Origin of the sequence: Paraburkholderia sp. RL18-101-BIB-B (assembly GCF_046026985.1) — a bacterium.
Taxonomy (GTDB): Bacteria; Pseudomonadota; Gammaproteobacteria; order Burkholderiales; family Burkholderiaceae; genus Paraburkholderia.
Map to the genome: position 1 here is coordinate 283,887 of NZ_JARESV010000004.1, position 57,671 is coordinate 341,557.

General features: G+C 62.9%; 50 protein-coding genes (2 of these 50 cut by a window edge). 15 read left to right on the forward strand and 35 right to left on the reverse strand.

Features of this window, described 5'->3' with window-relative positions:
- The 4 genes from P0D73_RS09670 to P0D73_RS09685 all read right to left on the reverse strand — a co-directional run.
- Window positions 1–2,222 carry the start of a response regulator gene (locus P0D73_RS09670; protein WP_408431126.1) on the reverse strand. The gene continues 2,722 nt to the left of window position 1, outside the view, so 2,222 of the gene's 4,944 nt are visible here — the first part of the coding sequence; the start codon lies at window positions 2,220–2,222; its stop codon lies off the left edge, out of view.
- A 329-nt stretch (window positions 2,223–2,551) separates the two neighbouring features.
- Window positions 2,552–3,274 (reverse strand): PepSY-associated TM helix domain-containing protein, encoded by a 723-nt coding sequence (locus tag P0D73_RS09675; protein WP_132379180.1) that lies wholly within the window; start codon window positions 3,272–3,274, stop codon window positions 2,552–2,554.
- The gene (locus P0D73_RS09680) at window positions 3,271–3,954 is read right to left on the reverse strand and encodes a Fe2+-dependent dioxygenase (protein ID WP_408177438.1); all 684 of its coding nucleotides are present in this window, start codon (window positions 3,952–3,954) and stop codon (window positions 3,271–3,273) included. The genes P0D73_RS09675 and P0D73_RS09680 overlap by 4 nt, the downstream gene beginning before the upstream one ends.
- Before the next feature lie 67 nt (window positions 3,955–4,021).
- Complete coding sequence (locus P0D73_RS09685; RefSeq protein ID WP_408177439.1) at window positions 4,022–6,223, reverse strand: TonB-dependent receptor; 2,202 nt, start codon at window positions 6,221–6,223, stop codon at window positions 4,022–4,024.
- Window positions 6,224–6,677: 454 nt separating this feature from the next.
- Between P0D73_RS09685 and P0D73_RS09690 the strand changes: the two genes are divergently transcribed.
- Complete coding sequence (locus tag P0D73_RS09690; protein ID WP_132379186.1) at window positions 6,678–7,673, forward strand: aldo/keto reductase; 996 nt, start codon at window positions 6,678–6,680, stop codon at window positions 7,671–7,673.
- A 31-nt stretch (window positions 7,674–7,704) separates the two neighbouring features.
- On the opposite strand, the gene P0D73_RS09695 is transcribed toward P0D73_RS09690, so the two are convergent.
- From P0D73_RS09695 to P0D73_RS09715, 5 genes are all read right to left on the reverse strand, one after another.
- On the reverse strand, window positions 7,705–8,274 hold the full coding sequence (locus P0D73_RS09695) for a YbhB/YbcL family Raf kinase inhibitor-like protein (protein ID WP_408431129.1): 570 nt from the start codon (window positions 8,272–8,274) through the stop codon (window positions 7,705–7,707).
- A gap of 39 nt (window positions 8,275–8,313) precedes the next feature.
- Window positions 8,314–9,093 (reverse strand): ROK family protein, encoded by a 780-nt coding sequence (locus P0D73_RS09700; RefSeq protein WP_408431132.1) that lies wholly within the window; start codon window positions 9,091–9,093, stop codon window positions 8,314–8,316.
- Window positions 9,094–9,245: 152 nt separating this feature from the next.
- Window positions 9,246–10,856 (reverse strand): glucose-6-phosphate dehydrogenase, encoded by a 1,611-nt coding sequence (gene zwf / locus P0D73_RS09705; protein ID WP_408431135.1) that lies wholly within the window; start codon window positions 10,854–10,856, stop codon window positions 9,246–9,248.
- A gap of 149 nt (window positions 10,857–11,005) precedes the next feature.
- On the reverse strand, window positions 11,006–13,813 hold the full coding sequence (locus P0D73_RS09710) for an MGH1-like glycoside hydrolase domain-containing protein (protein WP_408177443.1): 2,808 nt from the start codon (window positions 13,811–13,813) through the stop codon (window positions 11,006–11,008).
- A gap of 51 nt (window positions 13,814–13,864) precedes the next feature.
- Window positions 13,865–15,850, reverse strand: a complete 1,986-nt coding sequence (locus tag P0D73_RS09715; RefSeq protein WP_408431138.1) for an amylo-alpha-1,6-glucosidase — start codon at window positions 15,848–15,850, stop codon at window positions 13,865–13,867.
- A gap of 45 nt (window positions 15,851–15,895) precedes the next feature.
- Between P0D73_RS09715 and P0D73_RS09720 the strand changes: the two genes are divergently transcribed.
- The 3 genes from P0D73_RS09720 to P0D73_RS09730 all read left to right on the forward strand — a co-directional run bounded on the left by P0D73_RS09720 (window position 15,896) and on the right by P0D73_RS09730 (window position 19,023).
- The gene (locus P0D73_RS09720; RefSeq protein ID WP_408286191.1) at window positions 15,896–16,375 is read left to right on the forward strand and encodes a hypothetical protein; all 480 of its coding nucleotides are present in this window, start codon (window positions 15,896–15,898) and stop codon (window positions 16,373–16,375) included.
- A gap of 58 nt (window positions 16,376–16,433) precedes the next feature.
- Window positions 16,434–18,587 carry a phosphocholine-specific phospholipase C gene (locus P0D73_RS09725; protein WP_408431141.1) on the forward strand — a complete coding sequence of 718 codons (2,154 nt, stop codon included), beginning with the start codon at window positions 16,434–16,436 and terminating at the stop codon, window positions 18,585–18,587.
- A gap of 154 nt (window positions 18,588–18,741) precedes the next feature.
- Window positions 18,742–19,023, forward strand: coding sequence for a cupin domain-containing protein (locus P0D73_RS09730; protein ID WP_408177446.1), 282 nt, complete (start codon window positions 18,742–18,744; stop codon window positions 19,021–19,023).
- Between the two features lie 31 nt (window positions 19,024–19,054).
- Here P0D73_RS09730 and P0D73_RS09735 read toward each other — a convergent pair whose 3' ends face one another.
- Window positions 19,055–20,170 carry a succinylglutamate desuccinylase/aspartoacylase family protein gene (locus P0D73_RS09735; RefSeq protein ID WP_408431145.1) on the reverse strand — a complete coding sequence of 372 codons (1,116 nt, stop codon included), beginning with the start codon at window positions 20,168–20,170 and terminating at the stop codon, window positions 19,055–19,057.
- Between the two features lie 39 nt (window positions 20,171–20,209).
- Window positions 20,210–20,977, reverse strand: a complete 768-nt coding sequence (locus tag P0D73_RS09740; RefSeq protein ID WP_408431148.1) for a transporter substrate-binding domain-containing protein — start codon at window positions 20,975–20,977, stop codon at window positions 20,210–20,212.
- A gap of 121 nt (window positions 20,978–21,098) precedes the next feature.
- Here P0D73_RS09740 and P0D73_RS09745 point away from each other — a divergent pair, with 121 nt between their 5' ends.
- The gene (locus P0D73_RS09745; RefSeq protein ID WP_408431312.1) at window positions 21,099–22,019 is read left to right on the forward strand and encodes a LysR substrate-binding domain-containing protein; all 921 of its coding nucleotides are present in this window, start codon (window positions 21,099–21,101) and stop codon (window positions 22,017–22,019) included.
- Between the two features lie 24 nt (window positions 22,020–22,043).
- On the opposite strand, the gene lysA is transcribed toward P0D73_RS09745, so the two are convergent.
- Window positions 22,044–23,327, reverse strand: coding sequence for a diaminopimelate decarboxylase (lysA, locus tag P0D73_RS09750; protein WP_408431151.1), 1,284 nt, complete (start codon window positions 23,325–23,327; stop codon window positions 22,044–22,046).
- 70 nt (window positions 23,328–23,397) lie between these two features.
- Here lysA and P0D73_RS09755 point away from each other — a divergent pair, with 70 nt between their 5' ends.
- Window positions 23,398–24,327, forward strand: a complete 930-nt coding sequence (locus P0D73_RS09755) for a LysR family transcriptional regulator (RefSeq protein WP_408431154.1) — start codon at window positions 23,398–23,400, stop codon at window positions 24,325–24,327.
- A gap of 171 nt (window positions 24,328–24,498) precedes the next feature.
- Complete coding sequence (locus tag P0D73_RS09760; protein WP_132379208.1) at window positions 24,499–25,353, forward strand: oxidoreductase; 855 nt, start codon at window positions 24,499–24,501, stop codon at window positions 25,351–25,353.
- Window positions 25,354–25,383: 30 nt separating this feature from the next.
- On the opposite strand, the gene P0D73_RS09765 is transcribed toward P0D73_RS09760, so the two are convergent.
- The 8 genes from P0D73_RS09765 to P0D73_RS09800 form a co-directional block, all read right to left on the reverse strand.
- Window positions 25,384–25,797 carry a rubredoxin gene (locus P0D73_RS09765; RefSeq protein WP_408431158.1) on the reverse strand — a complete coding sequence of 138 codons (414 nt, stop codon included), beginning with the start codon at window positions 25,795–25,797 and terminating at the stop codon, window positions 25,384–25,386.
- Between the two features lie 465 nt (window positions 25,798–26,262).
- Window positions 26,263–27,483 (reverse strand): Rieske 2Fe-2S domain-containing protein, encoded by a 1,221-nt coding sequence (locus P0D73_RS09770; protein WP_408177540.1) that lies wholly within the window; start codon window positions 27,481–27,483, stop codon window positions 26,263–26,265.
- Window positions 27,484–27,669: 186 nt separating this feature from the next.
- On the reverse strand, window positions 27,670–29,121 hold the full coding sequence (locus P0D73_RS09775) for a glycosyltransferase family 2 protein (RefSeq protein ID WP_408431161.1): 1,452 nt from the start codon (window positions 29,119–29,121) through the stop codon (window positions 27,670–27,672).
- A 49-nt stretch (window positions 29,122–29,170) separates the two neighbouring features.
- Window positions 29,171–29,770 carry a cytochrome b gene (locus P0D73_RS09780; protein ID WP_132379221.1) on the reverse strand — a complete coding sequence of 200 codons (600 nt, stop codon included), beginning with the start codon at window positions 29,768–29,770 and terminating at the stop codon, window positions 29,171–29,173.
- Window positions 29,771–29,951: 181 nt separating this feature from the next.
- Window positions 29,952–30,758, reverse strand: coding sequence for a class I SAM-dependent methyltransferase (locus P0D73_RS09785; RefSeq protein ID WP_408431164.1), 807 nt, complete (start codon window positions 30,756–30,758; stop codon window positions 29,952–29,954).
- 300 nt (window positions 30,759–31,058) lie between these two features.
- A complete protein-coding gene (locus P0D73_RS09790; protein ID WP_408431167.1) occupies window positions 31,059–32,159 on the reverse strand; it encodes an SAM-dependent methyltransferase in 1,101 nt (366 codons plus the stop codon).
- Between the two features lie 76 nt (window positions 32,160–32,235).
- Window positions 32,236–33,012: a DUF1295 domain-containing protein gene (locus P0D73_RS09795; RefSeq protein ID WP_408431170.1), complete on the reverse strand. Its 777-nt coding sequence runs from the start codon at window positions 33,010–33,012 to the stop codon at window positions 32,236–32,238.
- A 70-nt stretch (window positions 33,013–33,082) separates the two neighbouring features.
- On the reverse strand, window positions 33,083–33,694 hold the full coding sequence (locus tag P0D73_RS09800; protein WP_408431173.1) for a lipocalin family protein: 612 nt from the start codon (window positions 33,692–33,694) through the stop codon (window positions 33,083–33,085).
- A 163-nt stretch (window positions 33,695–33,857) separates the two neighbouring features.
- Between P0D73_RS09800 and P0D73_RS09805 the strand changes: the two genes are divergently transcribed.
- From P0D73_RS09805 to P0D73_RS09835, 7 genes are all read left to right on the forward strand, one after another.
- Entirely contained in the window at window positions 33,858–34,751 is an 894-nt protein-coding gene (locus tag P0D73_RS09805) for a LysR family transcriptional regulator (protein WP_408431176.1), read from the forward strand.
- A gap of 71 nt (window positions 34,752–34,822) precedes the next feature.
- The gene (locus P0D73_RS09810; RefSeq protein WP_408431179.1) at window positions 34,823–35,887 is read left to right on the forward strand and encodes a DMT family transporter; all 1,065 of its coding nucleotides are present in this window, start codon (window positions 34,823–34,825) and stop codon (window positions 35,885–35,887) included.
- A gap of 175 nt (window positions 35,888–36,062) precedes the next feature.
- A complete protein-coding gene (locus tag P0D73_RS09815) occupies window positions 36,063–36,266 on the forward strand; it encodes a DUF3562 domain-containing protein (protein WP_132379526.1) in 204 nt (67 codons plus the stop codon).
- Between the two features lie 142 nt (window positions 36,267–36,408).
- Window positions 36,409–37,512 (forward strand): NAD(P)/FAD-dependent oxidoreductase, encoded by a 1,104-nt coding sequence (locus P0D73_RS09820; protein ID WP_408431182.1) that lies wholly within the window; start codon window positions 36,409–36,411, stop codon window positions 37,510–37,512.
- 120 nt (window positions 37,513–37,632) lie between these two features.
- Window positions 37,633–38,094 (forward strand): GNAT family N-acetyltransferase, encoded by a 462-nt coding sequence (locus P0D73_RS09825; RefSeq protein WP_408177549.1) that lies wholly within the window; start codon window positions 37,633–37,635, stop codon window positions 38,092–38,094.
- A gap of 279 nt (window positions 38,095–38,373) precedes the next feature.
- Complete coding sequence (locus P0D73_RS09830; protein WP_408431185.1) at window positions 38,374–40,083, forward strand: Hsp70 family protein; 1,710 nt, start codon at window positions 38,374–38,376, stop codon at window positions 40,081–40,083.
- A gap of 6 nt (window positions 40,084–40,089) precedes the next feature.
- The gene (locus P0D73_RS09835) at window positions 40,090–41,817 is read left to right on the forward strand and encodes a J domain-containing protein (protein ID WP_408431188.1); all 1,728 of its coding nucleotides are present in this window, start codon (window positions 40,090–40,092) and stop codon (window positions 41,815–41,817) included.
- Between the two features lie 107 nt (window positions 41,818–41,924).
- Here the strand turns inward: P0D73_RS09835 and P0D73_RS09840 are convergent, their stop codons facing one another.
- From P0D73_RS09840 to P0D73_RS09905, 14 genes are read right to left on the reverse strand one after another with little or no spacing between them, the layout of a single operon-like run.
- Window positions 41,925–43,328 carry an MFS transporter gene (locus P0D73_RS09840; RefSeq protein ID WP_408431190.1) on the reverse strand — a complete coding sequence of 468 codons (1,404 nt, stop codon included), beginning with the start codon at window positions 43,326–43,328 and terminating at the stop codon, window positions 41,925–41,927.
- A gap of 25 nt (window positions 43,329–43,353) precedes the next feature.
- Window positions 43,354–44,619, reverse strand: coding sequence for an NAD(P)/FAD-dependent oxidoreductase (locus tag P0D73_RS09845; RefSeq protein ID WP_408431192.1), 1,266 nt, complete (start codon window positions 44,617–44,619; stop codon window positions 43,354–43,356).
- Window positions 44,616–45,578: a VOC family protein gene (locus P0D73_RS09850; protein ID WP_132379247.1), complete on the reverse strand. Its 963-nt coding sequence runs from the start codon at window positions 45,576–45,578 to the stop codon at window positions 44,616–44,618. The genes P0D73_RS09845 and P0D73_RS09850 overlap by 4 nt, the downstream gene beginning before the upstream one ends.
- Before the next feature lie 26 nt (window positions 45,579–45,604).
- Window positions 45,605–47,095 (reverse strand): aldehyde dehydrogenase, encoded by a 1,491-nt coding sequence (locus P0D73_RS09855; protein ID WP_408286354.1) that lies wholly within the window; start codon window positions 47,093–47,095, stop codon window positions 45,605–45,607.
- Window positions 47,096–47,134: 39 nt separating this feature from the next.
- Window positions 47,135–47,965 (reverse strand): aspartate dehydrogenase, encoded by an 831-nt coding sequence (locus P0D73_RS09860; RefSeq protein WP_408431194.1) that lies wholly within the window; start codon window positions 47,963–47,965, stop codon window positions 47,135–47,137.
- The gene (locus P0D73_RS09865) at window positions 47,958–49,616 is read right to left on the reverse strand and encodes a thiamine pyrophosphate-binding protein (RefSeq protein WP_408177554.1); all 1,659 of its coding nucleotides are present in this window, start codon (window positions 49,614–49,616) and stop codon (window positions 47,958–47,960) included. Before P0D73_RS09865 ends, P0D73_RS09860 begins: the two co-directional genes overlap by 8 nt.
- Window positions 49,609–50,418, reverse strand: a complete 810-nt coding sequence (locus P0D73_RS09870; RefSeq protein WP_408431196.1) for an SDR family oxidoreductase — start codon at window positions 50,416–50,418, stop codon at window positions 49,609–49,611. Before P0D73_RS09870 ends, P0D73_RS09865 begins: the two co-directional genes overlap by 8 nt.
- A complete protein-coding gene (locus P0D73_RS09875) occupies window positions 50,418–51,323 on the reverse strand; it encodes an IclR family transcriptional regulator (RefSeq protein WP_408431198.1) in 906 nt (301 codons plus the stop codon). Before P0D73_RS09875 ends, P0D73_RS09870 begins: the two co-directional genes overlap by 1 nt.
- Window positions 51,324–52,223, reverse strand: a complete 900-nt coding sequence (locus tag P0D73_RS09880) for an alpha/beta fold hydrolase (RefSeq protein WP_408431200.1) — start codon at window positions 52,221–52,223, stop codon at window positions 51,324–51,326.
- Between the two features lie 38 nt (window positions 52,224–52,261).
- The gene (locus P0D73_RS09885; protein ID WP_408177558.1) at window positions 52,262–52,789 is read right to left on the reverse strand and encodes a cupin domain-containing protein; all 528 of its coding nucleotides are present in this window, start codon (window positions 52,787–52,789) and stop codon (window positions 52,262–52,264) included.
- Window positions 52,790–52,815: 26 nt separating this feature from the next.
- Window positions 52,816–53,583, reverse strand: a complete 768-nt coding sequence (locus P0D73_RS09890; RefSeq protein WP_408431202.1) for an SDR family oxidoreductase — start codon at window positions 53,581–53,583, stop codon at window positions 52,816–52,818.
- Complete coding sequence (locus tag P0D73_RS09895) at window positions 53,576–54,670, reverse strand: aromatic ring-hydroxylating dioxygenase subunit alpha (protein WP_132379261.1); 1,095 nt, start codon at window positions 54,668–54,670, stop codon at window positions 53,576–53,578. The genes P0D73_RS09890 and P0D73_RS09895 overlap by 8 nt, the downstream gene beginning before the upstream one ends.
- A gap of 48 nt (window positions 54,671–54,718) precedes the next feature.
- Complete coding sequence (locus P0D73_RS09900; protein WP_408177561.1) at window positions 54,719–55,030, reverse strand: recombinase-like helix-turn-helix domain-containing protein; 312 nt, start codon at window positions 55,028–55,030, stop codon at window positions 54,719–54,721.
- A gap of 1 nt (window position 55,031) precedes the next feature.
- On the reverse strand, window positions 55,032–55,346 hold the full coding sequence (locus P0D73_RS09905) for a non-heme iron oxygenase ferredoxin subunit (RefSeq protein ID WP_074289216.1): 315 nt from the start codon (window positions 55,344–55,346) through the stop codon (window positions 55,032–55,034).
- A 441-nt stretch (window positions 55,347–55,787) separates the two neighbouring features.
- On the opposite strand from P0D73_RS09905, the gene P0D73_RS09910 reads away from it, so the two are divergent.
- Entirely contained in the window at window positions 55,788–56,861 is a 1,074-nt protein-coding gene (locus P0D73_RS09910) for a porin (protein ID WP_408177562.1), read from the forward strand.
- 90 nt (window positions 56,862–56,951) lie between these two features.
- Here P0D73_RS09910 and P0D73_RS09915 read toward each other — a convergent pair whose 3' ends face one another.
- A protein-coding gene (locus P0D73_RS09915; protein ID WP_408431204.1) for an IclR family transcriptional regulator crosses the window boundary here: on the reverse strand, window positions 56,952–57,671 show its 3' portion. Its footprint extends 255 nt past the window's final position; the window shows 720 of its 975 coding nt (coding positions 256–975); its start codon lies off the right edge, out of view; its stop codon occupies window positions 56,952–56,954.

A 57,671-nucleotide genomic window follows, 5' to 3' on the forward strand; every position in this document is an offset into this window, starting at 1 on the left:
CGCGCGGACAGGATCAGCACCGGCGTGTCGCGCAAGTCCGGATCGGCGCGCAGTGCGCGTAGCAGGCCAAAGCCGTCGAGGCGCGGCATCATCACGTCGGAGAGCACCAGATCGGGCGGTTCCGCGCGCGCGGCTTCCAGCGCGGCCTGGCCGTCGGTGGCGAGCCGCACGTCGTGGCCCGCCGCTCGCAAGATGCGGCTCATGTACTCGCGCAAGTCCGCATTGTCGTCGACGACCAGCAGCCGCGCGGCGGCGACCGGCGCAGCCTCGGGCGACACCTCGTTCGCCGGCGTTGCGCCGATCGACGCGTCGGCGAGAATTTCGTTCTCCGGACTCCAGCGCAACGCGGCATCGACATAGGTGCGCGCGTGCTTGCTCATGGCGGCATGCACGATCGCATCCTCGGGCTGGGACAGCACGGTGCCGCGCGGCAGCGATACGGTAAAGCACGCGCCTTCGCCGAGCACACTGTCGACCCGCACCGTGCCGCCGTGCAGCTTCACCAGTTCCTGCACCATGGCGAGCCCGATGCCGCTGCCTTCGACGGAGCGACCGGGTGCGCCCGCCACGCGATGAAAGCGCTCGAAGAGGCGCGGCACTTCTTCTTCCGCAATGCCGATACCGCTATCGGTCACACTGACCTCGACGCCACCGCCTTCGTCAGCGCGAACCACGACGCGGATCGTGCCGAAGAACGTGAACTTGTATGCGTTCGACAGCAGGTTCATCACGACCTTTTCCCACATCTCGCGGTCGAGTTGCACGACCACGGGCGTGGCCGGAATCTCCACTTCGAGACGCAGGCCGGCCGCCTCGATCGCGGACTGGAACAGCGATGCGAGCTCGGCCGTGAAGGAGGCGATGTCGGTGGGTTCCGTGTGAATCTCGATGCGGCCCGCCTCGATCCGCGAGAAATCCAGCAGTGCGTTGACGAGCTTCAACAGACGCAAGCCGTTGCGATGCGTGATCTCGATCAGCGCGCGGTCGTCGATATCACTGCCCGTCTGTGCGCTGTCACCGCTCGCGGCCTGCTGCGGCTTGGCGAGCAGTTCTTCGAGCGGGCCGAGCATCAGCGTCAACGGCGTGCGGAATTCGTGGCTGATGTTGGAGAAGAACGTGGTTTTCGCGCGGTCGATTTCGGCCAGCGCTTCCGCGCGCCGCCGCTCTTCCTGATACGCCTGCGCGTAGCCGATCGCCGCGCCGATCTGGCCGGCGGCCAGGTTCAGGAAGCTGCGATAGGCGTCGTCAAAAATGCGGCAAGGGTTCAGGCCGGCGATTAGAACCACCGTCTGCGTCGACTCGCTGCCGGGCGACACCGGCAGGATGACCGCCTGCTCCGGCGCGAGATGCCACGGGCCGCTCGGCAACGCGGTGCCGAAGCGCTGCGTCAAGTCACGCACCAGTTGCGGCGCCTGGATCTTGAGCGCGTCGGCGACCGGCCAGAGCGAATCGCCAACACGCATTGTCTGCGGTGCGGCCGGATGGCCCGGCTCGATGCCGCACGCCCCGACCAGCGTGACCGTGTCGCTGCCGGATTCGGCTGCGTATAGCAAAGCGAAGGGCAGGTCTTGCGGATTCGACTGCAACGCGCGCGCGCTGAGTTCGCACGCCTCGCGCCAGTCGCGGCCGTCCGGACTGACCGCCGCCAGTTCCTTCAGCAGCGCCAGTTGCCGTTCGCCGACCACCTGCATGGTGTCGTCGCTGTTGGCGCAGATGATGCCGCCGGGTTCGCCGTTCTCGCCGGGAATGGGGCTGTACGAGAAGGTGTAATACGTCTCCTCGGGAAAGCCGTTGCGCTCCATGATCAACAGCTTCTGTTCGACGAAGATGCCCTCGGCGCCCGCCAGCGCGGTAGCCAGAAGCGGCTCGATGTCGGTCCAGATTTCTCGCCACACCACGTGAGTCGGTTGACCGAGCGCGACCGGATGCTTGCCGCCGATGATCGATTTGTACGGGTCGTTGTAGAAATAGAGCAACTCGTCGCCCCAGCCGATCCAGATCGGTTGACGCGACGTGAGCATGATGCGGATCGCGATCTTCAGACCTTGCGGCCAGGTATCGGGCGCGCCGAGCGCCGTTTGCGTCCAGTCGTAGGCGCGGATCAGCGCGCCCAGCTCGCCGCCGCCGGCAAGAAAGGACGGGGCGGCCAGGCCGGCGGGCGGTGCATCCGACATGAAGCGGTCCGGCTGTTTCAACGCGATCTCCTCGACGCGGCGGGTCATATTCGTGCGGACCGCTATTGCAAAAGCGGTGCCTGATACGACGGATGGCTAACGATCACCACGCAATTGATGTAGCGCGATTCTCGCACGTAGCGGTATGCCGGAGGAAGATGAGACGAGGCGCAAAAGCCCGGCACAGCGGGCTTTTCGCGGCGTGGGACTGCACGTTAAGCAGAGGATTGGGCGGGGTCGACGGGACACCGCGAAATGAAACGGAAATGCAGGTAAAACGTACCTTGATGCAGCGCCTTGGGACAGGCAAATTTCCCGATCGCAATGCCTTCCGCATGCGACCGGTTTTTCTCGCTCACACAATGCCCGCAGCGTCTTTACAACAAGCCCACACACACCGCGGCGACGATCGATCCCAGCACCAACACCGCGCCGATGGTCTTGCGTTTGTTCAACTCCGTCCAGAGCAGAACGCCGGTGAGCGACAGCAAAATGATGCTGCCTGCGAGCGTATCGATCAGCAGCACCCAGCCGACGCTCAGACCGACGCCCTTGTGCAGGTTCGTCATCATCGCGAGAAACGTGTTCTCGCTGCGCTTGACCGTCACATAGCCGTTGCCCACCCAGTACTCGGCGGACGTGTTCTCATGCGGCGAAGCGAAGTTGAGCTGCCAGTGCTCCGGCTGAACGACGCTGCGCTCGCCCCAGGCCACCGGATGTGCCGGCTCTTTCTGAACGCGTCCTGGCGTGCCCGTCAGTTTCAGTTCGTGCTTGAGCCATTTGCCCAACTCGCGCGGCGACTCCGGCGCGGGTTGCGGCAACGGCACCTGCAACACCGCCACTTGCGGCTCGCCGGTCGATACTTTGAGCGGGCCGCCGCGATGGTTCAGCAGGAACCCCGTGGTGCCGAACAACAGACCCAGCGCCGCGCCCCACAAGCCAACCCAGCCATGCACCTTGCGCAGCCATTTGACGAAGGTGGCGCGGCGCGAGCGCTGCTGCCGCGCTTTCAATTCGTCGTCATCCAGCCGCCGCGGCTCACGCGTCGCATGGTCGATGCCCACGGGCGATTGAATGTCGATTGCCTCGGGTACGCTCACGTCTCGCTCCAGGTCCGCAACAGATTGTGATAGATGCCGACGAGGCTGCGGCGCGCGGTATCGTCGGCGTTGGTGGCGTTCAGCCGTTGAATCGCCGTGTCCATGTCGAACAGCATCGCGCGCTGCGTATCGCTGCGCACGAGACTTTGCACCCAGAAGAAACTCGCGATCCGCGCGCCGCGCGTGACCGGCGTCACCTGGTGCAAACTCGTCGCCGGATAGACGATCATGTCGCCGGCCGGCAGTTTGACCTGCTGCACGCCGTACGTGTCTTCGATCACGAGCTCGCCGCCGTCGTAGTCGGCGGGGTCGGAAATGAACAGCGTCACCGAGACGTCGGTGCGCAGCTTCACGCCGTTGGGCAGCACGCGCACGGCACCGTCGACGTGACTGCCGAACTGCATGCCGCCTTCGTAACGATTGAACAGCGGCGGATACACCTGGTTCGGCAACACCGCGCTGATGAACAGCGGGTTGCGCTCGATCGACGCGAGAATCACGTCGCCGAGTTCGCGCGCAATCGGCGTGTGCTCGGCGATCTGCTGATTACGCTTGACCGGCGCGCCCTGATAGCCGGCGGTCGCGCGGCCGTCGACCCAGGCGTCGCCCGCCTGATCGAGCCGTTCGCGCACGAGCCGCAACTGCTCGGCACTCAGTACATTCGGAATGTGCAGCAACATGGTGTTTCCTTTGCGTCGGCTTACCGTGTTCGAAAACGGCAAGCCTAACGCATCCGTTCAACGCATATCAAAAGCGGTAGTCGAACGTCGCCAGCAAGGTACGTCCGATACCCGGCACGGAACGGCCGCCGTCCGACGGAATCAGCGCGTCGTAGTAGTACTTGTTGGTCAAGTTCAGCAGGTTCAGGCGGATGTCGTATTTCTTCGCGTGGTACGCAGCGGTCGCATCCCAGCGCGTGTAGCCCGGCACTTGCACGTAGTTCGTATTCGATGCGTAGCGCGGCGACATATAGGTCGGACCGCCGCCGATTTCCCAGTGCGGCGTGAGCGCGTAGGTGGTCCAGAACATCAGCGTGTTGCGCGGCGTGTTGGCCGGCACGTGCCCTTGCGTACCGTCGCGCGCCTTCAGGATGATGGCGTCCATGTAGGTGTAGCCGCCGAACACTTGCCACTTGTCGGTAATGTGGCCCGTCACGCCCGCCTGGAAACCGTCGACGCGGATGTCGCCGTCGAGTTCGTATTCGGTCGGCGAGACCTGCGTGCGCGCGTTGGTCTTTTCTTCGCGGAAGAATGACGACGTCACCGAGAGATTGCCGCCGAGCAGATCCCATTTGCCGCCGACTTCGTACGACTTGGTCGACTCGGGCGCAAGGTTCTGCGTGAGGTTGGTCACCGTCAGCGCTTCGAGCGAGGGATTGAACGACGTGCCGTACGACACGTAGTACGACTGCCAGTCGGTCGGCTGATAGATCACGCCGGCGCGCACGCTGGTGAAGAAGTTGGTCTGCGTCGCATAGCTCGGCAGGCTGATCGAGTTGTGGATCTGCGCCTGGAAGCGATCCCAGCGCAAACCGCCGACCACCTTCCACTGCTGGCCGATCGACACGGTGTCGTTCACGTACGCGCCAATTTCGTTCGCGCCGGAATCGGCGTAGTTGCCGACCGTGGTGGTCACACCGGCCGGGTTGGACAGATACGCCGGGTTCACCATCGTCACGACCGGCAAGTTGTTACGGGTGTAAGCCTGGTTCGAATAGCTGTCGTGACCGAGATCGACACCGGCGATCAGGTCGTGCTTGATCGGGCCAGTGACGAACTTGTATTGGAGCATCGTGTCGTTGTACAGCGAGTGGTTCTGGATCACACGGTCGTGGCTTTGCAACTTGATGAACAGTTGCGACGGCGACAGCGTCGTGAAATTGCCGTTGCTCAACGCGGGGCTGGTAGCGAGCGGGCCCGTCAATACCGCTTGCGGCGCGGTTTCGCGCGCGTCGGTCATCGAGTGCGAGAACTGCGTCTGGTTCGTCAGGATCAGGTTGTCCGAGAACTTGTGCTTGATCGCGGCAGTGACGGTCTGCACGTCCTGGATCGTGCGGTCGGTGGTCAGGCCGTAGAACGTGTTCTTAGGCACCGGCGACGGGCGGCCGTTCAACGCCTGCACACCGTAGTCCGGCATGTCGTAGTTGTGCTGGATCAGCGCGGAGATCGTCACTTCGGTCGGCGTGCCGATTCCGAAGCGCACTTCCGGCGCGATACCGTAGTCCTTGTTCTTCATCTCGTCGCGCGTCGAACCGAGGCTTTGGCCGAACGCGTTCAGGCGAATCGCCGAGGTATCCGTCAGCTTATGGTTCACGTCGACGGTGCTGCGATATTTGTCGTCGGTGCCGATCATGCCCGTGACTTCGGCCGAGTCATGCAGGTTCGCCTTCTTGCTGACCTGGTTGATCACGCCGCCCGTCGAGCCGCGGCCGAACAGCATCGACGACGGGCCGTACAGCACTTCGATTTCGTCGAGGTCGAACGTGTCGCGATAGTACTGGTTACGATCGCGGAAGCCGTCCAGATAGATGTCGTTCTGCGCGGTGAAGCCGCGCAGGTTGATGTTGTTGCCGATCTGGCCGCCTTCAGCCGCGCCGATCGTCACGCCCGGCGCATTGCGCAGCGCGTCCTGGAACGAAGTGGCGCCTTGCGATTGCAGCACGGCCTTGTTGATGACGGTGACGGTCTGCGGAATATCGCGCAGCGCCGTGGGCGTCTTTGCACCCACCGTCGAACGCTCCGCCTGGAAGTCCTGTTGTTCAGCCTGCGCCGCCACGCCGATGGTCGGCAAGGTGCCGCTGTCGGTCGCGGTGGTCGTCGTCGTCGCATTTGCATTCGCGGCCGGTGGCTGCGAAGTGGTTTGCGGAGCAGTCTGCGCGACCGCCGGAGTCGCAAAGGGAACGGCAAAAGCTAACGCTAACGCGGTCGCAAGCGGCGTGTGGTTGAACATGGGAATTCCCGTCGGAGATGCGCTTGCCGGATTCGCATACCTGAGATGGAATCGATGACAAAGTCGCAATTGGCTGGCTGCCGGTCTCGTGCGCAAGGCACAAACGACGGGATGGCTGGCTATTGGTTAAATGAGAATCGCTATCATTCCACACGCATAAAACCGCATCAATCGCGACACGCCTTACCCCTAGCAACAGAATTGTTTCTATTTTTTACGAATGTATGGCATTTGTAATTTTTCGCGCCTCTGCCAGGCCTATTTATTACATTTCTGTAATGTCTTATATGTTGAAACGAAAGGCTTTTGAGCTCGAAAGTAAAAAAGAAGCTGCCGGAAAGCTTTCAATTTAATAACGTCTGCCAGTGCCCGCTGCCGGCACTAAATCCCGACTCCGTTTATCCTTTTTGCAACACTGCCTATCGAACTGTTCCGTTCATTCCCGGAGTTGACCATGCAATACCGCAAATTCGGCCGCACCGGCCTGACCGTGTCACGCCTGTGTCTCGGCACGATGACCTTTGGCTTGCAGACCGAAGAAGATGTTTCCCATCGCATTCTCGATACGGCGGCGGATGCCGGCGTGAACTTCATCGACACGGCGAATGTGTATCCGCTCGGTGGCGGCGAGAACATTGCCGGCCGCACGGAGGAGATCGTCGGGCGCTGGCTGAAGGGCAAGCGCGAGCACTTCATTCTGGCGACGAAAGCGGTGGGCAAGATGGGGCCGTCGGCGTGGGACCAAGGCGCGTCGCGCAAACATCTGCTGAATGCAATCGACGCCTCGTTGCAACGTCTCGGCACGGATTACGTGGACCTCTACCAGCTCCACTCCGACGACGCGAATACGCCGCTCGACGAAACGCTCGAGGCGCTGGACGTGATCGTGCGATCAGGCAAGGCGCGCTATATCGGCGTGTCGAACTTTCTCGCTTACCGGCTGGCGCGCGCCTTGGGCCGCGCCGATGTGTTGCGCGCGGCGCGCTTCGTCTCCGTGCAACCTCGTTATAACTTGTTGTTCCGCCAGATCGAGCGCGAACTGTTGCCGCTCGCGGCCGAGGAGCAATTGGCCGTGATGCCGTACAACCCGCTCGCGGGCGGCCTGCTCACAGGCAAGCACCAACTGGATGCCGCGCCGACGTCCGGCCGTTTCACCGAAACCGTCGGCAAGGCCGGCGCGATGTATCAGCAACGGTATTGGCACAAGCGCGAGTTCGAGACGATCGAGCAATTGAAAGCGATCGTGGCGCCGACCGGCGAATCGCTGACGCGCGTTTCGCTCGCCTGGGTGCTGGCGAATCCGCTCGTCACGTCGGCGATTATCGGCGCGAGCCGCGCCGAGCAATTGAGCGACACGCTCGCTGCGTCCGAGCTCGTGCTCGATGAGCAGATCAAGACGCAGCTCGATGAAGCCAGCATTGAATACCGTTGGGGTGACGCGGCGCGATAAGCGTAGTCGTCTGTCGCAACGGCCGCCGCGTTCATCGCCCGTAACGCAGCACCGTACTCGTCGCCGCAATCACGTGGTCCTTGATTGCGGCGAACAACGCGTCCCGCGTCAAACCGGGCGGCAGCGCATCCGGCGGCAGATCGAGCGCATAGACCTGCGCGACGTAGTGATGCGGGTTGTCCCCCACTGGCGGGCATGGTCCGTAATATCCCGTGCCGCCCGTCCGATTCGTGCCGGCGACGCTGCCGGGCGGCTGGCTGCCGCCCGCGCCGAGCGAGGTCGTCGAGGGCGCGACGCCATATAGCACCCAGTGCACGATTCCCAGACCCTTTCCGCCGTCGGGATCGAACAGGGTCACCGCATAACTCTTCGTGCCGGCTGGCGCATTCCGCCATTGCAGAGCCGGTGACACATTACCGCCACCGCAATTGTTCGCGCTCGCCGCGTGGCTCGAATCCAGCGTGCCGCCGTCGGCCAAACCCGGTGACGTCACCACGAAGACTTCTGCCGCTCGGGCATGCACCGCGGCAAGCGCCAGCGCGGCAGACACGCCGACCGATAACAGGCGTCGTGCGACGCTGAAGCGACCGCTGCGAATCATCGTTTGTTACTCCGGCTAGGGTTCAGTGGTGGTCCAACCTCACTTGAAGCGGCCCGTCCGCTCATTCGCTTCCGGCAATTGCCGCGTCTCACGCACGGACCTCGGATGCCATAAACGCGCGCCGCCTTCGATACCGGCATCGTTCGAAACGGTGGCCGTGTTCGCTGGCAGATCGATCGTGAGGCGCGCCGCGTTGCCGCCGCCGATCCACAATTTGTCGTAGTTCACCAGCGCGTCCAGAATCCCGATCACCTTCTCAACGCGCCGGTTCCACCGTTTATTCCCGGCTTTTTCACGTGCCGCGTCGCCGATGTATTCGTCGTACGCCACGCCCTTCTTGCTGACCGGATGATGCGCGAGTTCCAGATGGGGCATCAGCTCGCCGTCGCGAAACATCGCCGTGCCCGCGCCCGTGCCGAGCGTCAGCACGAATTCGAGGCCGTGGCCTTCTATCGCGGCGAAGCCCTGCATTTCGGCGTCGTTGATCATGCGCACCGGCAAGCCGCCCAGGCGCTGCGCCAGCGAATCGGCGAGCGGAATGTCGTGCCAGCCTTCCACGCCGAAGTGCGGCGCGGTCAGGATGCGGTTGTTGCGCACCACGCCCGGAAAGCCGATCGACATCAGCGTAGGCGGCTCCTGTTCGACGAGCGGCGCAACCAGCTTCGCCAGCGCGTCGACGAGTTGATCCGGCGTGCACGGATGTGGCGTCGCCACCCGCAGGCGCTCGGTTTTCATCTTGCCGTCGGCGTCGATGATCGCGGCTTTCAAGCCGGTACCGCCGACGTCGATTGCCAGAATCCGCTCGGTGCTGGCGGTCACTTTCGTCTTACTTGACGTTTTGCGTGTCGTCCTGCTTGGCGTCTTGCCTGGTGCCTTGCGGGTCGTCTTGCTAGCCGTCTTGCCTGCCGTCTTAGGTGTCGTCTTGCGTGTCACCACGGTGTCCCCCGATTGTGTTGGTGCGACTCGTTGAATTACTTCTTCTGCACAGCATCCCTTTTCAACGGCCGCCATGCGTGACCGTCGCGCGCCAATAGCGCGTCTGCTTCCGCGGGGCCTTCGCTGCCGGCCGCATAACCATGCACCGGCATCGCGCCGCCGGCTTTCGGATGCAGCACGTCGTCCACCGCGCACCAGCTCGTTTCGATGCTGTCGGCGCGCTGGAACAGCGTCTCGTCGCCGAGCATGCAGTCGTAGAGCAACGTCTCATAGCCGACGTTGGCGCGTTCCGCGAAGAAGTCGGCATAGTCGAACGACGACTGCACCGCGCCGATCTGCATGACCGGCCCCGGCGTTTTAACGTTGAAGTCGAAGCTCGTGCCGTGAGCCGGATCGATGCGCAAGGTCAGCACGTTCGGCGTGAGCGCATCGACGGGTGTGTCGCGGAACAGGCGGAACGGCACCGGCTTCAGTTGCACCGAGATCTCCGTGCGACGCGCGGCCAACCGTTTGCCGGTGCGCAGATAGAACGGCACGCCGGCCCAGCGCCAGTTCTCGACGAACACGCGCGCCGCGGCGTACGTTTCCGTCGTGCTGTCCGGCGCGACGTCCGGTTCCTCGCGATAGCCGACACCGGCCGGACCCTTTTCGTATTGACCGAACACGACATCGTCCGGCGTCAGCGGCTTGATCGCGTCGGAGATTTCGGCCTTCTTGTCGCGCACGGCTTCGGCGTCGAACGAATTGGGCGGCTCCATGGCGACCATGCCGAGCAGCTGGAACAGATGGTTCGGCAGCATGTCGCGGAACGCGCCGGTCTGTTCGTAGAACTTGCCGCGCCCTTCCACGCCGATGGTTTCCGCCGCTGTGATCTGCACGCTGTCGATATATTCGCGCCGCCACATCGGTTCGAACAGCGCGTTGGCGAAGCGCACTGCGAGAATGCTCTGCACGGTGTCCTTACCGAGAAAGTGATCGATGCGATACACCTGCGTCTCTTTCGCGTACGACAGGATATGCGCGTTCAGATCGCGCGCCGAGGCGAGATCGGTGCCGAACGGTTTCTCGATCACGATGCGGCGGAAACCGCCGCCGCTGTCGCCCTCTTTCAGTAGACCGGCTTTGCCGAGATGCTCGACGATCGGTTTGAAAAAGCGCGCGCTGACCGCGAGATAGAAGATCACGTTGGCGCCGGGCGTCTGCTCGAGCTTTTGCTTGAGCTTCGTGAAGACATCGTCGGTTTCAAATTCGCCGGCCATGTATTCGAGGCGTCGCGCGACCCAGTCCCAAGCCTTGTCGTCGAGCTTGCCGGCGTGGAAAGTGCTGGCTTTGTCGGCGGCAAACTGTTCGAGCGACTTGTGCAGATCTTCGCGCCACACGCTCGTCTCGCGCTCGCCATGATTCACACCGATGATTTTCATGCCGTCGTCGAGCAGGCCATCCACCGCGAGGTTGTACATCGCCGGCATCAAAAGCCGCTTGGTCAGGTCGCCGCCGGCGCCGAAGATCACCAGCGTACACGGCGGCGCGGGCCGCTTGCCGGGCGGCGAGGCGGGCGCTTCCTGCGGGCTCGCGCTGACTTTGCAGCTCGGTTGTTGACTGGCGGCGGGGCGATCGGCTGCTGGGGTATTCGATGTAGTCGACATGGGATTCACTTTTGGAAACCAATGGAACGGACGTGGCGGTACATGAAAGACCACGCTTGAACCCACACAGTTCAAAAACAGCCACGCAACCTGTTCACTATGCGACGTTGCATGGCTTGTGCAACCTCACTCGCTTGCGCCGCCGCGCACTACTTCGCCGATGCGTGCGCCGGCTCGGGGACAGACGCGGGCTCCGCCGGGCGCGCAGGCGCTGTGGCCTGCGCCGAAGGTGAAGTCGGAATCGGCGCCTGATCCGGTTCACCCGCCAGCGGCACATTGCCCGACGCGCTCATCGCGCGCGGCTGCAACAGCAACGCGACCAGCCCGGTCCAGCCGGTCTGATGCGAAGCGCCCACGCCGCGTCCGCTATCGCCATGGAAATACTCATGGAACAGGATCAGATCGCGCGAACGCGGGTCGGCCTGCAACAGCGGATAAGCGCCCATGACCGGACGCTCGCCGTCCTTGTTCTTAAGAAACAGCGTAGTGCAGCGGCGCGCCAGTTCGTCGGCGATGTGGCTCAGCGAGAACTTCTCGCCCGAGCCGGTCGGATACTCGACTTTGAAGTCCTCACCGTAATAGCGGTGAAATTCGTATAGCGACTCGATCAACAGATAGTTCACCGGCATCCACACCGGACCGCGCCAGTTCGAATTGCCGCCGAACACACGCGTATCGGATTCGGCCGGCAAATACTTCACCGTGAAACTGTCGCCGTTGTGATTGAACACGAACGGATGATCGCGGTGGTACCGCGACAGTGCCCGCACGCCATGATCGGAAAGAAATTCGCTTTCATCGAGCGCGCGGCGCAACAACGCTTTCATGCGATGCCCGCGCAATAGCGAGAGCAGCAGCGCATTGCCCTTGCCCGGCTCGTTCCAGCGCGAAACCAGCTTCGCCAGATCGGGACGATGTTCGAGGAACCAGACAAGCCGTTCGCGCAAACACGGCAAGCCGCCATGCAGACGCTCTTCGAGCACGTGCACCGCAAATAGCGGAATCAGACCCACGATCGAGCGCAACCGCATAGGAATGCTGCTGCCGTCCGGCAGGTGCAGCTTGTCGTAGAAGAACTCGTCCTCGTTGTCCCACAGGCCCGTTTCGCAGCCGTCGTCGCAACTCACGGCCTCGGCGATATACAGAAAGTGCTCGAAGAACTTCACGCCGATGTCGACGAACACATGATTAGCGTACGCGAGTTCCAGCGCGATACGCATCAGGTCGAGCGCGTACGCGGCCATCCACGCTGTACCGTCGGACTGATCGATGTGGCCGCCGGTCGGCAGCGGCGACGAGCGGTCGAAGATCCCGACGTTATCTAGCCCGAGAAAACCGCCCTGGAAAATATTGTGGCCGTCGGCGTCTTTGCGGTTCACCCACCATGTGAAATTGAGCAACAGCTTATGGAACACGAGTTCCAGAAAATCGCGATCCGCCTTGCCGGTGAGCGCGCGGTCGATTTCATACACGCGCCACGCGGCCCACGCATGCACAGGCGGATTGGCGTCGCCGAGCGCCCATTCATAGGCGGGGATCTGACCGTTCGGATGCTGATAGCGGTCCTTTACCAGCAGTAGCAACTGCCGTTTCGCGAACGCCGGGTCGATCAGCGCGAATGCGGCCGCATGAAACGCCAGGTCCCACGACGCGTACCACGGGTATTCCCACTTATCGGGCATCGACACGATGTCCGCATTGCACAGATGCCGCCAGTCCATATTGCGGCCGCGTTTGCGGCCGGCGGGCGGGGTCGGCTGAAGCGGATCGCCGTCGAGCCAGCGCTGCACGTCGTATTGGTAGTACTGCTTCGACCACAGCATGCCGGCGAGTGCCTGGCGCTGCACGAGCCGCGCATCGGGGTCGGTGATCTCGTGTTGCAGCGCGCCATAAAATTCGTCAGCCTCGGCGATGCGGTGCGCGAAGATCGCGTCGGCATCGAGCTGCACGTCGTCAGGACTCGACTGCGGACGCCAGCGCATGTACACCACGGCGCGTCCATATGGTTCGAGCTCGATCGCCGCATGCGCGCCGGCCTTGGTGCCCGCGTCGCGGCGAATCGCCTGTTCATCGCCGTGCACGAGGTAATCGTTGAAGCCGTCTTTGAACGGGCCCGCGCCGTCCATGTTGAAGAGGCGCTTGACGTTGGTATCGTTCTCGCAGAAGAGCCACGTCAGCTGCGGTGCGTCTTTCGACCAGGCGGTAACGACAATCGGCTCATGGCCATGCTGATGCCCGACCACATGCACCTCGCCATTGTGGTCCGTGCCGGCGACGAGCGAGGGCTTGTCCTTGCTCTCCTTCCACGACCATGAATTGCGCGCCCAGATTTGCGGCAGCACATCCAGCGAGGCCGCCTGATCGCCGCGATTCTCGATGGTCACGCGCATGAGAATGTCGTCCGGCGCGTGTTTGGCGTATTCCACCTGCACGTCGAAGTAGCGCAAATCGTCGAACACGCCCGTGTCGAGAATTTCGTACTCCGGCATGTCGCCGCCACGGCGCCCGTTTTCCTGAACGAGGTCGTCGTACGGAAAGGCGGCTTGCGGATACTTGTAGAGCATGCGCATGTACGAATGCGTCGGCGTGCCGTCGACGTAGAAGTACAGCTCCTTCACGTCCTCGCCATGATTGCCCTGCGCATTCGTGACGCCGAACAGACGCTCCTTCAGGATCGCGTCCTTGCGGTTCCATAGCGCGAGCGAAACGCACCAGCTCAGCTTGTCGTCGCCGAAACCGGCAATGCCGTCCTCACCCCAGCGATACGCGCGGCTGCGCGCATGGTCGTGCGGAAAATAGTCCCAGGCGGTGCCGTCCGGGCTGTAATCCTCGCGCACGGTGCCCCATTGACGCTCGCTGAGATACGGCCCCCAGCGCTGCCAATGCGCACAGTCGGCCGAATGCAGCCGTGAACCTTCAATGGTGGCGAGCAGATTGGCAGCGCGCAGCGGTGGCATGACTACATCCTTGCATCGGGCTTGGCGGTGGGACACACATCGTAGCGCGGTTTAGGCACCCGCGGTCGCCAACCCGGCAAGCAGGTGTTCAATGCGCAGCAACTCTCCCAGCGACCACGCCTGAAACGGCGTGCCGGCGAGTGCGTGCGGCGCATCGCCGTCGGCGATTTCGGAGAGATGGTCGAGACCGGCGTGGTCGAGATGCGCGTAGAGCGGGTCGAGAAAACGCGTTTTCGCCTGCATACGGGCATCCGCCGCGCCGCCGTGGACTCGCAGCCACGCTTCGACGAACGGGCCGAGCAGCCACGGCCACACGGTTCCTTGATGATAGGCGCCATCGCGCTCGAGTGGAGACCCGTTGTAGTGTCCGCGATAGGCAGGATCGGACGGCGCGAGCGTCCGCAGTCCCAGCGGCGTGAGCAACTGCGCTTCCACCTGATCGAGCACCGCGCGCGCCGGTGCGCCCTCCAGCAATGAAAACGGCAGGCCGCCTACGGCAAAGATCTGGTTGGGCCGGATCGCACGATCTATCGCGCCTTTAACGTGGTCGACGTCCACGTTGTCGAAAAGCGCTTGCGTGGACGGATCGACGAAGCGTTCATGAAACGCTTGCAACGCTCGCTCAGCGGCCGGCTGCCACTGCGGATTCCACGTTGCTGCAATGCGCAATGCGTTGATCCAAAGTGCTTGCACCTCGACCGGCTTGCCGATGCGCGGCGTCACCACCCAGTCGCCGACTTTCGCATCCATCCACGTGAGTTGCACGCCGGGTACGCCGGCGCTCAGCAGGCCATCGTCGGCTGACGCCCGGATGTTGAAGCGCGTGCCTTTCGTGTAGCCCGTGAGGATGGATTCGCTGGCCTGCTGCAGCCGCTGCTGCGTTGCAGCGCTCGCGTGATGCGTCGCCAGATAGTCGTGGACGGCGACAATGAACCACAACGATGCGTCGACGGAGTTGTATTCCGGCGTGTCGCCATAGTCGGGGAAGCGATTCGGCAGCATGCCTTCCGACAACGTACTCGACCATTCAAGCAGGATCGCTTCGGCGTCGTCGAGCCGGCCCGATGCGATCAGCAAGCCACGCATCGCGATGAAGGTGTCGCGGCCCCAGTCGGTGAACCACGGAAAACCCGCGAGGATCGTGCGGCCTTCGTTGCGCGTCACGACGTAGGCGTCGGCGGAGCGCTGCAGGCGTGAGCCGAGCGCGTCGCGGCGTTGTTGTTCGATGCGCGCGAGTTCTGCTGCGTGGATGGCTGCCGCTCTTGCGTTCGCCGGTTGCGTTCCGCTCGTGGCGCCTGAAGCGCTGAGAATCATCACCGCTTCGCCATCGGCGAGATTGAAGCTGAACACGCCGGGCGTGGCGAGATCCTCGCTGAAGTCGAGGCCGCGTTCCCGCTCGCGAACGTAGCAGAAGTTGCGATACCAATCGGGCGCGTGCGCGTAGACGCCATTCGTCGCGGCGTGGATTACCGGCAGGTCGCCGTAGGGTTGCCAATTTACGCTGGCCTGGTCGTCGCTCGTCTGCGCGTTGAAGTTGAACGCGGCGTTTTCATGGTGCAGCGCATGATAGTCGCGGCCCGACAGCAGCGGCCTGACTTTCAATGTCAGCGTGCTCGCTTGAGAAGCGACTCCAGCACCACCGTCCAGGCGCCAGCGCAAAACAGTTTCGCGGGTCGTCTTGCTGACGAACACATCAGCGGTCACCACTAGTTGCGCAGCGATCTGAAAACGCCACGTTGGCCATGGCTTCGTATCGAACGCGGCAAGACTCGCTGTCAGGTCCGGATAAATCAAGTCGGGCACGTACCGCTGCATGCTCAATGGATAACGCTCGCCGTTCGCTTCGAGCCACGCCTCCACGCCGTTGACCAGCACCACGCGCCCGCCTGGCGCGCGCGTCGCGGTGAGCAGCAGCGCGTGATAGCGGCGCGTGCGCAGCGTACCCACCGTGCCCGACGCGAAACCGCCGAAGCCGTCCGCTTCCAGCCATTCGTCTTCGAGGCGCGTGATGTCGAAGGGTTGTTCGATGTGTGTCATGAACTTATCGGTTGAGCAAAGCCGTCCATTTTTCAGCGCGCCTGAATGTCAGGCATAAGGCGCCGCGGTGACCATTCTCCTACTTATCACTTTCCACTTTCTTTCGAAAAACCGACTTATCAACGCAAGTTTTACCACTCGCAAACGTTTCACAATTATTTCTTGAAAGGATTAGACACTGCATCCGCTTTCACGAAACCGGATGTAGACATGGGACAAAACAAACGCCTCGCGAGTGCCGTTTTGGTTGCACTTGCAACTTTAGCGTTGAGCGGTTGCGGTGCGGATGATTCCGCGCCGTCGGCAGCATCGACAACGCCGGCCGCTGCGAACAACGACGCCGCGCCGAATGCGGCGGCAGCGCCCGCGACGCCAATCCTCAACGCATCCTCAACGCTCGCAGCAGACCCGGCAGCGGCCTCCGATCCAATCACGCAGAACATGCAAGCCAGTCTCGCCGCGGACAACCAGCAAGTCGCGCCTGTCATGCATTACGCACCCGGCGACAGCGCCAGCAGCAACTGACCTAATTCCACCGGCGCGCGTGGCGCGCTATTCTTCCCCCCGCAGAAGGTGATATTCGATGACATCAACTAGCCGTCGCCGTTTCCTGCAGACCGTGGCTTCATCCGCCGGCGCTGCTGCCGCGCTGACCGCGCTGCCCGAGTCGATTCGCAATGCGCTCGCCGTTCCCGCGTTTTCGCGCACCGGCACGATCCGCGATGTCGAGCACATCGTCGTGTTCATGCAGGAGAACCGCTCGTTCGACCACTACTTCGGCCATATGCGCGGCGTGCGTGGCTACAACGACCGCTTCCCGATTCCGCTGCCGAACGGCAAGCCGGTGTGGTATCAGCCGTCGAAGGAAGATCCGACCCAGCCGGTTCTGCCGTTCCATCTGAACACGGCGACCACCAGCGCGCAATGCGTCGGCGATCTGGATCACTCCTGGTACAAGACTCACGCCGCGATCGACGGCGGCCGCTACGACCAGTGGCCCGCCAACAAGACCGACATGACGATGGGCTATCACCTGCGCAGCGACATTCCGTTCCACTACGCGCTGGCTGATGCGTTCACCATCTGCGACGCGTACTTCTGCTCGCTGCCGGGACCGACGCACCCGAACCGCTCGTATCTGATGACCGGCATGGTCGATCCGAGCGGCACGCTGGGTGGACCGCTGCTCGACAACAACGATTTCGTCGACGGCGACGGTCCGCCGAATTATCAGTTGCTCTCGTGGACCACGTACCCGGAGCGTCTGCAATCCGCGGGCATTTCGTGGCAGGTGTACCAGCAGGGGCTGACCGGCGCCGATCCGTTGAACGGCAACTACGGCACCAACATCCTGCAGAACTTCACGAATTTCATCAACGCGCAGCCGGGTTCGCCGTTGTATGAGCGCGCGCAAACCGTGCGCACCATCGACGACCTGAAGGCCGACGTGCTGGCCAACAAGCTGCCGCAAGTGTCGTGGTTGTGCCCGCCGGCCGCGTACTCGGAACACCCGAGCTATACGCCCGCATACGGCGCGGAGTACACCTCGCAGATTCTCGATGCGTTGACGTCGAATCCCGAAGTGTGGAGTAAGACCGTGTTGTTCATCATGTATGACGAGAACGACGGCTTCTTCGATCACCTCGTGCCGCCGCAACCGGCGACGACCGGCGCGCAAGGCAAGTCGACGGTCAGCACCGAAGGCGAAATTCACAACGTGGTGAATCCGCAGCGCGGCGGCAGCTACACCGCCGACGGCCTGCCGTACGGCCTCGGCCCGCGCGTGCCGATGACGATCGTGTCGCCTTGGAGCAAAGGAGGTTTTGTCTGCTCGCAGGTGTTCGATCACACGTCGGTGATTCGCTTCATCGAAGCGCGCTTTGGCGTGTATGAGCCGAACATTACGGCATGGCGCCGCGCGGTGTGCGGCGACCTGACCACGGCCTTCGACTTCCGCACGCCGGACTCGAAAGTGCCGCCGCTGCCGGACACGAGCAATTACAAGAGCATCGCCGACAATCAGTGCGCAACGCAGCCGAAGCCGACCGTGCCCGCGACGCCGGGCGCTATCGATCCGCAGGAAAGCGGTATTCGTTTCGCGCGCGCGTTGCCGTACGAGTTGCATGTGAATGGCCAGGCCAACGAGAAGAAGAACACGTTCGAGATCTCGATCGGCAACACCGGCGATCAAGGCGCGCACTTCTATATGTACGCGACGAATCGCACGGACGGTCCGTGGCGTTACACCGTCGAAGCGGGCAAGTCGATCAATGAGACGTTCGATCTGACGATGACCAACGGCGTGTACACCTTCGAAGTGTTCGGCCCGAATGGCTTCGTGCGCAAGTTTGCGGGCAACACGCAACAGTCGACGGCGCAGAACGCGCAGATCGCCGCCGGCCGCGGCAACAACAAACCGGCGGAACCGGAAGTGAAGGTGCAATACGACGCCGCGAACGGCAACGTGTTCCTGAAGTTCAGCAACAAGGGCAGCGGCATTGCGCGTCTGACGGTGACGGACAACGCGTACGGCGCGCGCCCGCGTCCGGTGCTGGTGCCGGCCGGCGCGCATATCGAAGAAGCGTGGGTGCTGGCGTCGAGCCATCACTGGTACGACTTGACGGTGACGAGTCATGACGACACCAGCTTCTCGCGCCGTCTTGCGGGTCACGTCGAGAATGGGCGGCCGAGCATTAGCGATCCGGCGGCGGTTGCGCCGGTGTTGGTGGTGAACTAAGGGCGGGTGAAGGTAAAGGGCTTCGGTCAGGCGGCCGCCTCGGCGGCGCGCTTGACCGTAGCTCAGCGCAGGTTGTGGTCGCGCAAGACGTCCTGCACGAAATGGCGGATAGCGTTACATTCATTCTTCGCCACTTCCTGCTGATGGGCACATCATGGACCGTAACGCATTCATCGAAAGCCTGACGAAAGAAGGCTTCCCTGACGCCGTGGTTGTCACGCGCGAGGCCAACGTCGAGATGGAAATTCACGAGCATCCATTCGAAGCCAAGGCCCTGATCCTGGAAGGCGAAATGAGCATACGCATGGACGACGAAGTGCGGGCGTATCGCGTCGGCGACGTCTTCAACTTGCCGGCGAACAAGCCGCATGCGGAGCGCTTTGGTCCGAATGGTGTGACGTATCTGGTGGGAAGGAAGCAGTCAGGCGCGGCCTGAATGACAGTACGCGCCTGTAGAAAGAAAAGCATCAGGCGCCCAGCAAAACCCCAGTCCTGAAGGGCCGCGTACCCGTCACACGCCCGAGCGGCGCGCCCGCCGTCACGAAACGAATCGCGCGCCGCATGTAAAGCACACCTTCGGTTTTGCTGGCGATCGTCGTGGTCTCGTCGGTCAGCGGATCGACGATATCGAACAGCGCCTGGCCGACGCGAATCGTATCGCCGATCTTCGCGCGATGAATCAGAATCCCGCTTACGGGCGCATAGAACTGCTCGCTGCCGGCGAGCGGCGTGGCAGGCGACAGTAGCTCCGGCAAGGGCTTGGCATCGAGCTTGATCGCCTTGCGCCACACCAGATAATCGACAAGCGCGTCGGCATCTTCCTGAGCGACTTCATAGGACACGTCGCGCTGCCCGCGGCATTCCACGGTCACGGCGATCGCACCGTTGGGCACCGGCTTATCGGCCGGCAACTCCTGCTGCAATTTCCACCACAACAGGCTGTGTGTTTCATCGAACGATTCGCCGCCTGAATTGGTGGCGAGTAACGACGCCTGTGCGCCGAGATAGCGCGACAACGGCTCGAACTCCGGCCACGCGGCCTCGCTGGTGTAGAGATGCATGGCCGCTTCGAGCGAACAGTGGAGATCGATAATCACATCCGCATCGAACGAGAGTTGCAGCAACGCCAGTTGCAGCGATTCGAACTCGGTCAACGGTTTCTGATCGGTCAATTCCTCGGCAATCAACGTTCGCACTAGCCGCACGTTCTCGGCTGCATTGGAACCCAGCGTTTCTTTAGCTCGCGCGACCAGCTTCGAGAACTGCAGGAAGTGGCGATTGAAGTTCTTCCCGCTGCCCAGATCGAAGCGGCCAAGAAACTGCCCGAGCACGTATTGCCCGAGCCCGACCGGATTCGCCACGGGCACCAGCACGATTTCCGCGTTCAGCGCGCCTTGCTTTTCCAGTTCGAGCAAACGACGTTTCAACAACACGGTTGTCAGCATCGCGGGCGTTTCATCGGCATGCAGCGACGACTGGATATAAATCTTCTGCCCGCTATTCGCCGGGCCGAAATGAAACGACACCAGTTCGCGGTGCGTGCCGATAGCCGACGAGAGAAGCGGAATCGATTGCCTGTTCATGAGCGGGAGTCTGTAGCAGAGAAGTCGGAGGTCGAAGAATCAATTGCCGTACGGATCGAAGTCGAAGTACTTCTTCGCGATCTGCGCGTACGTGCCGTCCTTGAGCATCGAGGCGATCGCCGCGTTGACGGAAGCCTGCACCGCGGTCTCGTCCTTGCGCAAGCCGATGCCCACGCCGCGATCGCCCATCGAAAGCGGTTCGCCGACGAACGCAAAGCCCTTGCCCGCCGGCGTACGCAAGAAACCGATGTCCGCTTCCACCGAACCGAGCAACGCGCCATCGAGTCGCCCGTTCTGCAAGTCGGCGAACACTTCGTCCTGACTCTTGTACGCCACCACATGCGCGCCGAGCGGCGCCCAGTTCTTCAGCGCATAGCCCTCGAACTGCGTGCCCGACTGCACGCCGATCTGCTTGCCCGCCAGCGCATTCGTGCCGCCCGCGAGCGCCGAACCTTGCCGCGCGATCAGCCGCGACTTGAACTGGAAGAGTTTCGACGAAAACAGAATCTGTTGCTCGCGCTTCTCCGTGATCGCCATCGACGAAAGGATCGCGTCGATCTTGCGCGCCTGCAGCGCCGGAATCATCCCCGAAAATTCGAGTTCAACCCACTGGCAGCGCGCGTGGATGCGCTTGCAGATTTCATTGCCGAGATCGACGTCGAAACCTTTGAAGCTGCCGTCGGGCGCCTTGGCGTCCATCGGCGGATAGCTCGGGTCGATACCGAGGCGCAGCGTGGTGGGCTCAGCGGCAGACGCGCCACTGCTGAAAGCCAGCGCGGCGCTCAAGATCATCAACGGAATTTTCATGGGAGCACGAAGTGTGGGTGGGCGAATGACGACCGAGCTATCCTATGCCGCGTCCGCGCCTCAAAGAAGTCCCATTCGGACTATCATGATCACTTTTACCGATCACCGGACGGCAGCCCTCATGGCGTTGACGATCTCCCAGCTCCGCGCGTTCACCGCCGTGGCCGAGCATGGCAGCATCCGCGCGGCCTCGCGGGCGCTCGGCATCGCGCAGAGCGGCATCACGCAGCAGCTGCAGAATCTCGAATCGATGCTCGGCGCGACCCTGTTCACCCGCACGAATCGTGGCATCGCGCTGACCGCGCTCGGCCAGCGGCTGTTGCAGCGCGCCGGCGCGATTATCGGCGAATGCGAACGCGCCGAGCAGGAAGTGCAGCAACTGCGCGGCGACTACGTCGGCGAGGTCACCTTCGGCATGACCACCGAACCGCTGATCGACGCGTTTGCGCCGGTGCTGATGGAATTTCGCACGCGCTTCGAGCGGGTCGCGGTGCATCTGCGAACCGGCACTTCGCGTATGATGATTTCGTGGATTCGCGAAGGCACGCTGGATTTCGCGGTTGCGCTGGTATCGAAGCACACGGATACCGCCGATCTCTCGGTGACGCCGCTGTATCCGTCCGATCCGGTGATCGTCTGCCGCCAAGGGCATCCGAAAGCTGGTGCGACCACGCTGGCCGAACTGGTCGATTGCACGTGGGTGGCCACGCGTTCGCCGAATCTCACGGACGATCCGCAAATCAACCGCCTGAACCATCTGTTCGAAAGCCACGGCCTGCCGCCGCCGAAAATCGTCGCGACAGTGGAAGGCCTGTACGAAACGCTGCATCTGGTGAGCGCGACGGATTGCCTGTCGCTGGAAGCGTCCATCGTGGTCAAGCGCGGACCGTTTGCGAGCACGCTCACCGCCATTCCAGTGCGCGAGCGCGCGGTCGAACAGAACGTCTGCCTGCTCCAGCGCGCGGCCATTCCGCTCACGCCCGCCGCGCAGGAACTCGCCACGATGATCGCTTCGTATACGCGCACGGTTCGGGCGCGTTGACGCGGCATTGAGGTGGCGCTGAAATCAGGCCGATGTTTCGAGCGCGAGCAACTCGTCGACCGTTTGCCGCCTGCGGATCAATCGCGGCTTGCCATGCTCGAGCAACACCTCGGGCACAAGCGGCCGGCTGTTGTAGTTCGAGGACATCGACGCGCCGTACGCGCCTGCATCGTGAAACACGATGAAGTCGCCCACTTCGGGCATCGGTATTGAGCGGTTCGTAATGACGCCGCCTGCGGCTTGTGTGAAGACATCGCCGGCTTCGCACAGCGGCCCGGCCACTGCGAACGAATCGACCGGCGCTTCGCTCGGCGAGCCGTCGCGCTTCAGCACCGTCATCTCATGATGACTCCCGTAAAACGATGGCCGTACGAGATCGTTGAATCCGGCATCGACCAAAGCAAACTGCTGCGCGGGGCGTCGATTCAACGCGTGAACTTCCGCGACGAGCACGCCCGATTGCGCGACGAGGAAGCGGCCCGGTTCGATCTCCAACCTCACGCGATGCGCGACATGCGCTTCGATCTGCCGGCGCGCCGCGTCCCAAAGCCGGAAGTAGTGCGCGACGTCGATATCGGGCTCGCCTTCGCGATACGGCACTGACAAACCACCGCCCGCGGAAATCGCTTCGATATCGTGGCCCAGGCCCTTCACGGCTTCGACCATCGCATCGCAAACGCGCGACAGATGCCCATAGTCGACGCCCGAACCGATATGCATGTGCAGCCCGACCAGCTTCAGGCGATAACGCCGGATCAGCTCGACCGCGTGCGGCACATCGTCGAGCCAGATGCCATGCTTGCTATGCTCGCCGCCCGTGTTGGTCTTGTTGCTGTGCCCGTGACCGAAGCCCGGATTGATTCGCAGCCACACGCGATGACCTTCGGGCGCATGCCGTCCTATCCGTTCGAGCATATCGAGCGAGCCCGCATTGACTGTAATGCGATGCTCGATCACGGTGGCGAGCGTCGCATGATCGATCAGGTCCGCCGTGAACACGACGCCTTCGGGATCGACATCAGGCGTGAAGCCTGCCGCGAGGCTGCGTTTGAGTTCACCCAACGAGACCGCGTCGACCATCGCCCCTTCCTCGCGCATCAGTTTGAGGATATGCAGGTTCGAACACGCTTTCTGCGCATAGCGGATCACATCGAAGCTGCGCAATTCGGCAATGCGTGTGCGGATTACGTCAGCGTCGTAGACCCACAGCGGCGTGCCGTGCTCGTGGGCGAGTCTGACGAGTTGTTGTGGATTGAATGGCGTCACGGTTCCCGTCTCTTGATGTCGAAGCGTTGGTGTGAGCGACATGATGCGGAAAACGCGTCATTCAGTAAAATACCAATTCTTGGCATGCCCATTCACTTCTGATATACCCACCATGGCGCTTACACATCGGCATATCGAAGTCTTCCGCGCGCTGATGACCGCGGGCAGCGTCACCAAAGCGGCCGAGATGCTGTTCACCTCGCAGCCCACGGTGAGCCGCGAACTCGCGCGCATGGAAGAGAGCATTGGCTTTGCATTGTTCGAGCGCACGAATGGCCGATTGCGTCCCACCTTGTCCGCGCTCACCTTGTTCGACGAGATCAAGCGCGCGTATGTCGGACTCGAACGTGTGGCGTCCACCGCTGCGAGCCTGCGCGAATTCCAGGGCGGCCAGCTTTCCGTCATCGCGTTGCCCGCGTTTTCGCATTCGATCCTGCCGGGCGCGGCGAAGCGCTTTCACGACGCGCAACCGGGCGCAAGTTTGTCGATCGCGACCCAGGAGTCGCCGTTTCTCGAGGAATGGCTGACCGCGCAGCGCTACGATCTCGGCCTGACCGAACACGGCGCGCCGCCGGCGGGCACGCGTCTGACGCCGTTGCTCGAAGTGGATGAAGTGTGCGTGCTGCCCGACGAGCATCCATTGCTCGGCAAGCGAGTAATCGCATTGAAGGATTTCGCCAATCAGCCGTTCATCAGCCTGTCGTCGAACGATCCGTACCGGATTCAGATCGACGAGGCCTTCGCGCAAGCGGGAATCGCGCGCCGCCAGATCGTCGAGACACCCACTGCCGTCTCCGTGTGCAGTTTCGTGCGGCAAGGGCTTGGCCTCGCGATCGTCAATCCGCTGACAGCCCTCGATTTCGTGGGTCGCCATCTGCATATCCGGCCGCTCGCCGTGTCGTTGCCGTTCCGCGTGAGCGTGATTCAGCCGGAGCATCGTCCGGGTCATCCGTTGGCCGGCGCGTTCGTTCGAGCGTTGCAAAGCGAAGCCGCCGCGCTGCGGCTACAATTGAAATCCCACACCGGACGCAAGCAGCAGTGAGCGCTTTGTTCGCGAATCAACGCGCGGGCAATCGCCGACCTCCACCGAAAGAATCCGGGCACGCTTCAAGCTAAACACAGCAGCACACCGATTGCGGACGCGAACGACGCACAGCGCCTTCGCGCCGCATGAGTTTTTATATGTCGTAGACCATCAACAGGAGTTTCCCAAATGATGAATCGAGACAATCCCGTCTGGCTGATCACAGGTTGTTCCACCGGCTTCGGCCGCGAGTTGGCGAAGCTGGTGCTGGAGCGCGGTTGGCGCGCGGTGGTGACCGCACGCGACGCGTCGAAAGTGAAAGATATCGCCGAAGCCCACGGCGATCGCGCACTGGTTCTGCCACTCGACGTGACCAACCCCATGCAGATCGACGAAGTCGTAACGCAAGCGAAGCAGCGTTTCGGCCGCATCGACGCGCTCGTCAACAACGCGGGTTACGGTTATCTGGCCGCGATCGAGGAAGGCGAGGACGACGAAGTCCGCGCCATGTTCGAAACCAACGTGTTCGGCCTCGTCGACATCACGAAGGCAGTCTTGCCGATCATGCGTGAGCAGCACAGCGGCTTGATCGTCAATGTGTCGTCGATCGGCGGTATCACGAGTTTCGCGGCGACCGGCTATTACCACGCCACCAAATATGCGGTGGAGGGTCTATCCGAATCGCTGGCGACGGAGGTGAAGCCGCTCGGCATCGACGTGTTGATCGTCGAACCGGGACCGTTCCGCACGAACTGGGCGGGTCCGTCGATCAAACAATCGGCCACGGTAATCGACGATTATGCTGCCACGGCCGGCGAGCGCCGCAAGCAGACCGAGGCGCGCAGCGGCAAACAGGCAGGCGACCCGGTGCGCGCCGCGCAGGCCATTATCGACGCCGCGCTGTCGGACACACCGCCGCTGCGGTTGCTGCTCGGCAAGACCGCGCTTGAACTGGCGCGCAAGAAGCTGGACTTCATGCGCGGCGATTTCGATGCGTGGGAAGCCACCACGCTGGGGGCGGATTTTCCGGAAGGAGCGGGCTGAGCTTAGGCGTATGTTGTCCGTTGGCCGGGCTTAAAACTCGACCAACGCGAAATCTTCCTTGCCCACGTCGCAAAGCGGGCAGCGCCAGTCGGCCGGCACGTCCGCCCAGCGCGTGCCCGGCGCGATGCCCTCCTCCGGCAAACCTGCGGCTTCGTCGTAGACCCAGCCGCAGATCACGCAGACCCACTGCTTGAAGTCGTCCGCCGAAGCGGCAGGCTCCGCCGCGTGCGGCGCATCAGCCGCGTACGAAGCCGGCGTGTCATCGAGGCTGACCACCAACGGCGCGGCCGTGCCCACGCCGGTTTCCGCGAGGCGCGCCTGCAACTTTTCCAGCAGCCTCTGCGCTTCAGCCTGCGTCAGATCGATCCAATAGGGATCGCCCGCGCCGTCGTTGAGCCGCTCAGGAGAAAACTGGATTTCTACGGCTACGCCCTTCTTGTACATGGCAAATCGGAATTTCGATGAAGCCGGCAGCGCGTCCCAGGAAGAACTTCCTTGGGGACGTGCCGGCATGGGTCGGAAGCGTCGCGCAGAGGCTTCGCGTGGAGATCAGACGAACTGGTTCAACACGATCGCGGCAATCAGGCCGGCGGCGCCGATGAGGCCCAGCAATTGCAGCAGAGTGAGGGATTTACGGGGTGCGGTAGGGATTTGTTGCGTAGTCACGGGCTATTCTTGAAGATCGGAAAAAGCGAAATGGTACACGCGTCCGCGGCCAGCGCATGTCGATTAGCGCAAACCGCCGTGCATTAGCTGCCATTATCGCCGCTCGATCGCCCGGTATTCCCTACCGTCGGGAGATGGATTAATTCCCCTTGAGGGGGAAAGTTTTCGTGCGGATTCCTGGTGCGGACATGCCGGGCAGATCGCCACTCACATCATGCGCCCGGCGTCAAAACGACCCGAGAATCAGCTCTTCGCCAACGGGTTGCCGTGACGAGAATCCCAGAAGCGAATCACAGCCGTGTCGCCCGTGCCGGCACCCACCACCTGATCCGGCGCGCCGTTCTCGCGCAGCAACGCGCGCAGATCGTTGATGACCGGAAACACCTCGTGATTCCAGTCCGCGCCCTGCGAATCGTGGGCGCGCTGTTCGGCTTCGACGATCTCCCGGTCTTCCTTGAAAATGCGCTCGGTGAACCACACCAGCAGCGGCCACGCGAGATTCAACACGCCAGGAACACCGGGTTTGCGAATCGACAGCAGCCCGAACGTGCGGTTGGTGCGCTGCTCGCGATCGAGCGGCACGTAGACGATCCACAGATCCATTACCAGCGTCTGCTCGGACGTGCGGATCTGCAGCGTCTGATACGGATACTCGGTGCGGATCGTCATCACGTCTTTGTCGTTGTCGCCGCCGGTTTTACGGCTCTGGCCGAACACGATCGCTTCGCCGATCGGCTGCTGGCCGGCCATGCGCGCAAATGTGTAATCGACTTCGACCCAGCCCTCGCCGCGCCGCCGGCCGAGCGAACGCGCCCGCATCTGCCCCATCTGCCTGCGGTGCAGAAACTGATGGTTCATGTCCATCAGGTTCTCGTGCATGAACGAGTAGTGGCAATTCACCGGACGGCCGAAGCGGCGCGTCTTGTACTTCTTGTCCGAGACCGAGCCGAACGCCGGCAGCGGCCGTTGCTCGGCCAGCGCCGCGTCGCCGGGGAAAACGAAAATCAGGCCTTCGATTTCGCGGCACGGGTAAGAGCGCACGCCGTTCGGCAAACGGTCGCGGCCCAGGTACGGCACGTCGATGCACTTGCCCGAGCAGTCGTAAGTCCAGCCGTGATAGCCGCAGCGGATCGATTCGCCATCCACCACGCCCTGATGCAACGGCACCTGACGATGCGCGCAGCGGTCCTCCAGCGCGAACGCCTTGCCGGACTCCGTGCGCGCCAGCACGATCGGCTCGCCCGCGAACGTCACACCATGCGTCTTGCCCCGCTTCACCTCGTGCGACCACGCCAGCGGATACCAGTAGTCAGGGTGAATACCGACGCGGCGCAGATCGCGCACCGGTGCGTCGTTGGCGGCCTGGCCCGGCATGTGAGCGGGTTTCTGCGATGCGGCCTGGGCAGGCGACGCATCGACGGTTACATCGACGGTGTCTCGTTCTAGCGGGGGAACAGCATGCATAGGTGGGTCTCCGTGCACGGGCGGATAGAAGGTTGCGCCCTGCAAATTGCGGGCGGCATCGTCGCCAGTCTACTAGAACCCGACGCCGTATGGGTTCGGGGACCGTGCAACCACCTACTGCGGCGCCTGCTCGCGCAAGCGCACCGTCCTGCTCCCACTACTCTCCTGAAGAGACGACGCGCCGCGTCAGCTCTCGTCGTGTGCCACCAGCCCCGAGCGGCGCTGCACGCCCCACGACCGTCCGCCGCGCAGGAAATGCAGCCAGCCGAGCGCGGCGCCCACGTGCCGCACCAGCTGAAACGTGAACGGCTCGGCAACCGCCGCCAGCATCGCCATCCACAAACTGGTGCCGGCCCGCTCGCCGGTCCAGCGCCGGTACAAATGGATACTCCACAAATAGAACGCGAGGTCGATCGCCGTTTTCAGGCCGATCACGCTGAAGATCGACACGACGATCGCGCCATGTCCACCGAACACGAAGGCGAGCAGCAGCGCGAACGCGGTCAGGCCGTAGATCGGCTGCATGGTGTCGATCGCCTTGACCGGCAGCATCAGCATGCCGAGCGTGCCATAGCGCGGATTGCCGGTCATGTCGCGGTTCCAGTACTGCGTCTGCAGGAAGCCCGCGAACCAGCGGCGCCGTTGACGCAGAAAACTGGCGAGATTGTCCGGCGCGTCGGTGCGGGCATGCGCCTCGCCGACCACGCGCACGTCCCAGTCGAGGCCGTGGTCGACCGAATAGCGGCGCAGCCGGTGAATCAGCTCGTAGTCTTCGACGAGACACTGCGGATCGAAGCCGCCCACGTCGACCAGCGCGTCGCGCTTGAAGGACGCGAAGGCGCCCGAAATCAGCAGCAGACTATCAGCACGCATCCACGCGAAACGGGCGATGAAGTTGCGCATGTACTCGTAGGTCTGGAACCACTGGAACACGCGCCCCGACACCGACTTGCCGCACACCGGCACCAGAATGCCGGCCGCGGCGACCAGCTTCGGTTCGCTCGCGAAAGCGGCGCGCATGGCGCAGGTGGCGCCGTCGTCGAGTAAGGTGTCGGCGTCGACGGTCATGACCGTTTCCGTGGTCATCACGGTGATCGCGGCATTCAGCGCGCGGGCCTTGCCGCCGTGCGGCACACGCAGCCAGAACAGATTCGGATACAGCGCGCTCGGCGCGCTCAGCACGCCGTCCGCAGCCGCGGTAAGGCCGAAGCGCCCGGTGAGCAACTCGCGGGTCGAGTCGGTGGAACCGTCGTCGGCAATGACGATTTGCGCCGGCCCGTGCGTTTGCCGCAGCAGCGCGGCGATCGTGACCGGCAGCACCGTCGCTTCGTTATGCGACGCGACGATCACGCCCATGCTCGGCAAGCTGCGCCGTTCGAACTCGGGCTCGAGCGGCGGCGCACGCCGCATCAACGGCAGCGTTTTCCACGTGACAAACGCAAGCAGCAAGGTGTCGTACACCACGTAGGCGATACCCGTCGACCACGCCAGCGCGCCCTGCAGAAAGAAGGCGCGCGCGAACAGCAGCAGCCACAAGACGACCACACTCAGATGAATCAGCGTGCTCAACGGTGTCGTGCGACGCGGCACAATGCGCGGCGAAGCGAGAGCGAGAGCCTGTTCCAGGGTTTTCTTCAAAATGACTGCCGGGTTTGTCAATGTTGCGGTTGATAGGTGAATGCGGCGCTCACGGCACCATGCGCTTCAGAACCGACTTGCGATCGATCCACTGGTGCTTCAACGCGCCGCCGATATGCATCGCGAGCAGCGCATAGAGTGCGTAGCCAAGCCACGTGTGCAAGGCGCCGAACCGGTCGTGCAAGGTTTCCTTCAGCGCAGGATCGAGATTCATCACATAGCCGATGCGCGGCCACGGAAACAGATTGAACAGATGCATGGGGTGCGTCGCCGCGTCTTTCCATGCGGAATCGTGCAGCCAGCCGGACAGCGGCAGCGCAATCATCAGCAGATACAGCAGAAAATGCGCGACGTGCGCGGCGATCTTTTCCCACGACGGAAACTCGCGCGGCAACGGCGGCGGCTTGTGCGACACACGCCACAAGATGCGCATGAGCGCGAGACCCAGCACCGTGATGCCGATCGACTTGTGGGTGTCGACCACCGGACGCACCCAGTCGTCCGGCAACGAATCCGCGCTCAGCCCGAGCACCACGTTGCCGATCATCAGCAGCGCGATCAGCCAGTGCAGAACCATGGCCGTACGTGTGTAGCGCGTTGGCACTGGCGTGCCGGTCGAATCGGTCAAAGAGTCGGCGTGTGTGTTCATGATTGTTCCGTCCGCAGCGGCATGGCTGCGAAAGCTGTTTGAAAATCCGGCGATGCCGTAGCACATCAAGGCAAGCCGATGTATAGGCAAACGCCCGAGTGTGCCGCTTTATTCCGCCGGGCGCTTAACTCTATGTTTTCGGATTATTTCGCTGCCGCCGGCTTAGAGAAGTCATTGCACCTTAACCGTGCGCCGCCTCGCGCCGCGCGATCAGCGCGGCCGACTCGATCCGTTCGTCGAGCCAGCCGTTGGTTGCATGCGCATCCAGTAGTTGCCGGGTGCGCGCCAGCAGTTCGTCCAGCCGCTCGCCGAGCCGGTCGCGCGACAGACTCGACATCGACAGCGGCCGCGTCACCAGCGATTCGACCGAGACCCGCCGCGTTTCGACGATCGACACGCGTTCGAGCATCGGGAACGGCGACTTCGCCAGCACCGCGTCGTGGCTTTCCCAGCCGTCCGCCTTGCGCTGCATGCGCGCCGGGTCGCCCTCCGAGTAAGCCTCGAGCAGCGCACGGTACGGCGCGAGCCAGGCCATCGGCGAGTCGGAGGCGAACGCGGTCGAAAACAGGGCGACCGCGCCTTCCGGTTCGATCAGCGCATCCAGACGCGCGAGCGTGTCGGGCCGGTCCATCCAGTGAAACGCCCGCCCGATGACGGCCAGCCGAAAGCGCCCCAAAGCCGGCGACAGATCGTAAGAACTCCCCTCGCGATACTCGATGTTCGGCGCAATCCCCGCGCCCAGGCTCGCGGCGACGCGCAGCATTTCCGGTTCGGGGTCGAGCGCGAGACCCGAGCCGACCCACGACGAAAACGCCAGTGACAGTTGCCCCGGCCCGCAGCCGAGGTCCAGAAGCCGGTGCGAGCCGCCGAGTTCGCAGGACTGCGCGACGCGGCGAATCAACTGCGGCGAATACGGTGGACGGCCCGCCAGGTAATGCGCGGCGGTGGTCCTGAAGCGGTCGGGGACGAAGGGGATTGGGGTGGTCATCGGCGATTCCATGCGGGTCGGTTGCGGCAATGGCAAACGACGAACGGAACGCCATTGTCGTTGCTGCGGTCCATTGGCGCCGCTGTTGCGAGGCAACTCGATCAGACAGGGCTTCCCTGCCTCGGGGTGCACCCAAGGTTTGATGCCCGGATGGCTGCGCAGTTTCCTGCCGATTAGATAAATCGCCGGGAGGCACTCGCGAGACGGTCGCTCGGCAGTAAGCCAAGCGTGAAAACACAATGAAAGCCAGCCGGCGTATCGCGTCACGCCTAGCACTTAAGCGGATCGGCCCACCGCGGTTCAACGCTTCACGAACCGATAATGCCCGACGCCCCACTCGTTTCCATTCGCGTAGCCGAACAGTTCAGCCACCGCCATATAGAACATGCGCCACCGTTGCAGCCACACTGCCGCATCGCGCGCGCCGTAGGTGTCGATCAGCATTGGCATGACCCGGTCACGCGCCGTATCGAGCGCGGCGAGCCAATGATTCGCCGTGCGCTCGTAGTGCGTGCCGCTCACCCACCACTGCCGCTCCATGCGCAGGTCGTCCTGGAAATTGAGCAGCAGCGCCTCCGACGGCATCGTGCCGCCGGTGAAAAAGTACTTCGACATCCAGTCGCTGCCGTCTTGCACCTGGAAGTGATAGGCCAGCGTGCGATGCGCGAAGAGATGCACGAACAGCTTCGCGTCGGCGCGCATCCAGCGCGCGATTTTCGCGAGCAGCAAGCCGTAGTTCTTCATATGCTCGAACATCTCGATCGACATCACGCGATCGAAGCCGCCGCCAAGTTGCGCCCCGTCGAATTCGAATTCGACGATGTTGCCCGTCACCGCCGAAAGGTTGTGCAAACCAGCCTGCGCCGCGCGCGCTTCGATGAACGCGTGCTGCCCATGCGAGTTCGATAGCGCGACGACGCGCGAATTCGGATACCGCGCCGCCAGCCATAACGACAGTGAACCCCAGCCGCAGCCGAGATCGAGAATCCGCTGACCGTCGGCGAGTTCCGCACGCTCGGCATAGCGTTCGAGCATGGCCGCTTCGGCTTGCGCAAGCGTCTCGTCACCGGTCGGATACAGGCAGCATGAATACTTCAGATGCGGTCCGAGATGCGCGTGGAAAAACGACGCCGGCACCTCGTAATGCTGCGTGTTGGCTGCCTGCGTTTCGATGGCGATCGGACTCTCGCGCAGATCGTCGAGCAGACGGTTGATCCGTTGCGCGCGCAACTCGCCGTTGTCGACCGCTTCATCGCGCAGGCGCTGACGCATCAACTGACGCATGCCGAAACGGATCACGCCGTCGGGTAGCCAGCCGCGCTCGCAACTTTGAATGAGCCAGCCATCGGCGGAGTCGGAGGACGACGGCGGCATCGTGCGGTCAGTGGTGGAAAGACTCATGAGGCTGACTCCTTGGCGTTTCTTTTGGATTCTTTCGAAGGCGCGCTTGCGCCCGCTTGCGTCTTCCATGCCGTCTTCAATGCCGCGGCGGCCACGGAATCAGCGCGCTGGTGGTGCGCATGTAGTCGGCGTAACCGGGACGCCGTTTTGCCATGCTTTCTTCGAGCAGCGGAATACCGGAGAGCTTCAGCAACAGAAACGCCATCAGCACCGGCGGCAACAGCGTGAACCAACCCCACGGCGTGCCGATCGACAACGCGATATACGCAAGCCAATGCACGCATTCGAAGAAGTAATTCGGATGCCGCGAGTATCGCCACAAGCCGACGCGGCACACGGCGTCGCGATTGGCCTGATCGGCCTTGAAGTTGCGCAACTGGCGGTCGGCCATCGCTTCGCCGGCCACGGAGACGATCCACACCACGACGGCTAGCAGCATCCAGCCGACGGCCGGCGCAGTGCCGCGGTACGACGGCACCAGAAACGCGATCGACAGCAACATCGAAATCACGACTTGCAACTGGAAAAACCAGAACATCCGGCTTGCCGCCTTGTCGCCCCATTCTGCGCGGAAGCGGTGATAGCGCGCGTCTTCCGGCTTGCCGGCGTTGCGTTTCCACAGATGCGTGCCGAGCCGCGCGCCCCAGACGAAACCGCCCAGCGCGGTCAGCGCACGCGTGAAGGGGTCGCCGGTGCCGAGCATCGCGTAGAGCGCCGCCACGAGGCCCAGCGAATACGCCCAGATGGGATCGACCATGCCGGCGTTTTCGCTCCTCAACTGCCACGCCCAGACGGCGCTGAAAAGCGCGATGAGTCCGATCAGGGCAATCACGGCGGCAGCAAGTGGTGGCATGGTTTCCTCATTCGACGGCAATGCGGGTTATACGCGGAGACGGTGGTATCGGATGCGTACGATTCGCCCGCTAATCCATGCCGCCCGGCGACGCAAAGCCCGGCTTGCCCACCTGATCCGGCCGCTGCGGCACGCGTCTGAATCGCGACGTGTCATAGCCCATCGCATCGAGCCGCGCAAGCAAGGCGCGATATGTGTTCTCGCCCATGTCCGGCTCGCGCGAAAAAATCCAGCCGAGGTTTTTGCCCGGATAGCCGAGGATCGTGTAGCGATAGTCCGGGTCGACGTAAAGCGTCAGTTGCGTCACGCGGATGGGCCAGAACAGCTGCACGCTCCACTCGCCGCCGTCCTTGCCGGGCACGGGCGTGTCGAGAAACTGATAGTGCTTTTCCTCGGCGTCGAAGCGCTTCTTGCGGGCGTAGTACGAATCGTCGATCTTGCCGTCCGCGCGCAGTGTCCATTCGGCGCGGCTCGCCACCATGTCGCGTTCGGCGAAATACGGAATGTTCGCGATGACGTACCAGCGGCCCATGTAGCGCGGCAAGTCGACGGGCACGGTGGCGAGCGGTTCGCTCGCGCGCGGGTTGGGATTGGGCGGATCGTTGGAGCAGGCCGTGAGTGATAGCAGCAGAACGCTTGCAGCGGCGGCAGCTGCAGCGGTGACGTAGGCAACTCGGCGCATGGCAAGGGCCTCGAACGTGGCGGCAATACACCTATTACGTTCGACGAGGCCGTCTGGATGCGTGCGCCGCTCTCCGCAAGAAGGCGCATACCGATAACAGAATGAAAGCGGCAAATGATGCTAAATTGGCCCGACTGCGGACTTCAATTCCTGAATCGACCGAATGGAAAACCTGAGCGGAATCGTCGCCTTCGTGCAAACGGCCGAAGCGTCCAGCTTCGTCGGCGCGTCGCAGCGGCTCGGCCTGTCGCCCTCCGCCGTCGGCAAAAGCGTCGCGCGGCTCGAACAACACCTCGGCGTGCGGCTGTTGCAGCGAAGCACACGGCGCGTCAGCCTGACCGACGACGGCGAGCGCTTCTACGAACGCTGCCGGCAGATTCTCGACGCGCTGAGCGAAGCCGAAGCGATGATGCTGCAAGCCAACGCCGCGCCACGCGGGCGTCTGCGCGTGACTTTGCCGACCATCGGCTATCGCTTCCTGCTGCCGATCCTTCCCGAATTCGCCGAGCGCTATCCCGAGATCGACCTCGAACTGGATTTCAACGACCGCATCGTCGACGTGATCGAAGGCGGCTTCGACGCCGCGGTCCGCAGCGGCGATCTGCCCGATTCGCAGTTGATGGCCAAGCGGCTCGGCCCGTTCCGCTTCGTACTGTGCGCGTCGCCGGGTTATCTGCAACGGCACGGCGTGCCGCTCGCGCCGGCCGATCTCGCGCGGCACGCATGTTTGCGCTTCCGCTTCCCGACCTCGGGCAAACTGCAGCACTGGGCGTTTCGAGGACTCCCCGAAGACGCGGCCGCGCGCTTTCCGACCGCGCTGACCTGCAACAACATGGAAGCCCTGCGAGCGGCGGCGGAACTCGGTCTGGGCGTGGCCTACATGCCGGATTTTCTGGCGCGCGACGCGATCCGGGCGGGAACACTGCAAAACGTGCTCGACGACCATCTGGCGCACGCGGGGCAGTTTTCGGTGCTCTGGCCGTCCAGCCGGCAACTGTCGCCGAAGCTGCGCGCGTTCGTCGATTTTCTGTCGGAGCGCTTGTTCAGCGCAGCTTAGCGACGATACAAGCGGCGTGATCCGGTTAGCGTTATCGTGTCCGCAACGCCCGCTCCCGCGCGAATTCCCTCATGCCTACCCGCTCAAACGCCGCATTCACCGCCTTGCTCGCCGCCGCCCTATTCGGCGCGACGACACCGCTCGCCAAGGCGCTGCTCGGCTCGCTCTCGCCGTTCCTGCTGGCTGGGTTGTTCTATCTCGGTAGCGGCTGCGGCCTTACCGCGGTGATTCTGGCGCGCCGGCTTAAAGGCGGCGGCGCCGGGCAGCCGGTCGGCCACAGCCATTTCCCGTCGCGCGAAGCCCCCTGGTTGGCCGGCGCGATCGCAGCCGGCGGCGTCGCCGGGCCCGCTTTACTGATGCTGGGTCTGCAAACGACGCCGGCCGCCACCGGTTCACTGCTGCTGAATCTGGAAGGCGTATTCACCGCGTTGATCGCGTGGATCGTGTTTCGCGAGAACGTCGACGTGCAGGTGTTCCTCGGCATGGCCGCGATCGTCGCGGGCGGCGTGGCGCTGTCATGGCAGCCGGGCGCGGCGGGACTGCCGCCCGGCACGCTGCTGCTGATCGGCGCCTGCGCGTGCTGGGCCGTGGACAACAATCTCACGCGCAAGGTGTCGGCGCACGATGCGATGTTCATCGCCTGCATAAAAGGACTCGTGGCCGGTTCGGTGAACGTGGCGCTCGCCCTCACCCTCGGCGCCGCATGGCCGAAGCTCTCGACCGTCGCGCTCGCCATGCTCACCGGCTTTGCGGGCTACGGCGTGAGTCTCGTGCTGTTCGTCGTCGCGCTGCGCAATCTCGGCACCGCGCGAACCGGCGCATATTTTTCGGTTGCACCGCTATTCGGCGTGACTTTATCCTGGCTTCTGTGGCCCGAACTGCCGCCGCCGCTTTTCTGGGTCGCTACAGCGCTGATGACGCTCGGCGTGTGGCTGCACATTCGCGAACGTCATGAGCATCCGCACACGCACGATCCGCTCGAGCACTCGCATCGTCACCGGCACGACGCGCATCACCAGCACGAGCACGACTTCGCGTGGGACGGCGTCGAGCCGCATACCCATTCGCACCACCATGCACCCATGACGCACGCGCATGCGCATTTCCCGGATATCCATCACCGGCACACGCATTGATTTTTCGGCCAGCCGTGCAGCACGGACGCTTGCTGCATCGCAAGACAAAAATCTCTCTGAAAAAAAATCATGCGATAGACCGATTCAATTGGCATCGCCGCGCATCGCATCCTGTAATGAACTCCTGTTGTCCGCGTGCCTTCCGCCCAACCTGTCCGCGCCTTTGGAGAGATCTATGTCACAACCCGAGCCTAATGTTGATGAATTAGTGAAAAGCATCGCCGAAGAAACCGACACGCCGGCGGAAACGGTCTCGAAGATGTACGCGGACACCTTGGCCAACTACCGGCACGACGCGCGTGTATTCGATTACGTGCCGCTCTTCGCCGCGAAAAAAGTACGCAACCAGCTTCGCGACAGTTCGAATCGCAAACACTGACACGGCGGCGCGCGGAGACCACCGCCTGCTGAATCGCAATTTTTTCGCCTAGACCGACTCGCGCAAAAATTCACATAACGCGCACCGATTTTTTTCCCGCTGATAGACTCTCGCCCAGAACCATCGACTCGGGGGAGTTGGCATGCGGGTAACGATCGTAGGCGCGGGCATCGCCGGTTTGAGCACGGCGTGGTCGCTCTCGAAACAGGGACATGACATCACGCTGATCGAGCAGGGCTCGATTCCAAATCCACTCGCCGCGTCGGGCGACCGGCATCGCATGATTCGTCGCGCATATGGCGATGCGGACGGTTATGCGCGAAACATCGAAGAGGCGTTCGATAGCTGGGACCTGCTGTGGAACGATCTCGGCGTGTCGCATTATGCAAATTGCGGCGTGCTCGGCATTTCGCAATTCACGGGCGATGGCGCCGAACAGTTTCGCAACGGCCTCGACCGCATGGGATTCGAGTACGAAAGGCTCGAACCCCTCGAAGCAGCGGCGCGCTACCCGTTTCTCGACCCAGCCACGTTTCGTTACGCCTACCTCGATCACGACGGCGGCGCACTTTTCAGCGAACGCATTGCACGCGATATGAAAGCGTGGCTCAAGATGCGCGGCGCCGACATTCGCATGCACACCAAGGCGCTCGCGGTCGACCCGCAGACCGCTTCCGTGCGCATCGAAAACGACGTGATCGTGCATGCGGACCGGCTCGTGGTCACCGCGGGCGCATGGACGCCGCAACTGTTTCCCGCGCTTGCCGAAAACCTGATGACGTATCGCAACACAGTCGCCTATCTTGAGCCGCCCGCAGATCTGGAAGACGCGTGGTCGACGGCGCCCGCGATCGTCGATATCGGCGGCGCGAGCGACGGCTATGTGCTGCCGCCGCTCGACGGCATTGGTCTGAAGTTTGGCGCCGGCGTCAATAAATCGCGCGCGCCGGACCCCGACGCGAATCGCGTTGCGGCGCCCGGTGAAGGCGACCGCTTGCGGCGGCTGTTTGCGCCGCCGTTCAGCCGCATCGACGAATATACGGTATCCGAAGTAAAAACCTGCGCGTACACGTTCACGGCGGATAACCGTTTCTTTTCGAAGCGCATCGGCAACACGCTGGTGGTGTCGGCTTGCTCGGGGCACGGCTACAAATTCGGCGCAGCGGTGGGGCGGCGCATCGCGGAGGCGCTGGAGACGGACGACGACGCCGCGCTCGCGCGTTGGCTCAGAGCCGAGACGGCCTGAACGTTTTCGTCGATTCACAGTTGGTGGCTCCACATTCTGAACGTACTGTGGATCTAACAATAGCGCCGCAAATTTTCTATGCTGGCGGTTCAGCAGTCTTCTTCCGACCAGGAACCGCACATGTCCGATTCGATTCAAATCCGCCCCGTCGTCCCCGGCGACTTCGATGCATGGCTGCCGCTTTGGGACGCCTACAACGCGTTCTATGGCCGCTCGGGCGAAACCGCGTTGCCGCGCGAGATCACGCAAATCACGTGGGAACGTTTTTTCGACGGCTACGAGCCGATGCATGCCATGGTGGCTGAACGCAACGGCCAGTTGCTCGGCCTCGTGCACTTCCTGTATCACCGTCACACGACGATGAAAGGGCCGATCTGCTATCTGCAAGACCTCTACACGCTCGACTCCGAGCGCGGCAGAGGCGTTGGCCGCGCATTGATTGAAGCGGTGTATGAGCGCGCCAAAGCCGATGGTTCGCAACGCGTCTACTGGCAAACGCAAGAGACGAATCAGACGGCGATGAAGCTTTACGACAAGGTTGCGGACCGTTCGGGCTTCCTGGTCTATCGCAAAGCCTTGTGATGCCGCGCGGCGGGCTCGCCTAGCGCGCTTCCCGCTCGTCTCGCCGTGCCGCGCGCTCTGTGCGGCACACTGCTTTTATCTCCGACCGATCTTGCCGCCACCATGCGCCGCGCATTGTCCGGTCCGATTTTCGCCGCCTTCGTTTCGCGTGCCGCTCAAGTTTGCGTGCGGTCTGCCGTTATCGCCATTGGACGGAGCTACACCCGGCTCCACGCGGTTCATCAGCGAAACCTTGGGCGATCTCCTCATGGAGGGGCGCAAACGAATCGGAAACTGTACATGCCTTCGATCATCGGCATCGATCTTGGAACCACGCATAGTCTTGCGGCAATCTGGCGCGCCGACCGCGCCGTGCTCATCCCGAACGCGTTAGGCGAGACGCTCACGCCCTCGTGCGTCTCCATCGACGGCGATGGCTCGATCCTCGTCGGCCGCCCCGCTCATGACCGCCTGCATACGCATCCCGAGCGCACCGCCGCCAACTTCAAACGCTATATGGGCACGAGTCGCACCGTGTCGCTCGGCACGCAGTCGCTGCGTCCCGAGGAGTTGTCCTCGCTGGTGCTCAAGTCGTTGAAGGCCGATGCCGAAGCGTTTCTCGGCGAAACGGTCGGCGACGCCGTGATCGCCGTGCCCGCCTATTTCAGCGACGCACAACGCAAAGCCACGCGCATTGCCGGCGAACTCGCCGGCCTGAACGTGCTGCGCCTTGTCAATGAACCGACCGCGGCCTCGCTCGCGTACGGCGTGCATCAACGCGACAGCGAGCGCAAGTTTCTGATCTTCGATCTGGGCGGCGGCACCTTCGACGTCTCCGTGCTCGACTTCTTCGAAGGCGTGATGGAAGTGCGCGCCAGCACCGGCGACAATTTTCTCGGCGGCGAGGATTTCACCGATGCATTGGTCGAGTTGTTCTGCCAGCGCAACGGACTCAAGGTCCAATCGCTCACGCCGGTTGCCGCGCAACGTCTGCATCAGCAAGCCGAACGCGCGAAACGTCAGCTTACGCAGAACGGCGTTGACAGCGTCACGCTCGAACTCACGATCGGCGACCACGCGCACACGCTCGAACTCGACGCGGCCGCAGCGGAGCGCACCTGCGAGCATTTGCTGCAACGGCTGCGCCAACCGGTGGAACGCGCATTGCGCGATTCGAAGATTGCCGTCGCCGCGCTCGACGAAATCATCCTCGTCGGCGGCGCGTCGCGCATGCCGATGGTCCGCAAGCTGGTCTCGAAGATGTTCGGCCGCCTACCCGCCGGACATTTGAATCCGGACGAAGTGGTCGCGCTCGGCGCGGCGGTGCAAGCCGGACTCGTGGGACGCGATGCCGGGCTCGACGAAATGGTGCTGACCGATGTCGCGCCCTATAGCCTCGGTATCGACACAGCCATGCAGGTCGGGCCCGCTCAGTTCGTGCCGGGTCACTTTTTGCCGATCATCGAACGCAATACGATCGTGCCGGTGAGCCGCATGCAGCGCATTTTCACGGTGCGCGACCGCCAGCAGATCCTGAGCATCAAGGTGTTTCAGGGCGAAGCGCGTTTGACCACGGACAACGTCGCGCTCGGTGAATTCACGCTCGAAGTGCCGCTCAAGGCAGCGGGCGAAGCAGGCGCGGATGTGCGCTTCACTTACGACATCAACGGCGTGCTGGAAGTGGAGGCCACTGCGTTTCCGGGCGGCGTAAAACGCGCGATGGTGATCGAAGAAAATCCCGGCGTGATGACACCGGAAGAAATTCGCGAGCGACTTACCGCGTTGAGCGCGCTGAAGATCCACCCACGCGACCAACTCGAGAACCGGACGCTGTTGACGCGCGCCGACCGTGTCTATGAAGAAACGCTCGGCGATCATCGGCAATATCTGGCCGCGCATATCGCCCGCTTCCAGGCACTGATCGAGCGCCAGAACGCCGATGAGATCGCGCAGGCGCGCGGTGAGCTGAGCGCGCTGCTGGATCGCTTCGATGTACATGTGACTTACTGACCGGCCATGAATACCATCTCGAACAACCAATGGCCTTGGGATGTGCTCGGCATCGAGTCGAATGCCGACGAGCGGGCGGTCCGTCGCGCTTATGCGCGGCTGTTGAAGCAGCAACGTCCGGATCAAGATGCCGAGGCTTTTCAGCGTCTGCGGTACGCGTACGAGTCGGCGTTGCAGATGGCGAGTGGCGCGATCGCGAAAGAAGTAGCCGCGGCATCAACAGCGAACGCGTCTTGCACTGAACCCGAGCGTTTGATCGCAACTGCGCGGAAGTCTGCAACCGCGCCGGCGACGTCCCACGTTACGGTCAACACTTCGGAAGTCGAGGCCGCCGTCCGCGAACCCGACGCTTTCGAAACCGCCGTCCAGCTCTGGCAAAACTTCATCGCGCAAACGGACGACCTCGAGTCGCGCCGCTCCTTGCAGGATCTGTTCGCCGCCGTCGTCAACATTGCGACGCGCGATGAACTCGAATGGCAGGCGCTGTGTCATTGTCTGAACGAGGACACGCCGGCCATGCTGCGCATGAATTTGAGCGCGGTTCTCGGCTGGCGGGACAACGCCGCGCATCTGCGACGGCGCAACGCGGCCATTGCCACGCTCGCGCTGAACCGCGTGTTCGCCGACGAGGACTACAACGCGCTGCGCCTGCGCTTCACGAACGCGATGGCATTGCTCGAAGGTCCGTCGCCGCAATTGGCGGCCGGCGCGCGAGCACTGCTTCGTGCCGGCGTGCGCGCAGAGATGGAGCAGCTATTGACCGCGCTTGGTCGCTACCATCCGAATGTCGTGCGGCTGCGGCTCGATGCCGAGAAAGTCGATTTTTGGGGACGTTGCCTCAAATTCCGCATCGGCGCGGGCCGTCTGTTCGGACCGGCACTCGCCTTGAACGCGTGGTGCGGCTTGCTGTTCGCGGACGCTTCGCTGAAACCCAATAGCAGTCGATGGTTCGATCAATGGTCGCCCGCTCAGTTGGGCATTCTTTTGTCGACGCTGATGCTCGCGCTGGTAACGGTCGCCGCTACGACCGTGCTGCTGTCCGAGCCTCAGCAACAGCGGCTGCGAGCGTTGCGCTCGATTGGTTGGCTGCGTTATGGCTGGATTCCCGTGTGGCTCGGTGCGACAACCGTTGCGCTGTGTGAGGACGGCAGCGGCCGTTCGACATCGATCGCGATGGCCACGCTGAGCGTCTGTACGATCTGGGCCGCGTTGATTCACGGCTGGCCGCCTATCAGGGAGCTCGCGATACTCGCCGCATTCAGCGCGACGGCGTTGGGCTTTGCGGGCCACTGGATCGCGACCGATTCGCATGCGTGGCTGATGCCTTATGCGCATGGTGTGCTGTTCGCGTTCTTCATTTCGTTTTCGCAAGCGGAATGGCGTGGATGGATCGCGCGTCGGCCGCGGTTGTTGTTTTGGGTTTGCGCGCCTTTGTGGTTCGCTGGATTCGCAGCGTTGATCGTATTGCTATTGCAGCGCGAAGTGCGTCCGACGCAGTTCGCGTGGGCGTTGTTTACAGTGATGTCGGCGGCCGGCGGCGTGCTGGCGACGACGCGCTGGAACGATCTGCGCGCCGCGATACCGGCGTTTTTTCGCGGGTATGCCAACCTTGTCTGGATGGCGCTGGCGATTTATAAGCCGGACATCATCGCCTGTGTGAGTGCGGGGTTGATGAGTATCTGGGTTATTGAGGGGATTAGGCAGCGGCGAGAAGCGCGCCAGGCGACGCGGTAACCACCCCCAAAAAAACGAAGGGGCACACCACCCAGTGCGCCCCTCGTCTCCCAGCTAATCGCGGTACTGCAACATCAACCGCCCACCAAACTCAAACAGTAGAAACCTCAAGCCTCCAGTTGCTCCAGCACCTTCCCCTTGGTTTCAATCCCAAGAAAGTGCACCGCCACCGCCGCAAGAAACGGCACGGCCGCGAGGATATAAAACGCCACTTGCAGATTCCCACCGATCATCGTCTTCGACACGATAGCCGGCGCGAAGATCGCCGCCACCTTCAACCACGCGCCGCCGACGCCGCAGCCCATCGCGCGGATACTCGTCGGATACAGCTCCGGCGTGTACACATAAGCCGTGATGAATCCGCAAGCCAGGAAGCCCAACGAGAACGCGAAGCACGTCGCCACGACATACACCGACGAATCGTGGAGCACACCTGCCAGCAGCAGCGAAATCGCACACGCCACGAACGACAGATTGATAATCGGCTTACGTCCCACCTTGTCGACCAGCAACGCGCAAGTCAACGAACCCACCACGCCCAGCACCGAAGCCGCCACCGCCAGATTCAACGCGAGTTGCAGCGGCGCGTGATAAATCGTGCGGTAGATCGTCGGCAGCCACGTCGAAAGACCGTATTGAATAAAGCCGCAAGTGATCCACAACATCGCCACGGCCAGCGTGCGCTTCAGATACGCGGGACCGAACAGGTCGCCCATGCGGCGCTTCGGATGACGATTGGCCATCGCTTCGAATTCAGCCGACTGCGTGACCGGCGGAAGCGGACCTTTGACCGCGCGTTCGAACGCATGCACCGCCACATCCGCGTCGGCCATCCGCTCACGTTCAGCGAGCCAGCGCGGCGATTCCGGCACGAGCTTGCGCAGCACGAAGAACAGGATCAACGGCATGCCGCCGATAAAGTACATGGCTTGCCAGCCGAAGCGCGGCACGATCCACGCACCCAACGCATTCGAAGCGAGCAGGCCGACCGGGAAAACGATTTCATACAACAGCACGAAACGGCCACGGCCATGCGCACGGCTGATCTCGTTGATGTACGTCGCGGCCACCGGCAATTCGCCACCAAGCCCAAGCCCCTGAATCACGCGCAACACGACGAACGCCGCGAACGTCGGCGCAAAACCGCACGCAATGCTGGTGATGCCGATGATCCCCGAACTCAGCGCGATCGCCTTTACGCGGCCCTTGCGCTCCGCATACCACGGAAAAACGAACGCGCCGATCAGTTGTCCGACCGAACCGGAGCCGATCAGAAAGCCGATTTCCCACGGCGTCAGATGCCACTTCGCGATCAGGATCGGCAACGTGGCCGCGATCGCGATCACATCGAAGCCGTCGAAGAACGTCGCGAGACCGATCAGTATGCGCGCGCGCACCTGCATCGCATTCTTGGGCAAGCGCTCCAGACGCGCGATGATCGAGCCCCGGGTCACAGGGCCTGAGACACCGGCGCTGCTGCGGTCCCCCATGGTGTTGTCGATGGTTCTCATGCCGTTGTGCCGTCCGTAGATGTGGTTAGGCAAGCGCCGTTGAGGCGTCGGTCAGGGTGGCAAGGTCGATGGTCCGGCCTTGGTTCATCCATTTGCGCGACAGTTTCAGTTCGCGCGGCGTATTGATGGCGATCACGCCGCGAATCGCGCCGTCTTCCAGATGGAACAGCGTGGCGCGTTTGCCCCGCAAGTCGCCGCGCACGGCCAGTTGTGCATCGCCTGGAATGTCGCCGAGAATCTGCAGGTTCACGTCGTACTGATCGGACCAGAACCACGGAATATCCGCATACGGTTCGAAGGTGCCGAGCAATGCCTTCGCGACGGCAATCGCCTGGTTCTGCGCATTGGCCCACGATTCGAGCCGCACGCGGCGCTTGAGCCACGCGCTCGGATGGTTGGCGACGTCGCCGCACGCGAAAATGCGCGGGTCGTCCGTGGCGCCGAAATGATCGACCACGATGCCGTCTTCCACCTTCACGCCTGCGGCTTGCGCCAACGCCGTGTGCGGCGTGAGACCGATGCCGGCCACCGCGAAATCGGCGTCGAGCGTCGAGCCGTCCGCGAACGTGGCGCGAATGCGATTGGCGTCGTGCGGATGATCTTCGAGCGCGGTGAGCGAAGCGTTCAAACGCACGTCGACGCCGTTCGAGCGATGCAGGTCGAGCAGGAAACCAGACACCATCGGCGGCAACGACCGTGCGCACAGACGCGGCGCACCTTCCACCACCGTGGCTTCGACGCCGAGCTTGCGCGCCGTGGCCGCGACTTCGAGGCCGATCCAGCCGCCGCCCACCACCAGCACGCGCTTGCTGGCACGCAGGCGTTCACCCAAAGCAACGGCTTCATCGAGCGTACGCAAGTAGGCAATGTGCGAGGTCTTTAGAAGCGCCTCCGGCAACTTGCGCGCCGCACCGCCCGTCGCGATCACCAGACGGTCGTATTGCACTTCGCGGCCCGACTGCGTGCGCACGATGCGCTGCTCGCGATCGATCGAAGTCGCGCAATCCGGCTGCCAGGCTTCGACGTTCAGCGCATCGAAGTCGTCGGGCTTCACGAGCCGCACGGTGTCGATATCCGCTTCGCCCGCCAGCACCGCTTTCGAGAGCGGCGGACGTTCATACGGCAGATGGACTTCGTCGGCGATCATCACGAGGCGGCCGTCGAAGCCTTCCTTGCGCAAGGTCTTCACGACCCAACCGGCCGCCTGGCCGCCGCCGATCACGACGATCGTGCGCGGTGCTTCGAGGCCGGCATGGGCGGCTTGCGCCTTTGCAGCAGCAGCGTCCGTCATTTTTTCTGCTCCGTCATGAACTTGCCTTCCGGCGCCTTGGCGTTTTTCTGGCGCCGTGTATTGCCGTCGATGCCGCCGTCGATCGCCCATTCGGCGAACACGGTCGGGCCCGGTTCGAAATCGCGCGGCTGCCAGTCGGGCGTGAGCTGGTCTTCGTCGGCGTAATACTCGATCAGGCCGCCCGCCGGGTTCTGGAAGTACCAGAAGTAAGCCGACGACACCGGATGACGCCCCGGCCCGAGTTGCGTGTCCCAGCCGCAGCGGCTGATATGCATGCCGCCGCCGAACACTTCGTGGATATCGCGCACGGTGAACGCGACGTGATTCAGGCCGCGCTTACCGTTGGGCAAAGCCAGCAGAAAAATGTCGTGATGGCCGCCGTGCGGCGCGCAGCGCATGAACGCGCCACGGCCCGGATAACGGTCGGACATTTCGAAGCCGAGCAGTTCCTGATAGAACTTTTCCTGTTCGGCGAGACGGTTCGTGAAGAACACCACGTGGCCCACTTCGACCGGCTCGGCGCGCTCGTAAATCGGCGACGGCTGATCGACGCGCAACGTTTGGCCCCACACGTTCGACGGCGAACCGTGAATGTCGAGCGCGCGCTTGCGGGTCACTTCGACGCGAATCGCCATGCCGTTCGGGTCGATGCAGCCGACGGCGTCGTCGGTTTCGAAATGGCCCGGCTGACTTGCGAAGCGCCCGCGCAATTCGTCGAGTTCGGCTTTCGTGGCCACGCCCCACGTTACTTCGCGCAGCGTCGGGCCTTCTTCGAACGCGGGTGGCAACGAGGGATCGTCAGCGTTCACAACGAGAATCGTGCACCCGTTCAGCGTTTCGAAGCGCGCCTGCGTTTCATCGTGCGCGACTTCCTTTAAGCCCCAGTCCGCGAAAAAGCGGCGACAGGTGGCGAGATCTGTCACGCCGTAAATAATCTGTTCAATGCCGAGAATCGTCATAACGTGCCTCTTGCGTATCTTGCGTATTAATTCGCCCACGCCAGCGGCGCGTCGTTCAAGCCCCAGTAGAGGCTCTTCTGTTGCATGTATTCGCGGATGCCGAGCCGGCCTTTCTCGCGTCCCATGCCGCTCTCTTTCCAGCCGCTGAACGGCGTCGAGATCGAGAACAGCTTGTAGGTGTTGATCCAGATGGTGCCGGCTTCCAGTGCGCGTGCGATCCGGTATGCGCGCTTGTAATCGCGCGTCCAGATGCCGGCGGCGAGGCCGAACACACTGTTGTTCGCTTCTTTCAGCAGCGAGGCTTCGTCGTCGAACGGCATCGCCACCAGCACCGGGCCGAAGATTTCTGCCTGGCAGATACGGGCGTTGTTGGTCAGGCCTTCGAGAATCGTCGGCTGGAAGTAGGTGCCTGCTTCGCGGCCATCGCCGACCGGGCGTTCGCCGCCGCACAGCAGGCGGCCGCCCTCTTCCAGGCCCAGCGCGACATAACGTTCGACGGTTTCGCGATGCGCCGCCGTAATCAGCGGACCCATCTGCGTTTGCTCACGCGACGGATCGCCGACACGCAGTTTGCGCGCGCCTTCCGCGAGACGCTTCATGAACGCGTCGTAGATCGAGCGCTGCACGAACAGGCGCGAACCCGCGATGCACGCTTCGCCCGACGAACTGAAAATGCCGTACAGCACGCCGTTGACCGCATGATCGAGATCGGCGTCGTCGAAGACGATGGTCGGCGACTTGCCGCCAAGCTCCAGAGACACCGGCATCAACTTGTCCGCCGCGATGCGCGCGATGCCGCGGCCCACTTCGGTGCCGCCCGTGAACGACACCTTCTTCACCAGCGGATGACGCACCAGCACGTCGCCGATTACGGAGCCTTTTCCGGGCAACACGCTCAGAACGCCCTTCGGCACACCGGCTTCTTCGCAAATGCGCGCCAATGCCAATGACACCAAAGGCGTCACTTCAGCCGGCTTCAACACGACTGCGTTGCCGCCTGCGAGCGCCGGCGCGAGCTTCTGCGCGTCGGAAGCAATCGGCGAATTCCACGGCGTAATCGCGGCGATCACGCCGATCGGTTCGTAAATGCTCATCGTCAGATAGTCGCCGCGCGAGGGCGTGACTTCTTCGTCGAGCGTTTCGAGGCACGCCGCGAAATAGCGGAACGTGTTCGCGGCGCTTGCCACCAGCACGCGAGTTTCGCCGATCGGCTTGCCGTTATCGCGGCGCTGCAGTTGCGCGAGCGCTTCGTGGCGCGCCATGATCAGATCGGCGATGCGGTACAGAATCAGCGCGCGTTGATGCGGCTTCAGACCCGACCAGTCGGCGCGGCGCCATGCGATATCCGCCGCTTCCACGGCGTCGCGGGCGTCGTCGGCATTGGCCGTCGAGATTTCCATGTTGACCGACTGATCCGCCGGATACAGGCTTTTGTACGGGTTGCCACGCCCTTGCCGCCATTCGCCGCCGATGAAAATATCGCCAGTGGGCACGAGGCTGGTATCGAAGTGAGTCATGTCGGTCATTCCGGTTTGCTTCAGCTAATCAACTGGGGCTTAAATCACGCAGCGCGCCGCGCGATTGCGTAGCGCACGCATCGCGCTGTACGCGGTCAGTGCGGACGTCTTGGGGTTATCCGGCAGCGGCTTGCCGCACATTTCCAACGACATCTCGCCGAATGCGCCGCGTGCCACGATGCGGTGCACGTTGCGCGTCACGTTCGGATCGGCGATCAGTCGAACCGTGGTGTGGTCCAGACCGAGGCCGGCCAGCGCGATCGTCGCGGCCACGTTGGCGTTCTTCGGATAGAGCCGGGCCGCTTCGCGCGCGCTGCCTTCGAAGATCACCTTCTCTTCATTCAGCGTGTGCAGATCGCAGAACTGTTCCGCCGGCGTGCCGAGCCAACCCGTGGGCGGCTTGCGGCCGGTGTACAGCACTTCGTCGAGACCGCCGAGCTTGGCCGCGGCCAGCGCATCCACGCCGCCAATCGCGCCGGAGAGCAGCGTCAACGTGGCGTCGCCTTCATCGGCGGCTGCCGAGAGTGCGTCGAGCAGCAGCATGTCGGACAGCGCGCCGATGGATGCGACCGCGCAGTCCGTGCCGGCCTTCAGCAACGGAACCACGTGATCGACCAGTGCGCTATGTCCCGCGCATTCCAGCGCGAAATGCGGCTGGCTGCTCAACGCGGACACGGAGGCCACGACATCCACCGAGTCGCCCACTACTTCACGCACCGAAGCCATGTGACGTTCCGGCACGATCACGTGCGACACGCGCACCGTCGGATCGGCGGCGACCGAGCGATACACCGCCTGGCCGATCGCGCCGAAGCCGATCATCGCGACGTCGACGGGTGCGTGATGCCCCGCGTAGCCCGCGTCACGCATGTTCCGGCTCCTGTTCCTTGACCGGCGGCCCCGCGAACGCGGTAGCGAACGAGCCGACCGACAGCATGTCCACTTCGACCAGCACCGGACCCGTCTTCGCCATACCTTCGCGAATGATCGCGTCGGCCTGGTCGAGCGATTTGATGCGGTAGTGCGTGAGCTTCAGGCTTTCGCAGAACTGCGCGAAATCCGGCTGATGCAGATCGACGTAGCAGCGGCGGCCACCGTATTGCGCGTCCTGAATGTTGCGGATCACGCCGTAGCACTGGTCGTTCATCAGCACGATCATCACGTTGGCGTTTTCCTGCACGGCCGTCGCGAGTTCGCCGACGTTGACCATCAGGCCGCCGTCACCGACGAGGCACACGGTCTTCGCCGCGCTACCCGCGAGCGCCGCGCCGATGCCCATCTGCATGCCTTGGCCGATGCCGCCGCCGAGCGCGTGAACACCTGCACGCGGCGAGAAAATCTTCAGCATGCGGTTGCCCCACGTGCTGTTCGAGATCGTGACGTCGCGCACCCAGTTGTAGTCGCGGCCCACCGCCGACTGCAGCGCGTCGACGAGACGCTTGTACGGGCCGAGGCCCTTGCCCACATCGGCGACGGCGCTTTCGCGCGCGGCAGCGAGATCCTGCGCGAAAGTCGGGTCGACCTTCAGACGACCTTCGAGCAGCGTTGCAAGTTCTTCGAGTACCGAAGATGCATCGCCGTGAATGAACATCTCGTTGCGATAGCCGCGGTTATCGGCGAGCGCGTCGGCGTCGATGCGATACAACGGTTGCGGCAACGCGAGCTTGTACTTCAGCGTTTCATTGCCACGCAGACGCGAACCGACCACCACCAGCGCGTCGCACGTCTTGTAGAAGCTCTCGACCGCCGTGTGCACATTGAACGCGCCGAGCGTGGCCGGATGATCTTCCGGCAGCACGCCACGGCCTTGCACGCTGGTCACGACGCCGAAGCCCAGCGCCACCAGACGCTCGACCGCCTGGGTCGCGTGACGCGTGCCGCCGCCCAGCCACAGCAACGGGCGCTTGGCCGTCGCCAATGAATCGGCGAGTTGCGCGACGCGCTGCTTGCAATGCGTGAGCGTCGTGATGTGCGGCGCGGCCAGATCGGCGGGCCATTCGACTTCGGCGGCCTGAATGTCGATCGGAATCTCGACGCTCACCGGACCGCTCGGCGCGGTTTGCGCGACACGCACGGCTTCGCGGATAGTCGGCAGCGCCGTTTCAACGGAACGCACGCGAAACGCGGCCTTCGAGATCGACGACAGCATCGACAGTTGGTCCGGTGCTTCGTGGATATACGCGAGGTCCTGATCGAGGTATTCGGTTTCGATCTGGCCCGTGACGTGCAGCAGCGCGGTGCCGGCGGTCAATGCTTCGACCATCGCGCCCGCTGCGTTGCCCGCCGCGGTGCCCGTGCTGGTGAATGCAACGCCGAGGCCGCCGGAGACGCGCGCGAGGCCATCAGCCATGTTCACCGCGCCGGCTTCGCCGCGCGCGCCGACATAGCGGATCTTGCCGCGGTTATGGATCGCGTCGAGGATCGGCATGTTGTGGATCGAGATCACGCCGAATGCGGTTTGAACGCCGCATTGCTCGAGAAAGGCGGCGATCAGTTCGCCAATGGTGGTTTTGTTAGACATGTCGTGCAACGCCTCCAGAAACATCGATATGACTGCCCGTCGTATAGGACGACAGCGTCGTAGCCAGATAAAAGAGCGCTTGAGCGGCTTCTTCGGGGCGACCGAAGCGGCCTAGCGGAATGTTTTTCTTGCGCGCCAGCTCGGCCGTCCAGTCTTCCCAGCTCTGGCCCGGCTGCGCTTCTTTTGCGTAACGGCGGCGCCATTGACCCGATTCGACGATGCCGATCAGAATCGAATTGACGCGGATGCGCTGCGGCGCGAGTTCCACCGCGAGCGACTTGAGCAGGTTCTGCACGCCGGCGCGCGCCGACGAAGTCGCCACCATGTGCGGCTCGGGTTGCAACGCCAGCAGCGAGTTGACGCAGACCACTGAAGCGCTTCTGTTCACCCCAGCCGCGTCGCGCAGCATCGGCAGAAATGCGCGGGTCGGGCGAATCACGCTGAAGTACTTCAGGTCGAGTTCTTCGCGCCAGGCGTCGTCGGTGGTGTCGGCGAAAGTCGACACGCGGCCCTGGCCAGCGTTGTTCACCAGCATGTCGGTGCGGCCGAAGCGCGTCTGCACCGCTTCTGCGAAAGCCTTCACGTCGTCGGCGTCGAGTACGTCGCAGCGGCGGGCAAGCAACTGCGCGTTCGGAAACTGCGCGTTCAGCGCGGCTTCCGCTTGCGCGAGACGTTCGGTGTCGCGGCCGCAAATCGCGACCGAGGCACCCGCCCGCAGAAACATCTCGGCGGTCGCGAGGCCGATGCCGGACGAACCGCCCGTCACCACCGCTACCTGTCCGGTCAAGTCGATTTGGATCATCAGAGTCCCAATGCCTTCATGTAATTGCTGCCCGCCTTCGGGCCACCCTTCGGCCGATAGTTGAGCCGCTGCGAAAGTTCGTCGGCCGCGCGGCGGACCTTGTCGATCAGGCCGCTGTCGAGCAGCGACGCGTCGATCTCGTGGCGCGGAATCGTCGTCGTGATCACGGCGACGATGCGGCCCGTGTCGTTGCGCACCGGCGCGCTCACCACCGAAATGCCGCGCTCGAACGACGACTCGCTGATCGCGAATCCGCGCTTCGCATCGTCGCGAATCCGTTCGTACAGATCGTCTACGGTGACCGGCGTCTGCTTCGTGTAGCGCTCGAGTTCCGGCTCGGGATAAAGCTTCTTCAACTCGTCGAGCGTCATGTCGCCCATCAGCACCTGGCCATGCGTCGTGGCATAGGCCGGCAGACGCGTGCCCACGTTGACCTTCACCGAGCTGAAAATCGGCGCATGGCTTTGTGCCTTGGCGACGAACACGACGTCACGTCCATCGCGAATCACGATGTGACTCGTGAGGCCCGTTTCCGTACGCAGCGCCTCGATAATCGGCAGACCGAGGTCGGTCAATTCGAGCGAGCTCAGATATTCGAAACCGAGCCGCAGCACCGCGACGCCGAGGCGATAGTTGCGGTCCTTGTCGGCACGCTCGAGAAAGCCGAGCGATTCGAGCGTTTGCAGCAGACGGAACACCGTCGTGCGAGGAATCTTCAGGCGCTTGGATAATTCCGGTGCGCCGAGAACCGGTTCGCGCGGCGAGAACTCCGTGAGAATCTTCAGACCGCGTTCGAGACCCGGCACCCGGTAGGCGGTGTCGCCGTTGCTGTCGTTGCCGGGGTCGTTGCGGACTTCGTCCGCGTCGCGCTCGGCGTTAATTGTGTCGGGCGTGTCGGGCGTCATTCATTGGCTCCGTTGTCCGTCGCTCGAGCGACAGAACGTGTCGATGATCGCGGTGTACGCGGCGGGTGCTTCGATATAGCCGGCGTGCCCCGCGCGCGGCACGACCTGCAATTGGGTGCCCGCGGCCAATGCGAGTCGCTCGCAGGCTTCGGGCGTCGTAATGGTGTCGTCGGCGCCGACGGCCACGTTGATGCGGCCTGTGTAGCGCGCGAGGTCGCCGGCGAGATCGGCGTTGGCGAGCAGATGCGTGGCCTGCGTATAGCCGTGCGGGATCACGCGCGACATGTTCCAGCGCACCCATGCGCGCGCTTCGCCGCTTGCGTGAGCGGACAACATATTGGCGCTGCGTTTTTCGGCGAGGCCTTGCGGACCGAGTTCCTTCAGCATCGCGAGACGCTGATCGCGCTTCGTATTGCGTACTTCAGCCGACGCAGCGCCGTAGCCACCAGCCGGCGACAACAGCAGCAAACCAGCCACACGCTGCGGATGCGTCACGGCAAACGCGCCGGCAATAATCGCGCCGAGCGAATGGCCAAGCAGCACGCACCGTTCGATGCCGAGCGCGTCGAGCCACTCGTTCAATATGCTTGCGTAATCACTCGCCACCGGCGATTCAGCCGCGACCGGCGTGGATGCGCCATAACCCGGCGCATCCCACGCCAGCAAGCGGCGCGTCGCGCCGAGTCCTTCGAACTGCTGCACCCACGAAGCCGCGCCCGAACCGATACCGTGCAGCAACACGAGCGGCAGCGCGCTGTTGTCGGCGCTATCCACTTCGCGATAGCTCACCGCGCGTTGCGAGGCCAGCCAGATCTGCTGCGCCGGAAAGCGCGCGAGGCGGGCTTCGAGCGTGGCGTGCTGATCGGCGCTATCGGTGATAGAGGACGGGACTGCGGACATGATTTCCTTCGCGGGTGTTTTGAAACCGGTACGACGGCTTAGCGCTTGAGCTTGGCCAGCGGCGAATCCGGCGGATACGTCGGCGTAATGGGCTTCGGCGAACCGAGCATCACGCACATCAACGCGTCTTCTTCGCCGACGTTGATTTCCGTGCGATACACGCCCGGCGGCACCGAGATCAGATCACGCTCGCCGAGGACCGCTTCCCACGTTTCGCCGTCTTTCTCGCAGATCACTTTCATCTTGCCGCGCAGCACGAAGAAGATTTCTTCGACATCCATATGAATATGACTCGGGCCGATGTTGCCGGCCGGGATCACCATCGTCGAGAACGTGAAGCCGCCTGCGGGCACCGTGTTCATGTCTTTCGCGACGCCCGTGCCGCCAGTGCCGACATAACGCATTTGCGCACGGCGATACTTCGGGTCGTAGTCGGCCTGGAACTTCAACGCGTCCCAGTCATAGCGACGCGTTTCCAGGCGCGCGACGCGAGTGTCCAGCCATTGGGCAAAGCTCGCGTCCGCGGGTTGGTCCCACGATTTGCGTTCGATATCGGCGTCCGCCATCTCTTTCTCCTTTTGATTCGACAAGGTCAATTCATCACGAAGCCGCCGTTGACCGGCAGCAATTGGCCGGTCACGAAGCGAGCGGCATCGGATAACAGGAACAGCACCGGCCCGGTGACGTCGTCGGGCACTTGTGCGCGCGTGAGCGCGCGGCCTTGCAAGTAATACTCGTGACGCTCGTCGGGCACGTACGCGGTCGCCTCGACTTCGGTCAGCCCCGGCGCGATCGCGTTGACCGTCACCTGATGCGCGCCGAATTCACGCGCCAGCGAGCGGGTCATCGAAATCACCGCGCCCTTGCTGGCGACATAAGCGAGCAGCTTCGGCGCGCCCCACATCGCCGTGTCCGAGGCGATGTTGACGATGCTGCCGCGGCCCGAGTCGCGCAGATACGGCAGCGCGGCGGTGCTCATCAGCCAGGTGCCGCGCACGTTGACGTTCATCACGGCGTCCCACGTATCGACAGACAACTCGTCGGCAAACTTGCCGCCTGAGTTGGTGATCGCCGCGTTGTTGATCAGGGCGTCGAGACCGCCGAGCTGCGCCGCGCCTTGCTCCGCAAATTGCTTGATGCTCGCGGGATCGGCGAGATCGAGCGGTACGTAAGTGACCGCATGACCTTGTTCGACGAGCGATGCGGCGAGCGCCTTGCCTTCTTCGTGCAGCACGTCGCCGAACACCACGCGCGCGCCGGCCTGCACCAGCGAGCGGACGAAGGCCGCGCCGAGACCACGCGCGCCGCCCGTCACGAGGACGCGCCGGCCGATGAGCGCTGCGGACGCGTCGTTATGCATGGCTGTGGCCTGCATCCGCCGTTTGCGCGGCGCCTGACTTCGCGGCTTCAGCGCGATGTGCTTCCAGCGCGGCGAAGTCCTGCTGTGCACGCTGACGCAACATGCGGCGCACCCGCGTCATGCCGACGTCGTGCTGATACAGGAACTCGTGATTGCGCGCGTTCGGCGCCATGCTTTCCAGCACGTAGCGGTCTTGCTCCAGCACCGCCCAATGCAGACCTTCCAGGCGGTTGCGGTACAGGAAACGCCATGCGTCGCGTTGCCAGCCCGACACCTTGCGGGTGCGCCAGAAGTAGACCTGACAGTTGTCGCCGTCGACCGGCGTCGCAAAGCCGATGATCCCGAAGTTGCCGCCGGGTCCGAACTTCTTCTTGTAGGGAATCGCGAGGCGCATCCACAGCGTGCCGGTTTCGCCGAGTTCCACCCAGTCGAAGTTCACGTCGCGCTGGCCGACCTTTTCGAACATCAGTCCGGTTTCGGTCTTGCGCACGCGCATGTCGGCCTGCTTGTCGCCTTCGGCCATCGAGTGCGAGGTCGCGTGCAGATACGCGCCGTGCATCGGGTCCATCACGTTGTCGATCGCGTACTGGTAATTGCACTTCCAGTTCGACATGCACAGGAAGCTCGCGTATTCCTCGCCAACCAGCTCTTCCGGCAACACCAGCGGCGTCGGTTCCTTATGCGCTTCGTCGCCGAACCACAGGAAGATCGCGCCGGCATGCTCTTCGACCGGATATGACTTGACGCATTTCTGGCCTTCCAGCGGGCAGTTCGACACGGCCGGCACTTTGGTGACTTCGCCGCTGCCATCGATTTCAATGCCGTGATACCAGCACGCGACACTGCCGCCGAGGTTCCAGCCGAGCGACAGACGCGCGCCGCGGTGCGGGCAGCGGTCTTCGAGCGCGTGGACTTTGCCTTCCTTGTCGCGCCACAGCACGATCTGGTCGCCGAGGCGCGTGATGCCGACTGGCGCGTCGCCGACTTGCCAGCTCGGCGCAACGGGATACCAGTAGTTACGCAGGCCTTTGTCCAGATACGACTGGATCGGGTCAGCCGCGCCTTGAGTTGTATTGGGGGACGTCATGAAGAGACTCCGGATACGGATGCGATGAACGTGTTCGGGAAAGCGCGCTTATTCGGCGAGCAGGCGGAATTCAGCGGCGAGGCGGTCGGCGTTCCACGTGCTGCCTTCCGGGGTGCGGAAGCCGACGCGGTTCAAACCGTCGACCACTTCCTGCAACTCCACCGCGCCCGCTTCGAAAACTTTCTCGAGCGCATCGCCAAAGTCGTTTTCGTATTGCGTCGGCTCGGCCTTACGCGTCTGCCAGATGAAGTTCTCGGTCTCGCCCGGCTTTTCGATCACCCCCTTGCCGGCGACGTTGTTCGGCTGCGGCGCGAGCCACGGCTTCAGGAAGGGATTGAAATTCACGATTTGCTCTCGCATGTCATTCCACCTTGATCTGGATTTCTTCGCCGGCGAGACGCACCGAGTACATCTTCAGGTCGCGGCCACCGGGCTCTTTCAAGCATTTGCCGGTCGGGATATGGAACACGGCCTCGTGCAGCGGGCACTCGACGGTGTCGCCGTCGACAAAGCCCTGCGTCAGCAACGCGTACGCATGGGGGCAGACGTTTTCCAGCGCGTACAGCGCATCGCCCACCTTGTAGATGCCGATCTCCGTGCCGTCGAGTTTGAACTCGAGCGGCGCGTCATCGGACAGGTCGCCGGCATGGCCGGCGCAGCGCCATTGTTCAGTCATTTCTCGCCTTCTCCTGAAGCCTTATGTTCCATACAAGGAACATCAGTTCGTGTATGGATAATTATAGGAGCGGCTTCGACCAGAGAAAATAAAAATCTGGACTGGTAGGGGAAAACACCGAGTGTGGCGCTCTCAACACAGCATCGCGCGAGGTGGCGCGAACGGCTACGACACGCGCCGAGCAGTGCAGGGCTTGGGTTTGAGCCAAATTTTCCGATGAATCCGGCCACCCTTATACGGGTTTGTACGGGGTTCGAAAATTTATTTTGACTACTCTCAGACTCACTATAATTTTCCATAGGCGATACAAACGCCCATAGGTGGAACATAAAGCGTAGCAGTTTTGGCGCATAAACCCCAGAGCTGCATTCAACCCAAAGCAAGGATCAGGGACGACGAATCCGGCGAGAGCTATCCGTCGTGTGATCAGGAGAACCAACGGTGAAGCACATCATTGCGGCCGGCTTGACGGCAATCTGCGCAACGACAGGCGCATGGGCGCAGAGCAGTGTGACGCTATACGGCAGCCTGGATGCCGGTGTCGCGTATATCAGCAATGTAGGCGGCCATTCGAAGTGGATGGAAGAACAGGGCAACATGCAGCCTGACCGCTGGGGCCTGAAGGGGGTGGAAGATCTGGGCGGCGGCCTGAAAGCAGTCTTCCAGTTGGAAAACGGCTTCTATACGAACACCGGCGCGTTCGCTAAACCCGGCGTGCTGTTCAATCGCCAGGCGTTTGTCGGCCTGAGTTCGGACACGATCGGCACGGTGACGCTCGGTCATCAGACGCCGTTCAGCTTCGACGTGTTGGGTCCGCTGAGCACGGCCTATCTGGCGGCCAGCTGGTACGCGTTCCACCCGGGCAATATCGACGAGCTCGCTGACACGGGCGTGGTGCCGTTCGACAATTCGGTGAAATTCCGCTCGGCGAGTTTCAGCGGCTTCCAGGTTGGCGCGATGATGGGTCTCGGCAACACGACCAACTTCTCGACCGGCAAGACCTTGAGCTTCGCGCTTAGCTATGCGAACGGTCCGTTCAAGGCCGGCGCGACGTATGCGAACGAGCACAATCGCACACCGTCGATCGTCACGACGGGCATCACCAACTTCCAGGGCGTGCCTGCGGCCAACTACACCGCGGACAAGGTCGAAAACATGGGCGCGGGCGCGTCATACCAGTTCGGCAAGCTGCTGGTGCACGGTCTGTACACGCGCGTGAAGCTGGAGTCGGGCGGACACTCGGACACGTATCAGAGCTACGACGTCGGCGCGAATTATCAGTTCACGCCATTCAACAGCGTGGCCGGCGGCGCTGCCACGACGACATTGGCGGGGCATCGCTGGACGCAGTTCGAGATCGGCGATATCTACGCGCTGTCGAAGTCGACGCAGTTGTATGTGAATGCGCTGTACGAGCGCGCCGGCTCGAATACGGATGCGGCGTTCTTTACGGCGGGTGTGTCGAGTGGACGGAACCAGACGATCATTCTGACCGGCATCCATCACTCGTTCTGAGGTTCTGCTGAAACCGCGATGTGGAGCATGCAGTCCGGCCGCAATCGCAGCCGGACTAGCGCTGAAGTGAATGCGGAAGTAGAGGCGGAATCAACCGGCCGCCACCGACTTGCGGCGAGCCTGAACCGCAGTCGGATCATCCGGGCGCGGCCGGTAGCTGAGTCGCTCGGACAGTTCGAGCGCCGCCTGGCAAACCGCGATGATGAGCGGCTCGCGCTCTTCGGCTTCGCCGATATCCGAACGTGGAATCGTCACGGTCAACGCCGCTGCGATCTTGCCGCTCTGCTCGCGCACCGGCGCGCTCACCACCGAAATACCTCGCTCGAACGACGCTTCGCTCAACGCATAACCGAGCGCCGCGCTCTCGCGCACTCTTTCGTACAGTTCTTCGACGGTGGCCGGCGTGCGTTCGGTGAAACGTTCCAGTTGCGGCTCCGGATACAACTGACGCAACTCCTCGAAGCTCAGATCGCCCATCAATACCTGACCGTGGACCGTCGCATGCGCCGGCAAACGCGTGCCGACATGCACCTTGACCGAACTGAACATCGGCGCATGGGTTTGCGCCTTGGCAACGAACACCACGTCGCGCTGATCACGGATCAGCAGATGCGTGCTCAGACCCGTGGCGTCACGCAGGCGCTCGAGAATCGGCGTGCCGACATCGGTCAATTCGAGCGAACTCAGATATTCGAAGCCGAGCCTCAACACCGCGACGCTCAGGCGGAAATAGCGGTCGCCGTTGACGCGCTCGAGAAAGCCGAGCGCTTCGAGCGTCTGCAATAAACGGAACGTGGTGGTGCGCGGAAT

Coding starts and splice junctions, on each gene's coding strand:
- P0D73_RS09790 (WP_408431167.1), bottom strand. CDS start 32,159: ATGAGTCTTTCCACCACTGACCGCACGATGCCGCCGTCGTCCTCCGAC.
- P0D73_RS09780 (WP_132379221.1), bottom strand. CDS start 29,770: ATGAACACACACGCCGACTCTTTGACCGATTCGACCGGCACGCCAGTG.
- P0D73_RS09715 (WP_408431138.1), bottom strand. CDS start 15,850: ATGACACACATCGAACAACCCTTCGACATCACGCGCCTCGAAGACGAA.
- P0D73_RS09855 (WP_408286354.1), bottom strand. CDS start 47,095: ATGACTCACTTCGATACCAGCCTCGTGCCCACTGGCGATATTTTCATC.
- P0D73_RS09725 (WP_408431141.1), top strand. CDS start 16,434: ATGACATCAACTAGCCGTCGCCGTTTCCTGCAGACCGTGGCTTCATCC.
- P0D73_RS09820 (WP_408431182.1), top strand. CDS start 36,409: ATGCGGGTAACGATCGTAGGCGCGGGCATCGCCGGTTTGAGCACGGCG.
- P0D73_RS09800 (WP_408431173.1), bottom strand. CDS start 33,694: ATGCGCCGAGTTGCCTACGTCACCGCTGCAGCTGCCGCCGCTGCAAGC.
- P0D73_RS09685 (WP_408177439.1), bottom strand. CDS start 6,223: ATGTTCAACCACACGCCGCTTGCGACCGCGTTAGCGTTAGCTTTTGCC.
- P0D73_RS09730 (WP_408177446.1), top strand. CDS start 18,742: ATGGACCGTAACGCATTCATCGAAAGCCTGACGAAAGAAGGCTTCCCT.
- P0D73_RS09890 (WP_408431202.1), bottom strand. CDS start 53,583: ATGCATAACGACGCGTCCGCAGCGCTCATCGGCCGGCGCGTCCTCGTG.
- P0D73_RS09840 (WP_408431190.1), bottom strand. CDS start 43,328: ATGAGAACCATCGACAACACCATGGGGGACCGCAGCAGCGCCGGTGTC.
- P0D73_RS09825 (WP_408177549.1), top strand. CDS start 37,633: ATGTCCGATTCGATTCAAATCCGCCCCGTCGTCCCCGGCGACTTCGAT.
- P0D73_RS09720 (WP_408286191.1), top strand. CDS start 15,896: ATGTCAGGCATAAGGCGCCGCGGTGACCATTCTCCTACTTATCACTTT.
- P0D73_RS09810 (WP_408431179.1), top strand. CDS start 34,823: ATGCCTACCCGCTCAAACGCCGCATTCACCGCCTTGCTCGCCGCCGCC.
- P0D73_RS09740 (WP_408431148.1), bottom strand. CDS start 20,977: ATGAAAATTCCGTTGATGATCTTGAGCGCCGCGCTGGCTTTCAGCAGT.
- P0D73_RS09830 (WP_408431185.1), top strand. CDS start 38,374: ATGCCTTCGATCATCGGCATCGATCTTGGAACCACGCATAGTCTTGCG.
- P0D73_RS09795 (WP_408431170.1), bottom strand. CDS start 33,012: ATGCCACCACTTGCTGCCGCCGTGATTGCCCTGATCGGACTCATCGCG.
- P0D73_RS09710 (WP_408177443.1), bottom strand. CDS start 13,813: ATGCCACCGCTGCGCGCTGCCAATCTGCTCGCCACCATTGAAGGTTCA.
- P0D73_RS09835 (WP_408431188.1), top strand. CDS start 40,090: ATGAATACCATCTCGAACAACCAATGGCCTTGGGATGTGCTCGGCATC.
- P0D73_RS09755 (WP_408431154.1), top strand. CDS start 23,398: ATGGCGCTTACACATCGGCATATCGAAGTCTTCCGCGCGCTGATGACC.
- P0D73_RS09870 (WP_408431196.1), bottom strand. CDS start 50,418: ATGATCCAAATCGACTTGACCGGACAGGTAGCGGTGGTGACGGGCGGT.
- lysA (WP_408431151.1), bottom strand. CDS start 23,327: ATGTCGCTCACACCAACGCTTCGACATCAAGAGACGGGAACCGTGACG.
- zwf (WP_408431135.1), bottom strand. CDS start 10,856: ATGTCGACTACATCGAATACCCCAGCAGCCGATCGCCCCGCCGCCAGT.
- P0D73_RS09695 (WP_408431129.1), bottom strand. CDS start 8,274: ATGATTCGCAGCGGTCGCTTCAGCGTCGCACGACGCCTGTTATCGGTC.
- P0D73_RS09860 (WP_408431194.1), bottom strand. CDS start 47,965: ATGCGTGACGCGGGCTACGCGGGGCATCACGCACCCGTCGACGTCGCG.
- P0D73_RS09850 (WP_132379247.1), bottom strand. CDS start 45,578: ATGACGATTCTCGGCATTGAACAGATTATTTACGGCGTGACAGATCTC.
- P0D73_RS09875 (WP_408431198.1), bottom strand. CDS start 51,323: ATGACGCCCGACACGCCCGACACAATTAACGCCGAGCGCGACGCGGAC.
- P0D73_RS09815 (WP_132379526.1), top strand. CDS start 36,063: ATGTCACAACCCGAGCCTAATGTTGATGAATTAGTGAAAAGCATCGCC.
- P0D73_RS09880 (WP_408431200.1), bottom strand. CDS start 52,223: ATGTCCGCAGTCCCGTCCTCTATCACCGATAGCGCCGATCAGCACGCC.
- P0D73_RS09885 (WP_408177558.1), bottom strand. CDS start 52,789: ATGGCGGACGCCGATATCGAACGCAAATCGTGGGACCAACCCGCGGAC.
- P0D73_RS09760 (WP_132379208.1), top strand. CDS start 24,499: ATGATGAATCGAGACAATCCCGTCTGGCTGATCACAGGTTGTTCCACC.
- P0D73_RS09770 (WP_408177540.1), bottom strand. CDS start 27,483: ATGCATGCTGTTCCCCCGCTAGAACGAGACACCGTCGATGTAACCGTC.
- P0D73_RS09745 (WP_408431312.1), top strand. CDS start 21,099: ATGGCGTTGACGATCTCCCAGCTCCGCGCGTTCACCGCCGTGGCCGAG.
- P0D73_RS09895 (WP_132379261.1), bottom strand. CDS start 54,670: ATGACGTCCCCCAATACAACTCAAGGCGCGGCTGACCCGATCCAGTCG.
- P0D73_RS09765 (WP_408431158.1), bottom strand. CDS start 25,797: ATGTACAAGAAGGGCGTAGCCGTAGAAATCCAGTTTTCTCCTGAGCGG.
- P0D73_RS09865 (WP_408177554.1), bottom strand. CDS start 49,616: ATGTCTAACAAAACCACCATTGGCGAACTGATCGCCGCCTTTCTCGAG.
- P0D73_RS09680 (WP_408177438.1), bottom strand. CDS start 3,954: ATGTTGCTGCACATTCCGAATGTACTGAGTGCCGAGCAGTTGCGGCTC.
- P0D73_RS09845 (WP_408431192.1), bottom strand. CDS start 44,619: ATGACGGACGCTGCTGCTGCAAAGGCGCAAGCCGCCCATGCCGGCCTC.
- P0D73_RS09690 (WP_132379186.1), top strand. CDS start 6,678: ATGCAATACCGCAAATTCGGCCGCACCGGCCTGACCGTGTCACGCCTG.
- P0D73_RS09805 (WP_408431176.1), top strand. CDS start 33,858: ATGGAAAACCTGAGCGGAATCGTCGCCTTCGTGCAAACGGCCGAAGCG.
- P0D73_RS09785 (WP_408431164.1), bottom strand. CDS start 30,758: ATGACCACCCCAATCCCCTTCGTCCCCGACCGCTTCAGGACCACCGCC.
- P0D73_RS09905 (WP_074289216.1), bottom strand. CDS start 55,346: ATGACTGAACAATGGCGCTGCGCCGGCCATGCCGGCGACCTGTCCGAT.
- P0D73_RS09735 (WP_408431145.1), bottom strand. CDS start 20,170: ATGAACAGGCAATCGATTCCGCTTCTCTCGTCGGCTATCGGCACGCAC.
- P0D73_RS09900 (WP_408177561.1), bottom strand. CDS start 55,030: ATGCGAGAGCAAATCGTGAATTTCAATCCCTTCCTGAAGCCGTGGCTC.